The following is a 57,671-nucleotide window of genomic DNA, read 5'->3' on the forward strand; positions in this document are numbered from 1 at the left end:
AGTAAGTGAATTAAGGGCGTATGGGGGATGCCTAGGCTCTTGGAGGCGATGAAGGACGTGTTAAGCTGCGATAAGCTTCGGGGAGGTGCACAAGACCTTCGATCCGAAGATTTCCGAATGGGGCAACCCAGTAGATTGAAGATCTATTATCCTATTTAAGATAGGAGGCGAACCTGCTGAACTGAAACATCTAAGTAAGCAGAGGAAGAGAAAACAAAAGTGATTCCGTAAGTAGTGGCGAGCGAACGCGGATTAGCCCAAACCAGTGTTGTTGCGGCAAGACTGGGGTTGTAGGACCACGTCATCGATTATGTAAATCAACGAGAACTGTCTGGGAAGGCAGGCCATAGAAGGTGAGAGCCCTGTATTGGTAAGTTTATGTAATTGTAGTGGTATCCTGAGTAGGGGGGGACTGGAGAAATCCCCTTTGAATCTGCCGGCACCATCCGGTAAGGCTAAATACTACCAAGAGACCGATAGTGAACGAGTACTGTGAAGGAAAGGTGAAAAGTACCCTGAGTAAGGGGGTGAAAAGACCCTGAAACCATACGCTTACAAGCGGTCGGAGCCCTTTCGTGGGGTGACGGCGTGCCTTTTGCATAATGAGCCTACGAGTTACTTTCACTGGCGAGGTTAATCACGTTGACGTGAGCAGCCGGAGCGAAAGCGAGTCTGAATAGGGCGCTTAGTCAGTGGGAGTAGACGCGAAACTTTGTGATCTACCCATGAGCAGGTTGAAGCTCCGATAACACGGAGTGGAGGACCGAACCAGTTTACGTTGAAAAGTATTTGGATGACTTGTGGGTAGGGGTGAAAGGCCAATCAAACTGAGAAATAGCTCGTACTCCCCGAAATGTTTTTAGGAACAGCCTCGGGGTTAAGTTTTAAGCAGGTAAAGCTACCGATAGGACTAGGGGGAGTCAAATCCTACCAAATCCTGACGAACTCTGAATGGCTTAAAATATACCCGGGAGTGAGGGCTGGGGTGCTAAGGTCCCAGTCCGAGAGGGAAAGAACCCAGACCAACAGCTAAGGTCCCAAAATCTTTACTAAGTTGAACTAAGGAAGTCTGATTGCAGTGACAGCCAGGATGTTAGCTTGGAAGCAGCTATTCATTTAAAGAGTGCGTAACAGCTCACTGGTCGAGCGAGGCGGGCATCGATAATAAACGGGCATCAAGTAAAGTACCGAAGCTTTGGATTATATTTATATACTGGTAGGGGAGCATTCTGATCTGCGGTGAAGGTGAAGCGACGAGCTTTGCTGGAGCGTTCAGAAAAGCAAATGTAGGCATGAGTAACGATAATGAGGGCGAGAAACCCTCACGCCGAAAGACTAAGGTTTCCTCAGCTATGCTAATCAACTGAGGGTTAGTCGGGGGCTAAGGGTCTAGCGAAGGCGACAACCTAATGCACAACAGGTTAATATTCCTGTACTTACTTATTGGGCAAATAGATGACGGAGATTACAGGTTACCAGATACTGACGGAATAGTGTCTTTGAGAGGCGGCAGCAATGCCAAAACGAGTGTAGTGAGTAAACTTCCAAGAAAAGTCTAGGCGTGTATAACTAATAAGTAACCCGTACCGTAAACCGACACAGGTGGTCGAGAAGAATATTCTAAGGCGCTCGAGTGAATCACGGCTAAGGAACTCGGCAAATTAACCCTGTAACTTCGGGATAAAGGGAGCCACGAGCAATCGTGGCCGCAGAGAAATGGCCCAGGCGACTGTTTAACAAAAACACATGGCTTTGCTAAATCGAAAGATGACGTATAAGGCCTGACACCTGCCCGGTGCTGGAAGGTTAAGGGGGGATGTTAGTGGCAACACGAAGCATTGAACTGAAGCCCCAGTAAACGGCGGCCGTAACTATAACGGTCCTAAGGTAGCGAAATTCCTTGTCGGGTAAGTTCCGACCTGCACGAATGGTGTAACGATCTGGGCACTGTCTCAGCCGTGAGCTCGGTGAAATTGTAGTAACGGTGAAGATGCCGTTTACCCGCAACGGGACGGAAAGACCCCATGAACCTTTACTATAGCTTAGCATTGAGTTTTGGTACTGGATGTGTAGGATAGGTGGGAGGCTGTGAGCCGGTGTCGCTAGGCATCGGGGAGCCAACGTTGAAATACCACCCTTCTTGTACTGGAATTCTAATCCCCAAAGGGGAGACATTGCTTGGTGGGTAGTTTGACTGGGGTGGTCGCCTCCAAAAGAGTAACGGAGGCTTTCAAAGGTTCCCTCAGCACGCTTGGTAACCGTGCGTAGAGTGCAATAGCAAAAGGGAGCTTGACTGTGAGACCGACAAGTCGATCAGGTACGAAAGTAGGATATAGTGATCCGGTGGTTTAGTATGGAACAGCCATCGCTCAAAGGATAAAAGGTACTCTGGGGATAACAGGCTGATCTCCCCCAAGAGCTCACATCGACGGGGAGGTTTGGCACCTCGATGTCGGCTCGTCACATCCTGGGGCTGGAGAAGGTCCCAAGGGTTCGGCTGTTCGCCGATTAAAGTGGCACGCGAGCTGGGTTCAGAACGTCGTGAGACAGTTCGGTCCCTATCTGTTGTGGGCGTAGGAATATTGACAGGTTCTGACTTTAGTACGAGAGGACCGAGTTGGACTGACCGCTGGTATATCAGTTGTTCTGCCAAGGGCATAGCTGAGTAGCCACGTCGGGACCAGATAAGCGCTGAAAGCATCTAAGTGCGAAACTGACCTGAAGATGAGTATTCCATGAAGGGTCCGTGTAGACGACACGGTCGATAGGCTACAGATGTAAAGACAGTAATGTCAAAGTCGAGTAGTACTAATTACCCGAAAGCTTACCTTTTATTAATTTACACACTGCTGTTTATTTTATCTCACAATATGGAAAAAGGCTATGCCTTGTAAAAAGTATGGAGCCGATAGGACGGGTGTTCACCTCTTCCCATCTCGAACAGAGAAGTTAAGCCCCGCACCGCTGATGATACTGGGATCAAACCCGGGAAAGTAAGTAAGCTCCAAGTTATTTAAAAAGACCTGCACCGAAAGTGTGGGTCTTTTTTTATGCCTAACAGTGGGCAGTAGACAGTAGTCAGTGGACACTAGTCAGGAAACAGATTAGAGAGTATAGAGCAAAGAGTAGAGATACGGCATAAAAAAGAGGCTGCCGCCTCGTTTTTTATCCACTCGGGAAATATCGCCCTACGCACTCTGCTCTTTGAACTCTGGTCTTTGAACTTTGAACTTTGCTTATCGCCTCCGGACTCCCTCCCTCCGGACTAGTGACCACCATTCACCATCTATCCTCTCTCCTCTATAATCTATACTCTACAAAGAGAGCATACCCCCTGAATCAACAAATTGCTCTCTTGCTTCGTGAAGCCTGCAGGTAATTGAATGGTGGGAATATGAACTGTTTCTAGACAGGTGGTTTGGCCACATTGATTGCACTTGAAATGTACGTGGTCGTGTTGGTGGTTATGATCTCCTTGGTGGCAGAGTTCTTTGCATAGAGCGTATTTCACGCCACCATTGTCGTCTAGTACTTTATGGAGTAAGCCTTGGGTTAAAAAGGTCTTTAAGGTGCGGTATACTGTTACGCGATCGTATTGATCACTCAATTTTTGTTCGATATCACCCTGGCTTAGCGCGAATTCTACCGCTTGAAAGGTAGTTAAAACATCAACTCGGCAGGGAGTTGATCTAAGGTCAAAATCCGAAAGTGAATAGGAAGAACTCATTTAGCCCAAATGTTCCGTTTGCAATTTGACCATATTTTGGTAAATCCCTGATTTTTTCTTCATCAATTCTTCGTGAGAACCGGATTCTACGATTCTTCCTTCTTCCATGACAATGATTAAATCGGCAGAGCGAATAGTGGATAGACGGTGTGCGATGATCAAACTCGTCCTGTTTTTCATGAGTTCCTCTAGAGCAGATTGTACCCATTTTTCAGATTCAGAATCTAGTGCACTCGTGGCTTCGTCCAATAATAAGAACTTAGGGTTTTTGAGGATGGCGCGGGCGATAGCGATGCGCTGTCTTTGACCCCCTGATAATTTCACACCTCTTTCACCTACCATGGTATCCCATTTCTCTGGGAATGATTCGACGAATTCTTTGGCATAGGCTAGTTCAGCAGCGGACTCGATCTCTGCTTGCGTTGCCCCTGGTTTTCCATAGGCGATGTTCTCGCGGATGGTTCCTCCGAAAAGTAATACTTCTTGAGGTACTAGAGCCACCATTTTGCGCCATTCGGTAATGTCGATATCTGCAATAGTACGATCACCTAGTGAAATGGATCCGGCGTTAGGCTCGTAAAAACGCATAAATAATTGCGCTAGGGTTGATTTACCGGTTCCAGAAGTTCCTACGATGGCTACCTTTTGACCAGGTTCAATGGTAAAGTTAATGCCTTTGATGATTTGAACGGAAGGACGAGAAGGGTACGAGAACTCGAGGTCTTGTACCTTGATTTGCCCGAATGAAACCGCAGAAGCGGAAGAATCACGTGTTAAATCAATCTCCGATGGATCTCCTAAGATTTCTAGGATACGATCTGAGGCACCAATGGTCTTTTGTAATTGGGCGTAGATATCTCCTAAACCTCCTACGGAACCTCCGATAAAGGCTGTGTAGAAAATGAAAGTCAAAAGATCAGCCAGAATTAAATCCCCTTGGGCCACTAAAGCGGCACCGTACCAAACAACTCCCACGATTCCACCAAATAAAGCGAAGATCACAAAACTAACAAATCCGCCCCGCAGGGTGGCTGCTTTCAATGCCTCGCCTAACACCTTATTCAAAGATGTAGTATAACGATCGACTTCGTATTTCTCATTTGTAAATGCTTTAACAGCTTGAATGGACGTTAACGTTTCCTCTACGATGATGTTCGTATTGGCTAGTTCGTCTTGTGCTTTTTTGGAGATCTTCCGAATGAATTTACCGAAAACGATAGCTGAAATCACTAGTACCGGGAAAGTAGCTAACATAAATAAGGTTAGCTTCCAGGAGATGTACGTAATGAGCGCAACGCCGCCTACGAGGGTAAAAACCTGGCGAAAGAACTCTGCCAAGGTAATGGATAACACATCTTGTAGTTGGGTGATATCGGAAGTAATGCGACTCATCAATTCCCCAACGCGTCTTTTCTCAAAGTGGAAAATGGGCAGGGTGATAATTTTAGCGTATAATGTCTGACGAACATCGCGCATCGCTTTCTCTGAGACTTGCGCAAACGTGTATATGCGGAAGAAGGAAAGGATGGCTTGAACAATTAGGACTGCAAAGAAAAACAGGGTTACATCGTTGATCTTATAAGTTGATTTGCCTTCGATTACTTTGGTCATTTCCCCAATTAAAAGGGGGAAACTGAGGGTCGTTAGGTTAGATAACAACAAGAAAGCCATCCCCACGATGAACGTCCATTTGTAAGGTATGACGAATCGGAAGATTTTCACGGCCTTAGAAAGACCTTGTTTGCTGACTTTAACGGCATCTTTTGGATCTACTCCTCCGCCTATATCACCGTGTTGTTTTTTTGCCATCTTATTTTTTATCTGCTTCGCCACGGTAGCCTGAATCGAGGAATAATCGATTGGCTTCAGGGTCGGTCATTATTTTTGCCAAACTCAGTTTGGGCTTTTGTTTCCAATAGGAATCCACGATGCGCCAGCCTAACCAGCGTCCGATACTGCCTGGGCAGGCGGGACCGACTTCCGTCGTTTTGGGACGATCATCTAGGTATTTTGCCTTGACGTTTTTATCGTTACTGAATAACAATTTGCGATCGATAAAATGTTCCCAAACTTCTTTTTGGAAGGCATTCGTCTCTGCTATTTCTTGGTTTGTATACCCGAACAATAAACTATCGGGTACGGAAGGCAAAATCGTTTTCGTAAAAACGTAGCCTTTGCCATACCAAATCATATCGCTTAATAAACTCGCATCATTCTCTGTTTGTTTGATCAAAAAGGCAGAATATTGGAGGATCACTTGGGCGACCATTGCTTTCGGTTCCAAGCGGCGCATTTGGTATTCATAGACATTGGGCGCTTTATAGAGACCGCGAGATCCCATAAAAAAGTCAAGTCCGATGATAATCAAGGAGTCCGAAATGACTAAGTTTTGTGCGGTATATTCGCCGCCACCTACGCCACCAAAACCGGAGAATACTGTTCTGATCTTCGGAGTTTTAACGCCAGGGAATTCCTGTTGAATTTTGGTAAAGGCGGCTTTGAGTTCTATTTCGAGAGAATCGCCACCAAAAAAGCTGGGCTCTTGACTCTGATCGTAGAATTTTCGCAATGCGGGATTAGCATATAATCGATAAAGGTCTTGAGCTAGAAAGGGTGCATTTTCGGTTGTAGCGCCAAAATACCCCACTCTGATCTCCGGGTATTTAGTTAACACCGCGCTCATTTCCGCATCTGATTTAGCTGCGGCCATTACGCGTTCCACTCTTTGAAAATCCCACTGAATGGCCAGCGCTTCCTTTTCTGAAGAACATGACCAAAGGAGCAAACCGAAGAAAACCGCGTAAATAAACTTCATTATCCTAAACGAGCTAGCAATTCTTGCAAGGACTGAATCTTCGTTTCTGCATCGGCTAATTTCTGTCTTTCACGCTCTACTAAATCCGCTTTCGCATTCGCTACGAATTTCTCGTTCGCTAATTTCGCTTCTACTGATTTTTTGAAACCTAAAAGATATGCCAATTCCTTCTCTGATTCTGCTTTCACTACCGCAGGATCCTCATCATTCGCTAAAGGAACGAAGAATTGATCCGCTTTCACGACGAACGTTTGGGCATCTGCTACGGCATCAGCTACAAATGTGATCGATTCTAAATTAGCCAATTTCACCATAATGGCTTCAACAGGTGCATAGGCAGCCTTGTTTTCAGCCTTGATGTGCAATGCTAAAGCTAACTTAGGAGATAGCTGCTTCGAATTACGAATCTCGCGTACTTTCGTTACCACCTCGAATACCACATCGAATTGAGCAACTAAGCTAGCATTAACAGGACCCGCTAATGGGAATTCAGCTTTACAAATCGACTCTCCTGCTGCGCGTTCATCGATCACTTGCCAAATCTCCTCGGTAATGAAAGGCATATATGGATGCATTAAACGCATTAAAGAATCGAATAAACCTAGGGCAGCATGTAGCGTATCTGCGTGAATAGGGGTTTGGTAAGCCGGCTTAATGATCTCTAAATATTTACCACAGAAATCATCCCAAACTAATTCATATATGCTTAAAAGGGCATCTGAAATACGGAATTTACTGAAGTGATCTTGAACGTCGATGATGGTTTGGTTTAATTTCGACTCAAACCAAGCCGTTGCTAATACGTGTTCTGGTAATGAGGCACCTGGAACCACTTCTAAGCCGCGCAAAAGTCGGAACGCATTCCAAATTTTGTTCGAGAAGTTCCGCCCTTGTTCACATAATTTGTCATCGAACAATAAGTCATTCCCAGCCGGAGCGGAGAATAATAAGCCCGAACGAACGCCATCCGCGCCGAAACGTTCGATTAGTTCCAACGGATCAGGTGAGTTGCCTAATGATTTGGACATCTTACGACCTTGCTTATCACGAACAATACCCGTCAAGTACACATTCTTGAACGGCAATTCATCTCTCCATTCGTAACCCGCCATGATCATACGCGCTACCCAGAAGAATAAAATATCTGGTCCAGTGACTAAGTCATTCGTTGGGTAATAGTACTTAATTTCTTCATTATCTGGGTTTTCGATGCCGTCAAAAACCGAGATAGGCCATAGCCAAGACGAGAACCAGGTATCCAATACATCCGGATCCTGCGTTAAATCATCTTCCACTAAAGCATACAATTGGTATTTGTCTCTTGCAATGCGCAAGGCCTCTTTTTTATCTTTCGCTACGATCAACGTGCCGTCCTCTAAATAGAAAGCAGGGATTTGCTGACCCCACCACAATTGACGGGAAATACACCAATCACGTACATTTTCCATCCAAGAACGGTAGGTGTTTTTGAATTTCGCCGGGTGTAATTGAATGTTGTCATTCATGACGTTGTCCAAAGCTGGTTTTGCCATCTCCTCCATCTTCATGAACCACTGTAAAGAAAGCTTTGGCTCGATTACCGCACCTGTTCGCTCTGAAGTCCCCACGGTCGATTTGTATTCATCCGTTTTGGTCAAATAACCTTCTTCCGTTAATTGCTTTACGATGCGTTTTCGCGCTTCGAAACGATCTACACCTATGAATAAAACGGCCTTCTCGTTCAAAGTTCCATCATCATTCAAGATGTCGATAACTGGTAATTTATGTTTCAGACCTAATTCGTAATCATTCAAATCGTGGGCAGGAGTCACTTTTAAGCAACCCGTTCCAAAATCCAAGGTCACGTATTCGTCTGGAATAATAGTGATTTCGCGATCTATTAAGGGGATACGAACTTTTTTACCGTGTAAATGAACATAGCGCTCATCCGCTGGATTTACACAAATCGCCGCATCCGCCATAATGGTTTCAGGACGCGTCGTAGCAATCGTTACCGATCCGCTGCCATCAACGAGGGGATATTGGATGTGGTATAATTTGGCCTGAACATCCTTGTAAATCACCTCTTCGTCTGATACAGCTGTTTTTCCTTGTGGATCCCAGTTGACCATACGCACGCCACGGTAGATTAAGCCTTTGTTATATAATCGCACAAACGTGTCAATAACCGCTTGGTATAAAGAGGGTTCCATGGTGAAACGGGTACGATCCCAGTCACATGAAGCGCCTAATTTTTTCAATTGATCTAGGATGATTCCGCCGTATTTGTCCTTCCATTCGAAAGCATATTTCAGGAATTCCTCGCGAGTAATATCGGCCTTAGAGATGCCTTTTTCCTTCAACATGGCTACTACTTTCGCCTCTGTCGCAATCGATGCATGGTCTGTTCCCGGCACCCAACAAGCCTCTTTACCTTCCATACGCGCCTTTCGAATCAAGACATCTTGAATCGTATTGTTCAACATATGGCCCATATGAAGCACCCCAGTGACGTTAGGAGGAGGAATCACGATGGTGTACGCCTCTTTGTTCGGATTAGGTTTCGAAGCGAAAAGCTTGTTTTCTAACCAGTAGCCATACCATTTTTGTTCAATTTCCTGCGGGGCGTAATTCTTATCTATCATATGTGTTCTCTAAGCCTACAAAGATAATTGATTTAGGCCAAAGGTCGAGGGTGGATTTTAAAACAATTCGCCGTAATTTTGGTTGAAATAGCGTTATGATGTTAATGGGAATTTTACTTTGGTTAGGAACCTTTCTAGGAATGGAAGGGGTTGCTTGGTTCACGCACAAGTACATTATGCACGGCATTATGTGGAACTGGCACGAGTCGCATCACGTACACCACAAAGATAAATTAGAGAAAAACGATCTGTTTTCGGTTGTTTTCGGGATCTCCTCCACGTTAACCATTATCGTAGGTGCTGAAATTCCTGCCTACTGGCCACTATTTTACATCGGATTAGGGATTGCAACGTATGGCGTCTTCTATTTCATCTTCCACGATATCATCGTTCACCGCCGTATTAAAATCAAGTACAAAGCCGGTTCTGCGTATATGAAGCGCATCATGAAGGCGCATTATGTGCACCACGAGGTGCACACAAAAAAAGGCGCAGAGGCTTTTGGCTTCCTCTACGCCCCTAAAAAATACCAATAAACTTATTTTACGAATCCTACACCGACCGTTGAATTCGAGAATTCATCGATTAGGATAAAGGCTCCATTCGCTGGATTAGCAGCGTATTGATCTGCGCTGATCGGTTGTGCCGTGCGCAACGCAATCGTTCCAATCTCATTTAACTTCAGCGTATCCACACCCTGAGTAGATGTTTGAGTAGCAACATCAAGGCGCTCCGTAATTTGAGAAATTTTGGCCTTGGTTGTATTGATTCCGTGTTGCAATAAATACGTTTTACCTGGGCTCAATGCCGTGTGATCTAACCAACATACTTGGGCGGAAAAGTCTTTCAAGGCTGGTGCATTTTCCTCTGAAGCTAACACAAGCGTGTTTCCACGTGATATATCCACATCCGTCGACAACGTAATGGTCACAGAATCCCCTGCGATAGCTTGATCTAATTTCGATTCAAATTTCTCAATCGTAGCAATCGTACTTTCTTGTCCTGTAGGCAAGACGCGAATGGCATCGCCCACTTTGAAAGTACCTGAGCTGATTTTCCCGGCATAGCCACGGAAATCGTGGTAAGCCTCCGTCATTGGTCTTACGACAAATTGAACCGGGAAACGAGCAGGTGCATGCGCCAAAGTAGAGGCGTATTCGAAGGCTTCTAATTCACCTAATAACGTATTCCCGTTGAACCAAGGCATTTCACTCGCTTTCTGCGTGATGTTTTGGCCATACAAAGAAGAGATAGGTAAGAAACTGATTTCCTGTCCTTCGAAAGTGGTCTGAGCGACTAGTTCTGAAAGACTATCTTTGATTGCATTGAAAGTGGATTCTTGGTATTGCACTAAGTCCATCTTGTTCACACAAATGATCACTTTCGGGATACGCAACATCGCGGCGATCGATAAGTGACGTGCGGTTTGTTCTACTACGCCCTGGCGAGCATCCACTAAGATTAAAGAAACCTTCGCATTTGAAGCCCCTGTCACCATGTTGCGGGTATATTCCACGTGACCTGGCGTGTCCGCGATGATGTATTTGCGGGTAGGCGTGGAAAAATAAATATTCGCCACATCGATGGTGATTCCTTGCTCGCGTTCTGCGATGAGGCCATCGGTTAATAGGGAAAGATCAAGAAAGTCAAGTCCTTTCCGTTTAGAAGCACTTTCTAAGGCCTCAATTTTATCTTTGGTAATCGAATTTGTCTCGTATAACAGGCGTCCAATTAAGGTACTTTTTCCATCATCAACGGAACCTGCGGTAGCTATGCGTAAAATATCCATGTGTTCTTGTCTCTGATTGAATTAAAAATACCCTTGTTGTTTTCTCTTTTCCATCGCCGCCTCCGAACGTTTGTCGTCAATGCGCGCGCCGCGTTCCGAAATTTCGGCAGAAAGAATCTCTTCAATAATCACATCGATATCTGTGGCATCGGAAGCTACTGCTGCTGTACACGTCATGTCGCCCACTGTTCTGAAACGAACAGTCGCCTCGAATGGAATTTCATCTGCTTCCTTGTTCAAGTACTCAGAATCTGCCCAAAGCATACCATCACGCTCAATCACCTGACGTTGGTGCGAATAGTAGATGCTAGGGATCTCCATTTTTTCTTCTTTGATGTAGTTCCAAACATCTAATTCCGTCCAGTTCGAAATAGGAAACACGCGCACGTTTTCTCCTACAGCAATCCGGCCGTTCAGCATATCGAATAACTCAGGTCTTTGGCGCTTCGCATCCCACTGCCCAAAATCATCGCGCACCGAAAAAATACGTTCCTTTGCTCTCGCCTTTTCCTCATCACGTCTCGCCCCACCGATACAAGCATCAAATTTGAATTCTTCGATGGTATCTAACAGCGTTACTGTTTGAAGTACGTTTCGTGAAGCATATTTACCAGACTCTTCCGTCGCTTTACCTTGGTTGATTGAATCTTGTACGTAACGTACAATTAATTTGGCCCCCGTTTCTTTCGCTAACCAATCCCGGAATTCAATCGTCTCCGGGAAGTTGTGACCTGTGTCGATGTGGACTAAAGGGAAAGGAATTTTACCTGGGAAGAAAGCCTTTTGGGCTAAGCGAACCAAGGTAATGGAATCCTTTCCTCCCGAGAAAAGTAAGGCTGGACGCTCGAATTGCGCTGCCACCTCCCGCAGGATGTAGATGGATTCATCCTCTAATTGGCGAGGGAAATGACCGATTTTGTCTTGTATTGTCTGCATATCTTAGGCGTGTAAACCACATTCTTTTTGGGAATTCTCCCACCACCAACGACCCGCACGGGGATGTTCTCCCTCCGAAATGGCTCGCGTACACGGAGCGCAGCCGATGGAGATGAACCCTTTCTTGTGCAAGGGGTTTTGGGGAATTTTATGTTCTTGTAAGTACTTCTCTAATTGGCTAAAGTTCCAATCAATTAAGGGGTTAATCTTCCATAATTGACGGTTTTCATCCCATTCGATGATGGGCATATCGGCTCTATTGTCTGATTGTTCTGCCCTTAAACCGGTAATCCACACTTTCGCTCCCTGCAAGGCACGATTTAATGGCTCCATTTTTCGAACAAAACAGCATTCTTTTCTGTTCTCTACAGAGGAATAGAAGGAGTTAAATCCTTTTTTTGCTACTAAGGTTTCCACTGAGGAGGTGTTAGGGAAAAAGGTTTGTAGCGAAATACCGTATTTTTTAATTGTCAAATCCATCAATTCGTAGGATTCTTGGAATTGACGGCCAGTATCAAGTGTAAAAATCTCGATGGCCGATTTTGTACTGGCAATAGCCTGGGTAATTGCCTGATCTTCTTGACCAAAAGAGGTAGAGAAAACGAGGCGCTCCCCTGCAAAATAGGAGGCAATGAACTGAATTCGTTCAGGCAATGATCTGGATAGTAATTCCTTTTCGAGCGTTTTGAGATGCATTTTGTCCTATTTTTTACAAAGGTACATATTGTCTATTGAATAACTATACTAAGTAAATAAAAAAATAATTCCTAAATTAAGGGTGTTATGCGCATCGGATCAGAGATTTTATTGGATATACCCTTAGGAGATGAAGAGGAGAATTTGCTCGACCTTCGAAATCTGCGAAATCTCGTACGTCACGGAGAGGGTATTCGATTAGAGTTCAAAATGAAAGTGAAGTTCCCGGAGAAAATTATCAAGGAACTAGTGGCTTTCGCCAATACCGATGGAGGTCATTTATTCGTCGGGGTCAGCGATGCTGGGGTGATTGAAGGAGTAAAGTTCGCGGAGGAAGAACAGTTTTTGCTGGAGCGAGCGATTGAGAAATATTGTTTTCTTGTTTTCACTTATCGAGCCTACCGAATTCGCTTGGATAATGGACGAGAGGTTTTGGTCTATCAAGTCTATGAAAGCGTGGATAAACCGCATTTTGTTCAACTAGATACAGACCCACATCCCATTTGCTATGTTCGCGTCAAAGACCGCACCATTCAGGCGAGCAAAGAAATGAAGCAAATTTTACGTCGCCAAAACGATGACGGCATCAGTTTCGCCTACGGGGACATCGAGCGCTTCCTATTAGATTATGTACGGCAGAATGGCCAAATAACCTTAACTGAGTTAGCCCAACAAGCCCAAATTCCTATGTGGCTGGCTTCCAGAAAATTAGTCCTATTAGTCCTCACTCGCGTGCTAAAAATCGAGCCCGGAGAATCAGTCGATACGTATCGTTTAAATTAATTTCAAAGGATATTCATTATCAGGAAATTAAATCTATATTTGCATCCGTTTCTTGAAATATTTCAAGAAAACAGATACAAATAGTACAATTTTGTGCATTTATTGCATTTAATTTTTAAGATAAACAAAGCCACTTGATAAGACTTTTACTCCCTAGAGATTAATAATGGAACACAAACACAAAAGTAAAGCCACCGCTGCTGGTCTATTAGTAGCGATGGGGATCATTTACGGGGACATTGGAACTTCTCCTTTGTATGTAATGCAATCAATCATCGGAGATAATCCGATTAATTCATTAACCGTATTAGGCGGATTATCTTGTATTTTTTGGACGTTGACATTACAGACAACGTTGAAATATGTGATTTTAATTTTACGAGCAGATAATAAGGGTGAAGGCGGGATCTTTGCCCTTTTTGCATTAGTAAGACGCCATGCGAAGTGGTTAACTTTACCAGCCATTATTGGTGGAGCGACCTTATTAGCAGATGGTATTATTACGCCGCCTATCTCGGTTTCTTCCGCGATTGAAGGATTAAAAATGCTTCACCACAAGGATGGGACACCGTTTGTAACGGATACCGTGCCTATCGTTATTGTTATCTTAACGGTGCTATTCATCTTCCAAATCTTTGGAACAAAGGTGGTAGGTAAGCTTTTTGGACCAATTATGTTATTGTGGTTCTCAATGTTAGGACTTACGGGTTTAATCTGGATCGGTCAAGATTGGTCTATCTTTAGAGCGTTATCTCCTATGTATGCGTGGGAATTATTGACGACGCATCAAGCGGGTTCTGCCGGTTTCTGGACCTTGGGAGCGGTGTTTTTGTGTACAACAGGCGCAGAGGCCTTGTACTCTGATTTAGGCCACTGTGGTAAGGAGAATATTCGCATTAGCTGGGTTTTTGTGAAGATTGCGTTGATTTTACAATATTTTGGACAAGGAGCCTGGTTGTTAGCGCACGAAGGAGCATTATTAGGTGTTCGTAAACCAATCTTTGAATTATTGCCTCGTGAGTTCTTATTTACGGGTATCATGATTGCGACGGCTGCGGCGGTTATCGCTTCTCAAGCTTTGATTTCGGGATCCTTTACCTTGATATCGGAGGCGATTCGCTTGAACTTTTGGCCACGTGTTCGGTTGGTTTATCCATCTGACCAAAAAGGACAATTGTATGTTCCTTCCATCAATATTTTATTGTGGATGGGTTGCGTGGGCGTTGTTCTATGGTTTAAAGAATCAGCGAATATGGAGGCGGCCTACGGTCTTGCTATCACCATGACAATGTTAATGACAACTTCATTAATGGCATATTACCTACATATCAAGAAAGTGGATATGTGGTGGATTCTCTTATTCTTAGCCGTTTATGTATCGCTAGAAGGATCATTCTTAGTGGCGAACTTGCAGAAGTTCTGGCATGGAGGTTATGTTTCTTTATTCATCGCTGGGGTCATTATTTTGATCATGTGGGTATGGTTTAGAGCGACACGCATTAAGAAGAAATTGACGGAATATGAGAAGTTATCGGATTATATCGAGCCATTAAAAGAGTTGAGTAAGGATGAGACAATCCCTAAATACGCGACGCACTTAGTCTTTATGTCCAATGCGGGTCGTGTGACGGATATTGAGTCGAAGATTATTTACTCTATTTTCCAACGTCGCCCTAAGCGTGCAGATATCTATTGGTTTGTGCACGTGGATACCTTGGATGATCCGTATGCGATGGAATACAAAGTGACGGTGATTGAACCAGATGACATCATTAAGGTAAACTTTAAGCTAGGTTTCAAAGTCGAGCAGCGCATTAACTTATACTTCCGTAAGGTAGTGGAGGAGATGGTTTCTCGTGGGGAAGTGGATATAACTTCTCGTTATAAATCATTGAACGAGCAAAACGTGATCGGTGATTTCCGTTTCGTTGTTTTGGAGAAATTCTTATCCTTCGATAACGAATTACCTTTATTAGATCGAATGGTGATGAAGGCCTATTTCTTCGTGAAGCAGTTTACACATTCGGAGGACAAGTACTTCGGTTTGGATTCGGATGCGGTAAAACTAGAGAAAGTACCCATGATTATTAAGCCGATCACTAAATGTAATTTAAAACGTATCGAGTAAGATGAGCACGATATTTACCAAAATAGTCAATAAAGAAATTCCTTGTCATTTGATTAAGGAAGACGATCGTTTTTTGGCATTCTTAGATGTGATGCCTTTAGTGGAAGGCCACGTTCTCGTAATCCCGAAACAAGAGGTAGACTATATCTTCGATTTAGAACCAGAATTGCTAGGGGATTTGATGAAATTCGCTCAAACAATCGCCCCAGCAATCAAGAAAGCAATTCCTTGCAAGCGAGTAGGGGTAGCAGTGATTGGTTTAGAAGTACCTCATGCACACGTGCATTTGGTGCCGATGAACCGTATGTTAGATATTAATTTCTCGCAAGAGAAGATGAAGCCGTCGGCTGAATCTTTGGCCAAAACAGCCGAATTAATTCGCTCCTACTTACTTTAAGAACCCTTTCAGCTTATTCATCTCAAGCATCGGATTCGCTTTTTCGTACACGATATTATAAACCGCCTCGATGATAGGCAATTTAATATTGTGCTGGCGCGAGATGCTGTAGATACTGCGCACGGCATAATAGCCTTCCGCAATCATATTCATTTCGATTTGTGCTGACTTCACGGAATAGCCGCGACCGATCATATTTCCAAAAGTACGGTTACGCGAAAACTGCGAATAAGCCGTCACTAACAAATCCCCTAAATAGCCTGAGCTATTCAAATCTCGGTTTTTCTCCGGATAAACGACATCTAAAAAGATCTTAATTTCTTGCATCGCATTACTCACGAGCACGGCCTGGAAGTTATCCCCAAAACCCAACCCGCGGGTAATTCCGCAGGCCATCGCCACGATATTCTTAATAACGGCACAGTATTCCACACCATACAAATCCTGGATCGCGTGCGCCTGCAAGAAGCGACTATTTAATAGATTCGAGAACGATTGTGCTAAACTTAAATCGGGTGACGCAATGGTCAAATAGGATTGTTTCTCTAAAGCTACCTCTTCCGCGTGGCAAGGACCAGCGATGACACAGGTTTGGCCTAAAGGCAAATTAAAGGCGCGTTCCATCCAGTCTGTCACCAAAAGGTTTTCGTCTGGAATCATTCCCTTGATGGCAGAAACCACTTTTTTGCCCTCGAAATGTTTTTTATTGAGGTCTTTTAATGTACTCGGAATGAAGGCAGCAGGGACTGCTAGAATGATGTATTCTACACCAGCCAGCGCATCCACCATCTTACTGTAAGTCTTTACTTTGCGTGGATTGATAGCCACGTCAGTCAAATAGCTGGGGTTGTGATTGTATTTGCGGATGAATTCAACGTCCGATTTACGGCGGATCCACCACTTAATTTTCACATTGTTTTCAGAAAGGATTTTCACCAAAGCCGTGGCCCAGCTACCTCCACCTAACACAGCTACTTGGGTAGGGATTTTTTTCTTTAATTCCGCTAATTCACTCATTCTGTAAAATTACGCTTATTTGATAAATATCCCGGATTTTTTGCCAAATTTGTACCTTCACCCACCAGGTGTCCCAATCTAAACCTATGAAAAAAATCATCCTATTCCTGCTCGCTGGATTATCTTTCTGTGCGCTTGCACAAAATAAACAACCTCTTCCTGAACATCCACGCCCAGACCTACAAAGGGATCAATGGCTGAACTTGAATGGCTATTGGGACTTTACGTTTGATTCTTCGCTAACAGCTCCGAGTCGCTATGCGAAGAAAATTCTCGTGCCCTTTCCGTGGGGATCACCTCTTTCTGAGGTGAAAGATGAAGCAGATGTGGCCTGGTACCACAAGGAAATTAAAATTCCAGCTACTTGGACGGGCAAACGGGTTTTCATTAACATAGGGGCGTCCGATTGGGAGACAACCCTATTTTTAGACGGCGTTCAAATAGGCAAACACCAAGGTGGTTATACGCCCTTCGATGCGGAATTAGTAGGGGTGAAACCGGGTTCTGTACACCAGATTGCGGTTCGTGTGGATGATAAGCGTCGGATGTTTACGCTCTATGGCAAGCAAGGATATGGGAATGCGCGGGGGATTTGGCAGACGGTTTATTTAGAGGCAAGAGGCCAAAATTTTATAGATCATTATGCGGTCAATCCGGATATTGACTCTAAAAAGGCACAGGTTAAAGTTTATTTAGAAGCACCTGCTCCGAGAAAGCAAGAGGTGAAAATTAGTTTGTCGAATGGACAAACGACATCGGTTTTGATTCCGGCTGGGAAACAGGAGGGTGTGGCAGAAATTGCTTTGAAGGCGATGCATTTATGGTCTCTGGAAGATCCATATTTATATGGCTTGAAATTGCAGTCTAGTAATGATGTTGTGAACGGTTATTTCGGGATGCGGAAAATATCGGTGGTGAATTTACCAGGTTCGAAGATTCCGTATATTGGATTGAATAACAAGCCTATTTATGTTCAATTGGCACTGGATCAAAGCTACCATCCCACTGGTTTTTACACCTTCCCATCCGATCAATTTATGAAGGACGAGATTGTGCGAAGCAAGCGAATTGGCTTGAATGGAATACGCACACACATTAAAGTGGATGTGCCGCGCAAGCTCTATTGGGCGGATAAATTAGGACTTTTGGTGATGTCTGATTTGCCTAATTCGTGGGGTGATCCGGATGCGGCGATGCAAAAGGAGTCGGAGTATACCTTGCACGAGATGATCAAACGCGATTACAATCACCCGGCGATTTTCTCCTGGATTACGTTCAATGAGACTTGGGGTTTGTTCACACACAAGGATAATAAATCGATTTATACGCCGGAAACCCAGAATTGGGTGGCGTCGGTGTATCATTTGGCCAAAACCTTAGACCCCACTCGCCTCGTCGAAGACAATTCCGTTTGCTGCGGAAGAGGTCACACGGAAACCGACATTAACTCATGGCATGCCTACCAGGCCGGCTATGAATGGGATAAACTAGTAGGCGATTTTGCCGCGAAAACCTATCCCGGAAGCACTTGGAACTTTGAAAAAGGCTACCAGCAAGGTACCCAACCGATGATCAACTCGGAATTTGGGAATGTCTGGGGATATCAAGGAAGCACCGGAGATGTTGATTATACCTTCGATTACCACAAAGCCTTGAACTCATTTAGAAACTACCCGCGACTGGCTGGCTGGTTATATACGGAGCACCACGACGTAATTAACGAATGGAATGGCTATTACAAATTTGACAGAACTGAAAAGGAAACGGGATTGAACGCTATTGTCCCTGGGATGTCTCTGAAAGATTTCCATGGACCTTTTTACCTATCTACTGGACAAGAAATCAATTGGGCTGGCAAGGCCGGTCAACAGGTTAAAATTCCTTTGCATCTTTCTTCCATGACGAATACGGCTGGGTCACTTAGCTTAAAAATGTCTTTATCAGGTACGAATGCAGCGGGCGAAAAGTTGAATCGCTGGACTAAAACCTCGGCTTTAACTTATGCTGCCTGGGAGGTGAAGGCCTTGGATTCACTCTCAATTACCTTACCAGCAGATAAATCCATTAATACCTTAGCGTTTGAATTAAGCGATGCATCCGGAAAAGTGGTGCACCGTAATTTTGTGCATTTAATTGTTGAAGAGGGTACTATACAACCTTCAAAAGGACAATTGATTTCGGTGCCAGTGGAGCGTTATAGCTCATCTAGCTGGCCGAAAAAACAATGGACGGGTGTTTTAGGACATAAATTGAATGGGGCAGGAGCGGGTTATTTCGAATACGAAATTCCTTTCCCTACCGCTGGCGCTGAAGGTATCAAACAAGTTCGATTCTTAGTGGAGGCCTCTTCTAAACCTATCCTAGGTAAAGACCGGGATGATGCGGGGAAAATGGATGGGGATTACATGCTCGGCAAAGGAACCTTTGACCCAGGCGTAAATCCCAATGCCTACCCTCAAACAGATCGTTATGCAAGCCCAGCAAAACTGAAAGTAAGTGCAAATGGGATGCTTGCGCAAGAAACGATTTTGGCGGACGATCCGGCTGATCACCAAGGGATCTTGTCTTGGCACTATCAGGCGCGCAATAACAAGCTAGACGAAGCGGGAACCTACGGTTATTTAGTGCAAGGAGTGATACCTACGGCTGCTTGGCAACAAGCTGCTAAAACGGGTAAATTGATCTTGCGATTCGAATCGACAGAAGGTGGATTGTCGCTATATGGAGATCAATCTGGCCGGTATGTGGTCGATCCAAGTATTGTGATAGAAAGATAGATTAAACGCCAAATTGCGCTAAATGGTGGTCAATATGCTTGTAAAGGAGATTGTTCCATTCCGTAGCCGATAAAGTGCCCAAACTCAAGGAAGGGGTTGCAGCTAATTTTTCTGCACCCATCTCTTGAATGGTTTTAATGTAGTTTTTCAGCCTCTCTTTCTCTATTGAGAAATCATACTTATCTGTTCGAATAAAACTAGGGGCGGTTGGTAAATTCCGTTTATAAGGCACTTCGTTTACCATCGATTTTTTTAGAAATAACGTAAGGATTAGGCGCATCAAAAGAGGTGGCTGATCCGTATTAGTTCCTAAAATTTGCTCGTAAGGAACGGCACAATGCGAAAACATTTGGCCCACGGTCATTTTACCCCAAAGCCCCTGACTCTCCGGATTCAATTGGTCGATTCGTCGAAATAGTTCTTCGGTCGTAGAAGCTAGGTAGATAGATGGGTAAGCCAAAAGTTTAGTTCAATTTCCAGCGTTTCACGTTGATTAATTCTGGTTTTTTCTCTCCCGTTTGCGTGAAATGCGCATTTGAGAGTTGAATATCCGTAGCTTCGATAACGCGATATGTTTGATTAGCTTCGATATCAAGGTTAGAAAGATAAATGTGATGGATAGGCATTTCCGGCAATCCGCGCACTAATAAACCGGTCTCTGCTCCTTTTGCTACGACGCGATCCACGAAGATATTTTTGAACTGAGGCGTGCCGGCATCGACGGGTTTGCTTTCGATTTTAGGTGTTTCGCTTCCGTTTCCAAAGGTAGCCACCGGATCTTTTCCTTGATAATACATATCAAATAAGATAGCCTCGCCCGAAATGTTTTTCATACTGATATCTTGGATGTAAACATTCTCCACCACGCCACCACGTCCACGGGCTGTTTTGAAACGCAAGCCCACGTCGGTTCCCAGGAATTGGCAATTGGATACGAAAAGATCATGCACTCCACCTGACATCTCGCTGCCTACTACGACGCCACCGTGTCCGTGGAATACCACACAATTTTCGATGGTGATATGGGCGCTAGGGCGGCCTCTTTTTCTGCCCTCGGCATCTTTGCCTGATTTCAAACAGATACCATCGTCACCTACGTCAAATTTAGAATTGCGAACCGATACATATTCACACGATTCGATGTCGATACCATCTCCGTTTTGGGCGAACCAAGGATTTTTAACCGTAATATTTTCAACCGTTAGGTGTTTGCAAAGCAGGGGATGGACGTTCCAGGCTGGGGAGTTTTGGAAGGTAACTCCTTCTAATAAAATCTGCTCGCATTCACGTAGAGAAATCATATTAGGGCGAAGGAATTCTTTAATCTCTTCAGCTTTAGCCTCAGCAAAACCTGCGGCGATGACGCCTGGTTGATCCATTTTAGATCCCTTTAATGCACGCTCAGTCGGATACCACGTGTCTTTTTTATCATCTAACACGCCACCTGAACGAACCAGTTTATCCCATTCACCTGGTGTTAACTTTCCTTTCTTCACCGGTCTCCAAGCCTCGCCGTTTCCGTCGATGATGCCAGAACCAGTGATGGCGATATTTCGTTCGCCTATCGCCGTAATCGGGGATTGCGCTCTGATCGCATCAACGCCTTCCCAGTTCGTTCTTACCAGTGGATATTGTGCTGCATCCGCGCTGAACTGTAATACCGCGCCAGCGTCTAAATGGAAGTTGATATTGGAGCGTAAGGTAATTGCACCCGTCACGAAGAAACCTGCCGGAACGCGAACCACACCACCGCCCTGCTTCGCGGCGATGTCAATGGCCTGTTGTATAGCTGCTGTATTCAACTTGCTTGCTGAAGAAACGGCACCGTATGAAACGATATTAAACGTATCTTTTTTAAACGCAGTAGTTGCTACGTTCGGTAATTCGAAGACATATTTCTGAGAAAATGACGATTTTTGTAAGAAGCTACGTAGGTGCTCGTTCGAAGCTAAAATGCCTTCAGCAACTAGGGAAGCAATTTTCTTAGCACCAAAAGGAGAGAAGTGCGTATCATCCACCACCCCTTTGCTGAATTTCTTAAAAATTCCCGCTGGGTAATGAAGAAACATCTTCTTCGCTCCCTCAGGTCCTTCTGCTGCAATGTATTTCTTACTTTCCTTCTCGATATCGATTAAAAGTACTTTTTCTGCTTTAGCCACCTCGCGAACCACGGCTGGATAATCCGCGTGTTGGTCTACGAAAACACCTGTAGAATCAAATTTTCTGCGTTGAGTGGGTGTTAATAAGACAGGGATTCCGCCTTTTGAACGCGTTTCGCGCACATAGCGTATGAGGTTTTCACGGAAATCAGTTTGTGCTGGGGCGTAACGGCTGGTGTCAGAGACTTTGGCATCATTATGGCCAAACTGTATCAACACATAATCTCCCTTTTTGATCTGGTTAAATACCTTCGCCCAACGGCCTTCGCGACGGAAGCTTTTCGTGCTTCTACCATTATAGGCGTGGTTTTGGACCTCTACGGCTTCATTAAAAAACGATGCAAAAGGCATCCCCCAACCTGTTTCTGGAAAATCAGCAGATACTTTATCCGCCATCGTTGAATCGCCAATGAGGAAAACGTGCATCGGTTCCGAGGCGGTGAAACTAAAGAAGAACAGGCAAAGGATAACTAGGTATTTCATAAGATCTAATTTGCTATTAAAGCACAAAAGAGCCCATTTTTACCCAAAAATTATCGATTAATTGCGACGCTACTTAAGATAGATTGGATAATTTGAAGTGTGGTGATGTTATCCGCTTCTGCCACATAGTTCAAAATGATGCGGTGATTCAGGATATCTGGTGCCATTTCTTTGATGTCCTCCGGCAATACGTAATCGCGTCCTTCTAAATAGGCCATCACTTTCGCGGCTAAATTCAGCTGAATACTCGCGCGTGGCGATGCCCCAAATTGGATGTAGCCTGCCTCTTGTGTTAAGCCATATTCCGCTGGATTTCTCGTCGCGAAAACGAGTTCGATGATATATTTTTCCAAAGTCTCCGAGATCGTGATCTCATTGATTTCCTTACGGATTTTGGCAATATCTTCTGCATTTAAAACGGTCTTAGGCTCGTAATTGAAGTCCATATTCGACTTCTGGCGCATCACCGCTAATTCCTGATCCTTGTCTAGATAATTTAAGAACACCTTGAGCATAAAACGATCCACCTGTGCCTCTGGAAGAGGGAAGGTGCCTTCTTGCTCGACTGGATTTTGGGTCGCTAATACTAAGAATGGTTTGTCTAACGGATACGTCGTATCCCCAATCGTCACCTGCTTCTCCGCCATAGCCTCTAAAAGCGCTGATTGCACTTTCGCAGGAGCGCGGTTAATCTCATCCGCAAGGATGATTTGCGCAAAAATGGGTCCTTTCTTTACCTCAAATTCGGATTTCTTCGGATTGTAAATCATCGTCCCCACTAAATCTGCAGGTAATAAATCCGGAGTGAATTGGATACGGTGAAAATGTAAGTCGAGAATTTTAGCTAAGGTGTTAATCGTTAACGTCTTCGCTAATCCAGGCACCCCTTCTAACAGGACGTGACCGCCTGTAAAAAGACCCACTAATAAGCGATTAATAAGGCGTTCCTGACCAATGACCACTTTGCCCATTTCGTCAATGACGGCCTGAATTTTTTCTCTCGAGTTCATATTACTGCAATTTCTTGTACCGAATACGTTTAGGCGTGGTATCCCCTAAGCGCTTCTTACGTGATTCTTCGTATTCTGAATAATTTCCTTCAAACCAAACCACCTGAGAATCTCCTTCAAAGGCTAAAATATGCGTCGCGATGCGGTCTAAGAACCAACGGTCGTGGGAGATGACTACCGCACAACCCGCGAAGTTTTCTAAACCTTCTTCTAAAGCACGAAGTGTATTTACGTCCAAATCATTGGTCGGCTCATCGAGTAATAACACGTTCGCGCCTTCCTTCAACATCATCGCTAAGTGAACGCGGTTACGCTCTCCACCGGATAACATGCTGATTTTCTTCTCTTGATCGGCACCGTTAAAGTTGAATTTGCTGACGTAAGCACGCGCATTTGCCTGCTTTCCGCCTAACATCACCCAATCGTTTCCGTCTGAAACCGTTTCGAAAACGGATTTTTCCGCTTTCAATTGGTTATGCTCTTGATCTACATAGGCTAATTTCACGGTTTCACCTACTTCGAAAGTTCCGGCATCCGGTTGGATCTTGCCCGTGATCAAGTTGAAAAGGGTCGTTTTACCCGCACCGTTTGGCCCAATAATTCCGACGATACCTGCTGGAGGTAATGAGAAACTCAGGTTTTCATACAATAATTTATCTCCAAATGATTTCGATACACCTTGTACCTCAATCACCTTATTTCCTAAACGTGGACCCGCTGGAATGAATAATTCCAACTTGTCTTCTTTCTGTTTGTTCTCTTCTGAAAGGAGTTTTTCGTACGCTCCAATACGCGCTTTGGACTTCGCCTGACGTGCTTTTGGCGCCATACGTACCCATTCTAACTCACGCTGCAAGGTCTTCTGGCGACGGGATTCTGTCTTTTCCTCTTGCGCTAAACGGTTTTGTTTTTGCTCTAACCAAGATGAATAGTTCCCTTTCCATGGAATACCTTCGCCACGATCTAGTTCTAAAATCCAGCCCGCCACGTTATCCAAGAAGTATCTATCGTGGGTAACGGCGATCACGGTACCTTTGTATTGACGTAAATGCTGCTCTAACCAGTCCACGGATTCCGCATCCAAGTGGTTAGTAGGCTCATCTAATAAAAGGACATCCGGCTCTTGTAATAATAAGCGACAAAGCGCCACACGGCGTTTTTCACCCCCTGAAAGGGTACTCACTAAAGCGTCAGATGGAGGACAACGTAAGGCATCCATCGCCTTTTCTAAACGTGTATCTAATTCCCAGGCATTGAAGTGATCCAGTTTTTCTTGGACTTCACCTTGGCGCGCTAATAATTTATCAAAATCAGCATCTGGATCTCCAAAAGCCTCATTAATCTCATCGAATTCCTTTAACAGGTTCTTGATTTCTACGACCGCTTCTTCCACGACTTCGATTACCGTTTTGTTCGGGTCTAATTGCGGTTCTTGCTCTAATAAACCTACCGTATAGCCTGGTGAAAACACCACATCTCCGGTGTAGGATTTGTCGATTCCAGCGATGATGCGCAATAGGGTGGACTTTCCAGATCCATTAAGACCCAAGACACCAATTTTGGCACCATAGAAAAAGGATAAATAAATGTTTTTTATAATGGTCTTTTGAGGAGGGATGACTTTCGACACACGCTCCATCGAAAAGATGATCGTTTCGTTACTCATTAAATTTTATTTTTGTACAACCCACAAATATCGCAATTTTTTAAATAAATTAGAGGTGAATTAAGATTTACGATTAACATTTGAGCCAAAGCACCTGCTTGAAGCTCTTTCTTTAAAACATATGAGCCAGCCCACATCAAACGAGTTTGGATTTTGCCGCGACGGCAAAGTTTTCATCAACGCCTATTTAAGCTATCCTGAGCGCGAAATCGGTTTCGTACGCAACTCAGAGGAAGAAGCCCTAGCCTATTTTATGAAACGTTTTGACCTCGCGGTAAGCAAGGTGAAAGGTTTGTCTGCTGAAATTGAAGCAGCACAAAATAAGGGATCATTTCTGACCAAAGTTTTGCAGATGCAAACCTACCTCATCGAATTCGATGGACTAGGTGATTTTAAGCCCTTATTAGCAGAATTAGAGAAGCACGAGGCGTATTTGAAAGAATTAATTCAGGCGAATCAGGTAAAAAACCTCGAAATCAAACGTGCCTTAATTCAAGACGCGAAAGAAATCTCGGAGGAAGAAGACGTAGTGGAATCGACAGATAAGTTGATGGAGGTGAAAATGAAGTGGGTGAAGACGGGTCCTGTTGATAAACAATATCAAGATGAACTAACGACAGAATTCCAAGAGGTATTGGATGCCTTCTTCTTGAAACGCCGTGCCTATTTTGAAGAAAAGAACCGCCAGATAGACGAGAAGATTTTGATCTTACAAGGCTACATCGATAACGTACATCAATTGCGTAAGGCAGAGGATATCGATGATTCGGTGGTGAAGGTGAAAGAGATTCAGAAGGAGTGGAAGAATGTGATTGGGTTGCCGCCTAAGAAGCAGTCGATGCTTTGGAAGAACTTTAAGAAGGCAAACGATATGTTCTTCGAGAAATACAACCGCATTAAAGGGATTGATTACAAACCGCGTGTTGACCCGCGCGTGTTAGAATTAACGACGATGACGGGGGAATTGGAATTGAAATTAAGAGATCAAGTAAATATTGTGGCGACCGCGGATTTAGCGAAAGCCTATTTAGTGAAGTGGAAAGAGATTTCTTCTCAAATCAAAAATATGGATCGCTCACTCGCAGAGCGATTCCGCACGATTTGCGACAAGATCTTCGAGATGAATTATTTATTGCGGGTAATTTCGTATCGCCACGCGAACTTAAATGAGAAGCCACGCATCGAGCAGTTGAAGATCATGATCAACCAGATGGATTATATGGCAAAGAAAGAAAAGGGTGAACTTGAATCTTTCATTGCTGAATCGGAGGCAACTCGTATGATGGAGGATAAAATTACCTTGAGTAAAATCAATACCCAGAAACGCAAAATCTCCATGAAGGAGATTTTGTTGACGGGATTTAAAGATGAATTAGACGTATTATTGAATTCGTAATCCGAGTTCGGAAGCTAATCCAGGAAAATCGAGACCATCGAAGGTGCCAGACGACATCATCAATAGGTTTTGGTTTTCCTGATTTTGTTTTAACAAGATTTGCTTCAGCTCTTCTTGTTCACGTACCACGACTAAGTTTGGGTGATTGAAATAGGTTTGAACCGTTTCTGCTTCGATTTTATCCATGCGCTTAATGGCCCTCGCGTGTTCGCTTAAGTAAATAATCGCTAAATCTGCATCTGCTAACGTCCCTTTGTATTCCGGAAGAAACGCCGGATTCAAACTGCTAAATGTATGCAATTCGAGTGCGGCCACTAATTTGCGCTGTGGAAATTGGGCTTTCAAAGCCTGAGTGGTTGCTTTCACTTTCGAAGGAGCGTGAGCAAAATCTTTGTATAGCAATTGCGTGTCCGATTCACCTACCCATTCTAACCGTTTCGCCGCTCCTTTAAAGGATTGAATGGCGGTGTAGAATTCGGTTTCGTTTACGCCTAATTGTGAACAGATATGTAAGGCTCCTTGCAAATTCTTTAGTGTATGTTCTCCAAAAACCTGTAAGCCATATTCCTTCCCATCGTTTCCTTTTAAGAACGTTTGGCCATTTCTGATGACGGAATTATGTGCTTCATATCCCTCCGAATGGCAATGGGCTGGGCAAGCCTCAGCGATGGCCTCTAAGGTTTTGTCTGTTTTATCAAAGAATAAATGACCTGCCTTAGGCATCTCTTTTACGAGATTTTCGAAGGCTTCCGTATAGGATTCAAAGGTTGGATATACATTAATATGATCCCAAGCGATACCTGAAATCAAAGCAATGTGTGGTTGATATAAAAGAAATTTGGCTCTGCGATCGATAGGAGAGGCTAAATATTCGTCGCCCTCGATGATCATGATAGGGGCATCCGTGATGGAGGCCATTAAATCAAATCCTTCGATTCGTGCACCTACTAGGTAGTCGAATTTCTTGTTTAGGGTCTTTAAAACATGCAAAATCATCGAGGTGATACTCGTTTTGCCGTGGCTGCCGGCGATGACAATGCGCTGTTTGTTTTTGCTTTGTTCGTAGATGAAAGAAGGGTAGGATTCGATTTTTAATCCTAATTCTTGTGCTCTTAAAAGTTCTGGATTGTCAGCGCGTGCGTGCATTCCTAAAACAATGGTGTCAATGTCCGCGTTTATTTTATCTGGGAACCAACCAAACTCGGCAGGTAAGAGGCCGTGTTTCTCCAAAAGACTTTTGGATGGTTCGTAGATTTCATCGTCTGAGCCCGTTATTTCGTGTCCTTGAGATAAAAGAGCTAAGGCTAAGTTGTGCATCGCAGCACCACCGATGGCGATAAAATGAATTTTGGACATAATAACTTAATATGTATTTGTCTTGCAAAGTACATACTTTTATTGCAGTTTTGCACGTTTTTCCACAAACTCGAGGTGAACTCGGGTGCATTTAAATAGTAAGATGAAAAATTACATCGATCTAATTGACCAAACCATCGAGTTTCCTACTCGTGAGTTTAATATCAATGAGAACAATGAATTGTTATTTAACAATGTGCCTTTAATGGAAATCATTAAGCAATACGGTACGCCTTTAAAGGTTTCGTATTTGCCTAAAATTTCAGAACACATCGAGAATGCGAAGCTTCTCTTCAGAAACGCGATCAAAAAGTACAATTACAAAGGAAACTATACCTATTGCTATTGTACGAAATCGTCTCATTTCTCTTTTATTTTAGAGGAAGTTTTGAAGCAAAATGTACACCTAGAAACGTCTAGCGCTTTTGATATTCCGATCATTCGCGACATGTACAACCAAGGGAAAATCTCTAAATCGACTTATATTTTGTGTAATGGTTACAAGCAGCCCTTGTATACCCAATATATCTCTGAGTTAATTAACGACGGGTTTAATTGCATTCCCGTATTAGATAATCTGAAGGAAATCGATTTCTATGAGAAATCGGTGACAGCAGAAAAGGTAAACATCGCCATTCGCATCGCGACGGATGAAGAGCCTGATTTCGCTTTCTATACGTCTCGTTTAGGGGTTCGTTATTCGGATGTAAACACCCTTTACAACGAAAAGATTAAGCCTAATCCGCGTTTCAACTTGAAGATGTTACACTTCTTCATTAACACGGGGATTAAGGATTCTGCCTATTATTGGTCTGAATTAAGCCGTTTCGTGTATAAATACTGCGAAATGAAGAAGATTTGTCCGGAATTAGATTCGATCGATTTAGGCGGAGGCTTACCTATCCAGACTTCGTTGCAATTCAATTACGATTACCAAGCGATGGTCGATGAAATCGTCGAGTCAATCTCTTGGATTTGCAACAAAAACAACGTGCCTGTTCCTAACATCTTTACCGAGTTCGGATCCTACACAGTAGGAGAAAGTGGTGCGGTATTATACGAGATTATTGACCAAAAGTTGCAGAATGACAAGGAGCTTTGGTATATGATTGATGGTTCTTTCATTACTCAATTGCCTGACTCTTGGGGAATGAACCAGAAATACATCATGTTGCCTGTAAACAACTGGGGAATGCCTTACCAAAAGGTTAACCTAGGTGGTTTAACCTGTGATTCGATGGATTTCTATAATACGGAAGCGCATAGCTCCGATTTATACTTGCCTATTTTTGAAGAGGAGTCAGAACGTCAATACGTTGGATTCTTCCACACTGGTGCTTACCAAGAATCATTGGGAGGTTATGGTGGTATTCAACACTGCTTGATTCCTGCGCCTAAGCACGTGATTATCGACCGTTTAGAAGATGGTACCATTACGACTCGCTTGTTCTCAGAGGAACAAAAGAGTGCGCCGATGTTAGATATCTTAGGATACCAGCATTCGGAGCCAGTGGTTGCAAAAAAGGAAACGCCTGCAAAAGCGAAGTTAGCTTCGGTCTAAGATGAAAAAAGGAATCTTGATTCTAGCCTTAGCTTGCGCATTAATCTCTTGTTCGAGACAAGCCACTTGCCCAGCCTATGGGATGACGCGCGCAAATACTAATCCTCCCAGTCAAAGGTTTTAGTCACCGCTTTCTTCCATTGCTTACGGTAACGCGCTCGTTTATCGGAATCCATTGCTGGTTTCCAGGTATGCGCGATTCCCCAATTTTTGCGTAAGTCATCTAAGTTTGCCCAATAACCTACGGCAAGTCCTGCCGCATAGGCTGCTCCCAAGGCTGTGGTTTCGATGATCTTTGGACAGATAACTTCTTCTCCGATAATATCCGATTGGAACTGCATTAATAATTGATTCACGACCATTCCGCCATCAACGCGAAGAGAGGCGATAGGGATGCCTGCATCTTTTTCCATCGCTTCGAGTACTTCCCAGGTTTGGAAAGCCGTTGCTTCTAGGGCCGCGCGCGCGATATGTGATTTATTGATGAATCGAGTTAAGCCCACTAAGGCACCACGTGCATCTTGTTTCCAATAGGGTGCATATAAGCCAGAAAAGGCAGGTACGAAATAGCAACCGCCATTATCTTCCACCTGCTTTGCCAGTTTTTCGATATCTGGGCTGTGTTTAATGATGCCTAAATTATCCCGTAACCATTGAACTAATGCGCCCGTGATCGCCACAGAGCCCTCTAAGGCATAATGCACAGGATCATTGCCTAATTGATAAGCAACGGTGGTTAATAGGCCAAATTGTGATGGAATAGCCTTCGTTCCCGTATTCATTAATAAGAAACAGCCGGTACCATACGTATTTTTTCCTTGGCCGGGATTGAAACAAGTTTGGCCGACTAACGCCGCTTGTTGATCGCCTAAAATTCCAGCTAATGGAACCCCGCCAAGCACTCCTTTTGCTTTCGCATACACTAGAGAACTGGATTTAATCTCCGGAAGCATCGCTTTAGGAATGCTTAGTACGTTTAGAATTTCGTCATCCCAGGCACAGGTTTGCAAGTCCATTAATTGGGTGCGACTTGCGTTCGTCACATCGGTGATGTGAATCCCACCATCAATTCCACCCGTTAAATGCCAAGCGATAAAGGTATCCATCGTACCGAAAAGCGCATCGCCTTTCTCCGCATCTGCTCGCAATCCATCAATGTTATTTAATAACCAGCGTAGTTTTAAACCACTGAAATAGGTAGCTAGTGGAAGACCCGTTTTTGCTCTAAAACGATCCATTCCGCCGTCCTTGGCTAGTTCCGCTAGTTCAGAACCTACGCGTGTATCTTGCCAAACAATCGCATTATAATACGCCTTACCTGTTTTTTTATTCCAAACGACCGTCGTTTCCCGCTGGTTTGTGATACCTACCGCCGCTAAATCCTTCGCTGAAAGATTCGCTTTCCCGAGCGCTAGACCAATCACCTCTTGGGTATTTTTCCAAATCTCGTGTGAATCGTGCTCCACCCAGCCCGCTTGGGGATAGATTTGTTGGTGCTCTTTTTGGCCTACTGAAATGATTTCTCCGGCCTTATTAAATATAATAAAACGAGAACTCGTGGTTCCCTGATCGATCGATCCTACGTACATAGTGAATTAGTTGAGGGTCAAAATAAAAGCACCTAAAACAGCTCCCGCCGCTGGTCCTAACACCGGAATCCAGGCATATTCCCATCCGGAATCTCCTTTGTTGGGAATCGGTAAAATAGCGTGCATAATACGCGGTCCTAAATCACGAGCCGGATTAATCGCATAACCCGTCGTTCCACCTAAACCAAGACCGATCGCCCATACTAAAATCCCCACCATAAAGGGCCCTAAACCCGTTTCAATCGTAGAAAAAGTGCCTAAAGCTACGACGGCAAGGGCAGAAGCAAATGCTTCTGAAATAAAATTGAAAGGGGTATTTTTAATGGCTGGATCGGTGCAAAACGAAGCGCGAATAGCTCCTTTGTCTTCTGTCACATCGTAATGTGGCTTGTAATGTAACCAAACCAATAGTTGGCCTAACATCGCTCCCAAAAGCTGTGCACCGATGAAGGTAGGAAATAAGCTCCAATCCCCCGATTTTACACAACCTGCAATGGTTACGATTGGGTTTAAGTGAGCACCAGAGCTTCCGAAATAAGTCGAAACATAGATGGCAACCGTTACCGCAAAGGCCCAAGCCGCCGCGATAGCTAATAAGCCAGTGCCACTTCCTTTGGTGTCTTTTAATAACATGTTGGCGACAACGCCATTTCCGAGGTATAATAAGGTAGCTGTTCCGGCGAGTTCGCCAATGAAAATGGATGACATAGGTTGAGGTTGTTCTTTTGGTTTTCCAAAACTATAAAATCTTCTCAATAAAAAAATTATCTTTGATTTCAATTTGACAATTCAACGATGCGGGAAGATTATTTAACTGGGGATGCGGAATCGCTGAACCCACAAGAAAAGGAGTTTGACAAAGCCTTACGCCCCTTAAGTTTTGAGGATTTTTCTGGCCAAGGGAAGATTGTTGATAACCTGCAAATCTTTGTGGGAGCTGCAAAAGCGCGCGAGGAAGCATTGGATCACGTTTTATTGCATGGGCCTCCGGGTCTAGGAAAGACCACCTTGTCGCACATTATCGCGAATGAATTAGGTTCAAGTTTGAAGATTTCGTCTGGTCCAGTTTTGGACAAACCCTCTGATTTAGCCGGTTTGTTGACGAATTTGCAATCCTACGACGTTTTATTTATTGATGAAATCCACCGCTTGAATCCGATCGTGGAGGAATATTTGTATTCCGCTATGGAGGATTACAAGATCGATATTATGTTGGATTCGGGTCCTAATGCACGTAGCATACAGATTGGTTTAAATCCCTTTACTTTAATTGGGGCTACGACAAGAGCTGGTCTTTTGACATCTCCATTGCGTGCGCGTTTTGGAATTAATGCCCGATTAGAATATTATGATGCTGCTTTATTGACCAAAATCGTGAAGCGTTCTGCCTCCATTTTGGATATGCCTATCGACGAATCAGGGGCCTATGAAATTGCGAGACGCAGCCGTGGTACACCGCGTATTGCGAATAATTTGCTACGCCGCACGCGTGATTTCGCCCAAATGAAAGGCAACGGTTCCATCGACGTGAAGATCGCCGAGATTGCCTTGAATGCCTTGGATGTAGACCAAAATGGTTTAGACGAAATGGATAACCGTATCTTATTAACTATCATTGAGAAGTTCAAGGGAGGTCCGGTGGGCCTAACGACGATTGCTACTGCTTGCGGCGAGGAGGCAGAAACCATAGAAGAAGTTTACGAACCTTTTTTAATACAAGAGGGATTCTTGAAGCGTACCTCTAGAGGGCGTGAAGCAACGGAAAAAGCGTATCGCCACGTGGGGATTGCACCTAGAGCTGAAACAGGATCGCTATTTTAATCTACACCTATGTCAACAAGAAAAATGTTAATTGCAGGAATGATGTTTGTTTCTGCTAGTGCTTTGGCCCAAATGAAATACCCACAAACGAAGAAAATCGATCACGTTGATAATTACCACGGAACGCAGGTTGCGGACCCCTATCGCTGGTTAGAAGATGATAATAGTGAAGAAACGAAGGCTTGGGTGAAGGCGCAAAACGAGGTAAGCTTTGGCTATTTAAACCAAATTCCGCTTCGCGAAGAATTCAAAAAGCGCATCGAAGCCTTAAGTAATTACGAAAAGATTTCTGCTCCATCCCGTAAAGGTGAATGGTATTATTTCTACAAAAACAGTGGTTTACAAAACCAATCGGTGCTTTATCGCCAAAAAGGCCTCAACGGAAAGCCAGAATTAGTCATTGATCCGAACACTTTATCTAAGGAGGGTACCACTCGTTTGACCGTATTTTCGTTGGACAAAAAAGGTAAATACGCTTGCGTAGGATTAAGCTTAAGCGGCAGCGACTGGCAAACCTACTACGTTCGGGATATGGAAACGGGTAAAAACTTGGCAGATGAACTGAGCTGGGTAAAAGTGAGCGGCGTGGCTTGGAAAGGCAATGGCTTTTTCTATTCACGTTATCCAGAACCAGGTAAAGGAAAAGAATTAAGTACGAAAAACGAGAACCACCAAGTGTGGTTTCACACGGTAGGCACTCCGCAATCACAAGACCAGTTGATTTACGAAGACCCTAAAAACCCACAACGTTTCCATACGGTAAGTACATCTGATGATGAGCGCTTTGCGTTCTTGACCATTTCGGATCGCGGAAAAGGCCTGGATGGAAACGCACTTTGGATAATGGATGCGGCTAAGAAGGAAACGAAATTCAAATCGATCGTGGCTGAACCAGGTAAATATGATTTCAGCATCGTGGATAACGATGGAGACATCTTGATCTTAGAAACGAACGAGGGAGCACCGAATAAGAAAATTGTTCGCGTTGATCCAATGCATCCTGAAAAATCAAACTGGAAAACAATTGTTTCTGAAAAGGCGGAGCCTTTGCAAGGAGTCAATACGGTGGGAAAACGTTTGTTCTTGAACTATTCAAAAGATGTGACATCCCGCGTAATTAGCTACGATTACAATGGAAAAGAATTGGGTTCGGTTAGTTTGCCAGGCCTGGGAAATGCAGGTGGATTTGGCGGTGAGAAAGAAGATAAATTTACTTTCTACACCTATTCTTCCTTCAATTTTCCTCCTACGATTTACCGCTATGATTTAGCGACGAATACTTCGACTGTTTTCCAAAAGCCCAATCTGGCCTTTGACCCCACAGATTATACCGTCGTTCAGAAGTTCTATCCTTCTAAAGACGGCACCCAAGTTCCCATGTTCATTGTGAGCAAAAAGGGAATTCAAATGAATGGTAAAAATCCGACTATCTTGTATGGTTACGGCGGATTTAACATCAGTTCTACGCCTTCCTTCTCCGCGAGCCTTATTCCTTGGTTAGAAAAAGGTGGCATCTATGTGGTAGCTAATTTACGTGGCGGTAGTGAGTATGGGGAGAAATGGCACGAAGCAGGAATGAAATTGAAAAAGCAGAATGTGTTCGACGATTTCATCGCGGGAGCAGAATATTTGATTCGCGAGAAATACACCTCGCCAGCCTATCTAGCGGCTTCTGGTCGTTCGAACGGTGGTTTATTAGTAGGGGCAGCGATTAACCAGCGCCCAGATTTGTTTGCAGCCGCATTACCAGGTGTGGGTGTAATGGATATGTTACGTTTCCAAAAATTCACTATCGGTTGGAACTGGGTCGCAGATTACGGCAGCAGTGATAATGCGGATGAGTTTACAGCGTTATATGCCTATTCTCCTTTGCATAACATTAAGGCGATGAACTATCCAGCTACGATGGTCTTCACTTCAGATCACGATGACCGCGTGGTTCCGGCTCACTCTTTCAAATATGCGGCTACGCTTCAAGAGAAGAATACTGCTGCTAAACCAATGATCATTCGGATTGATACGAATAGTGGACACGGATCTTCTAATACGGCAAAATTGATTGAACTGACGGCTGATTCCTATGCCTTTGTTCTCTATAACATGGGTAAATAATAAAAAAAGCCTGGAAATAAATCTCCAGGCTTTTTCATTCTCAAACCTTAAGCGGATTATTTTACTTCTACTCTTCTAACAGCCCCGTCATTTCCTTGCGTTACGCGCAAGAAATAGATGCCTGCAGTAGCTTTCTTTAAGTCAATTTGACCTAGATAATCGCCTTGGAAATCTTTCACTGTTTCAGTCGCGATCTCTTTTCCATTTACATCGGATACGGCAATCGTTACATTTCCTTTCGTAGGTGCTGTAAAACGGACGTTGATCTTACCATTAAACGGTTGATTTTGCTTGCCTGAAAGACCTTGAATGGTTTTAGAACCTTTTTCTTCAGCCCAATTTTGTAATTTTTTCAAGCCTTTCAATTTCATTCCTGGACCACCCATAGGGCCATCCAATTGAATATTGAATTCTTTTTCTAAGCCCTCAGGACCACCTTCTCCACGGAAGATCATAACGTTCGCATCACCTGCATGTGCACCTGGAGCTGAAGGAGCCATAGCCATTCCTGGTCCGCCACGGCGAATAATGACACGCTTGTCTGCACCCCCTTCAGCGCCACCTATAATTTTTTCTTCAATGATAGTTCCTGGCTGGTCTGACATACGGGAGTGTGATTTATTCACATCCACACGAATGATTTTTTTCTTACCACCTGAAGTGGTTACATTGATATCTAATGAGTCAGTCAATTTTTTTAATTCAGTATCTGCCTGATCTAAATCGCTGAATTTTTTCTCAATGATCCGTTCTTTGCCGTTTTCGTTGATGATAACTTTAACGGTTGCTTCTTTTTTTTCTTGTGCGAAAGCAGATGTAGAAAGGCATGCGGCTAACGCGGTTACAAATAGGTATTTCATAAATTTTGGTTTTTGATCCGGTGCAAACTTACGAAAAGCATCTATTTACTAAATGTTAAAGAGTGTTAATGTGATGAGCGGCTGCTATTTATACCTTACATTTGCAAAGAATTTATTACCCTATGTCAAAACGTAAAATACGCTTATTGATTGCTTTGATGTCTTTTGCCCTCTTAGGGTTAATTGGGTTTCAGGCCTATTGGTTGCGTTTTATGTTAGAGACGAAACGAGAGAATTTTGCCAAAGACGTACGCAACAGTCTCGAGCAAGTAGTCAGAAAACTGGAGAAGCAAGAGATTTTGGTTCTAGCGGAACGTCAAAAAAAATTTGAAAGTGTAGCCACTAAAAAGGCGAAACCCAAATCTATTCCTGCTTACATCCCAGATCCCATTATTCAAGAAGAACACCCCGTTTTAGCGCAACAGCGTCAAGATGTCATTTTCGTGCGCAAATCATTTATGCTACCAAACGGTCAACTGGCCGAGGTAACAGAAGAATATACGGTGGATGAGGACCCGGAAGAGTTGAAGCAGCGGATGCAGGTGGAGAAAGAGATGAACCGAATGCTTAAGCGGGAGCAACAAAAAGTCTTAAAAAAGATGCGCCGTCGTTCGAATCGCGTCATTCAAAACCTAGGAGATCGCCAGGCTCAGATACAAGCTAAATTAGTGCAGGAGAAATCGGAGCGTCAAGATTTGGAAAAAGTATTGCAGAAAACACAGTTAGCTAAAGAAGTATTCTCCGATTTCTTATTCAAAGAAAGACCCATTCTTCAGCGTATTCAACCGGGCTATCTGGATAGTTTGATTCGGAAAGAATTAACCGATAAGGGGGTTAACCTAGATTATTCTTTTGGCATTCAGAGTTCACCAAAGGCCTGGACATATACCTCCTCGCCTGAGATAAAGCAGCAAAATGCCGTATTTGAGGCGGCCTTATTTCCGAATGACATTCATCCCTCTAAAAATGTATTGAAAATTTATTTCCCAGACAGTGGCATATTTATTTGGCAAACGATGGGACTTAGTTTAGCAGGTTCCGGTCTGTTATTATTAGTAATGATTGGTTGTTTTTACTTCGCCGTTTTGACGATTCTTCGTCAAAAGAAATTAGCCTTAGTGAAGAATGACTTCATTAATAACATGACTCACGAGTTTAAAACGCCTATTACGTCAATCTCGTTAGCGACTCAGTTATTGCAGGAGGAATTGAAGCCAGGAAAGAATGAGTCGATGTTGCGGTATTTGGGAATCATCAAAGAGGAGAATACGCGTTTAGGTCAACAAGTGGAACGTGTATTGCAAACTGCCCAAATGGAGCGGGAGGAAATCACCCTAAAACGCAAGTCCGTAGATGTGACGGCCCTTATCCAACACGTAGCAGAGATTAACGGGCCCTTATTAGATTCTGTGAATGGGGTTTTGTCGCTTGATTTAGCTGATTTACCTCCCCACATTTCTCTCGATGAAGTACACATTTCTAATGTATTGAATAATTTAGTGGATAATGCTGTGAAATATAGCCCATCGAATCCGAAGGTTGAAATCCATGCGCATCAGCAAGATCAGGGCGTTTTAATTTCGGTGAAAGACCAAGGAATGGGAATGCCTAAAGAAGCTTTAAGCAATATTTTTGATGCCTTTTACCGCGTACCTACTGGAAACGTACATAATGTCAAAGGTTTCGGTTTAGGTCTTAGCTACGTGAAGAAAATCGTGGAGGCTCACGGTGGAAAAGTGAACGTAAAAAGTAAATTAGGAGAAGGAAGTACATTTGAAATTTATTTGCCCTATGTCAAAGACACCTGAAATTTTAGTCGCAGAGGATGATCCAAATTTGGGATTGTTGTTAACCGAATTCTTAAAGAAGAAAGGTTATGCCGTTTCATGGGCCCAGAATGGGGATGAAGCGCTTGATCTATTCGTGAAGGGAAACTTCGATTTATGTCTATTAGACGTGATGATGCCTAAGAAAGACGGTTTCTCTTTGGCTAAAGACATCCGGGCAAATCACCAGCAAGTGCCTATCATTTTCCTAACCGCGAAGTCGATGGAAGAAGACACCTTACAAGGCTTTAAAGTAGGAGCAGATGATTACTTGACCAAACCCTTCTCCATGGAGGTTTTGGTCGCTAGAATGGAAGCTATTCTACGTAGAAGCCATTCCGACAAGTCCGTGCCTAGTTTAGCAGACGAGATTGCTCTCGGAAATTACACCTATATTCCGGGTAAAATGCGTTTGAGTATCGGAGAAACGGAGTTGAAGTTTACACCTAAGGAGAACGAATTAATGAAGCTTTTGTGCGAGAATCTAGGTCGCCCGGTGAGCAGAAGTTATGCTTTGAAACTGATTTGGGGAGATGATACGTATTTCAACGCCAGAAGTATGGACGTTTATATGACCAAACTGCGCAAGATGCTAAAAGAAGACCCTCGCGTCCAGTTGTTGAATCTGCACGGCGAGGGTTTTCGATTGAGTGTAGAAGGGCTTTAGTTAATGTGTGTAAAGCCCGTATAAGGAACAAGAGCCTCAGGAATCTTGATTCCATCTGGGCCTTGGTTGTTTTCTAAGATAGACGCCACGATGCGAGGTAGGGCCAAAGCCGATCCATTCAACGTATGGCATAAGATCGATTTTCCATCGATTTTCGTTCTCAACTTCAAGCGATTCGCTTGGAAGGTTTCAAAGTTACTGACAGAACTTACCTCTAACCAGCGGTTTTGTGCGCCTGACCAAGCCTCCATGTCATAAGTTAAGGCCGAAGCAAATCCCATATCTCCACCGCATAAACGCAAGACGCGGTAGTGCAATCCTAGTTTTTGAAGTAATCCCTGAACGTGTAACGACATTTCTTCTAAAGCCGCATAGGAGTTTTCTGGCTTGTGGATTTGAACGATCTCAATCTTATCAAATTGATGCAAACGATTCAATCCGCGTACGTGTGCGCCCCATGATCCTGCTTCGCGACGGAAACAAGGCGTGTGGCCCACGTTTTTAATCGGTAATTCTTTCTCATTGACGATGACATCCCGGTATAAGTTCGTGATAGGCACCTCAGCCGTCGGAATTAAGAATAAGCCTTCCTCTTTCGTGACATACATTTGGCCTTCTTTATCCGGCAATTGTCCTGTCCCAAAACCCGAATCTTCATTAATTAAGATGGGAGGTTGAATCTCATAATAACCCGCTTTGATCGCTTCATCTAAGAAGAAATTAATCAATGCACGTTGCAATCGAGCCCCTTTTCCCTTGTAAACAGGGAAGCCAGCACCCGTAATTTTATTGCCTAAATCGAAATCGATAATGTCGTATTTCTTGATTAAATCCCAGTGAGGCTGTGCGTCTGCTGGGAGCTCTGGTAGAGAACCCCAGGTTAAAACCACCTCATTGTCATCCGCTGTTTTACCTTGCGGTACGGAACTGTGCGGAAGATTTGGCAATGTGACTAATAAATCGGTTAACTCTTTTTCTGCTGCTTTGGCAGCCTCTTCCATCTCCTTAATCGATGCTTTTAAGGCAGCAGTTTCAGCACGTTTGCCCTCGGCTAATTCTTTTTGACCGGATTGCATTAAAGCCCCGATTTCTTTCGCTGCCGCATTGGATTTCTCTAAAGCGGATTCAGCTTGTTGCAAAAGAGCTTTGCGTTGATCGTCTTGTGCAATCAATTTCGCGACGATTTCTGATGCATTCGCAAAATGCTTCTTCTGTAAACCAGCAATCGTGGTTTCTTGATTCGCGCGAATAAAGGGTAAAGTTAACATATCTCGGTTTTTAGAAAAGTCCTTCGTTTAATGCGTTTAATGCGTCATTCTTGTGGGAAGCGTCCACTAATAAAGAGATATTGTGCTCAGAAGCGCCATACGAAATCATTCGAATAGGAATCTTTTTGATTGCTTCAAGTACCTTAATGGCAATACCTTCTTTATCTGCCCAGAAGTTACCCACGATACAAATAATTACCTGGTTCATATCGGGATCTTCCAATTCTGCGAATTCACGTAATTCGCTCATTATAGCATCTAAATGCGTCGTTTGATCGATCGTCACACTCACAGAAACCTCTGAAGTGGTGATCATATCCACCGGCGTTTTATATTTTTCAAACACTTCAAATACGCGCTTTAAGAAGCCATAGGCATTTAACATACGCGTTGAGTGAATGTAAATGGCGGTGATATTATCCTTCGCGGCAATCGCTTTGATTTCCACATCAGTTGATTTTTCTGATATCAAAGTTCCAAAAGCGCTCGGCTCCATCGTATTTTTCAAACGAACTGGAACGCCTTTTAATTTAGCTGGCGTAATCGTGCTTGGGTGAAGGATTTTAGCGCCAAAATACGCTAATTCTGCCGCCTCAGCGAATGACAACTCGCGGATAGGGAAGGTGTTCTTCACTATGCGAGGGTCGTTATTGTGCATCCCATCGATGTCCGTCCAAATCTGTACTTCCTCCGCCTGAATCGCACCGCCTATCAAAGAAGCCGTATAATCCGAGCCACCACGCTTCAAGTTATCCACTTCCCCTGCTGGGTTACGGCAGATAAAACCTTGCGTCACGAAGATTTGCTTATCCTTCACCGGAGCTAACACGGTGGCTAATTTTTGTTCGATTACTTTCAGCACAGGCTCGTTGTCTTCATCGATCACCATGAAATCCAAGGCTGGCAATAAAGTGGAGCTGATGCCTTCTTCTTGCAAGAATGCTTCGAAAATTTGGGTAGAAAGTAATTCGCCTAAGGCCACCATTTCCTTTTCCTGCTTCACCGTATAAGGCGAAGTAGCGATTAGGCTATCAATAAATGCAAACTCCTTAGCTACAATTGCCTGGCCTTGACCAAGTCCCGCAGGAGTGCTGTATAATTCGGTTAAGAATTGATCGTAATGCGCGCGTAGTTCGCTTGCTTTCGCCTTTGCTTCTGACGGATTACCCGCGTTGAGCGATTCTGAAATCGATAGCAGGGTATTCGTACTGCCAGAAAGAGCAGAAAGTACCACGATTTTGGGTTGGCCATCTTCCGTAATTAGTTGACGGATAGACTTCATTCTCTCGGGTTTTCCTACGGAGGTACCTCCAAATTTCCAAACTTGCATATATTCTCGTATTATATTCCTAACATTTTGATGGCTGTAATGGCTGCCTCATCGCCTTTATTTCCGTGTTTACCGCCTGCGCGATCCATGGCTTGTTCTTGCGTATTGGGGGTTAAAACACCAAAAATCACCGGCTTGTCATATTTCAAACTCACATTCGTGATCCCATCCGCAACCGCCTGGCAAATGAAATCAAAGTGCCGCGTTTCTCCTTGAATCACACAGCCTAAACAAATGACTGCATCAATGTTCGTTTGCTGTGCCATCTTCTGAGCACCTAGGCTTAATTCGAAGCTACCGGGCACTTTGGCACTTATAATATTTTCTTCTTTTGCCCCATACTTCAATAACGTATCGTAGGCACCTGTATACAAGGCGTGTGTCACGTCCGTATTCCATTCAGATACGACGATGGCAAAAGTTTTGCCCGAAACATCCGGTAGATTATCCGTCGTGAAATCGCTTAAGTTTTTTAACGCTGAAGACATAAAAGGGGGTTAAAAAAACAAGGGATAAAAGCTCAAGCCCTTATCCCTCATCCTATAATCTGTTCTAAAAATTATTCAGAGATAGAGCTTTCTAAGATCGCTTTGTATTTCTTCGCAGGGATCGATTCAGCCGATTGACCGTATTTCTCTACGATGATGGAATACGTATCCACAGCTTCTTTCACTTGTTTATTTGATTCGTAAGCATTCGCTAATTTCAACAAATACGTAGGAGTGAAGAATTTGTTTGGCTTGTGCTCAGCTGCTTTCTTATAGTAATCGATCGCATCAGCGAATGATTTCTTTTCAGCATACGCATCCCCGATTAATGAGTAAGCACGAGCTTGAACTAATAAATCCGAGCTAGAGAAGTTTTTCAATTTCTCGATAGACTGATCGAATTTACCTTGCTTTAACAACGTAATACCTAAATACAGATCTGCTAAGTTTTGTGTATTTCCACCAAACTCATCTGATACTTTCGCTAAATCTTTCGAAGCAGCTGCTAAAGAATCCGATTCAAACGCATAAACCGCTTTGAATAATTTCTTTTCGCCTTCTGCATCTTGCGTAGTGGAATACCATTGGTATCCGAAATAAGCGGCCACCGCTAGGACGATAACGCCTAATACCGTTGCTACACTTGATTTATTTTTGTCTACTAGTTCAGTTACTTTAGAAACTTCTTGTTGAAGTGCTTCTGGACTTTCAATAATCTCAATTGATTCTACTTTTTCTTTCTTTGCCATAAGGTCTTAATTCGGTTGGCAGATTGTTATAGGTGCCAAAGGACTGCAAAATTATAAAATCTCTTTCATTTTTATCCATATATATTGAATCTTTTGCATTTTATTTTTCAATTTAGGGGTAAATAAACCTGTATGTCCTTTAATCGCCCCGACCAACTCCTTAAACTCAATGATCCATTTGATATTTGTATCATTGGAGGTGGCGCGACGGGTGCAGGGGTAGCTTTAGACGCAATCTTGCGCGGCTACAAAGTACTCTTGATTGAAAAAGGAGATTTTGCCAGCCAAACCTCCTCTAAATCGACTAAGCTAGTTCACGGCGGCGTGCGTTACCTAGAACAAGCGGTTCGGAATTTGGATTGGCATCAATTCAAAATGGTTTACAAAGCATTGCACGAGCGCAAGACTTTGCTTAAGAATGCCCCTCATTTAGCCCATCCACTTGGTTTGTTAACTCCTTGCTATACGCGTTGGGAACGTTGGTATTACCGGATTGGGATGTGGATGTATGATAAAATCTCCGGTAGCACGAACTTGAAATCAAGCCGTGGACTGAGCAAAAAAGAAATCCAGTTAGCGTTTCCTTCCATCGAACCCCATCATTTAAGAGGTGGCGTTTTGTATTATGACGGACAATTAAATGACGCCCGTTATGCCTTAGCAATTTTAAAAGAAGCGGAACGTTTAGGTGCCTGTATTTTGAATTACGCTCGTTTGGACTCGTTTGAATTAGGCCAAAAAAGTCTGAAAATTAAGAAAGTTGTATTCACCGACCTTCGCTCAGAAACCAAGTACACGATTCCGGTGAAGGCCGTGGTCAATGCGACCGGACCTTTCACAGATGCAGTGCGCGCGCTCGCAAATCCGCGTTTGAAGCCTCGAATGAAAGTGAGTCGAGGATCTCATATTGTGTTGCCTGCTGAGTTTTGGCAAGGTGATACCGCTCTATTAATTCCCAAAACGGACGATGGTCGGGTTATTTTTGTGATCCCTTGGCGTGGTTCAGTCCTGGTGGGAACGACAGATGACCCCGATACTTTATCCGAGAATCCCGTTATTCTAGAATCAGAAAAGGAATACCTGATTTCCTATTTTAATCGCTATTCAGCTAAAAAAGCAAGTATTGAGGATATTAGCGCCACGTTTGTAGGCCAAAGACCCCTCTTACAAGTCCAGCTCGATTCAGCGATGAATACAGACACAAAATCCTTAGTGCGCGATCACGAGGTAGAGGTGGACGGGCGTTCTAAATTAGTGAGTATTATGGGCGGCAAGTGGACAACCTACCGCGTGATGGCTTCTGATACGTTGGATGTGTTGGAAAAGGAAGTACTCCGCGTTGCTTTGAAACCATGTTTAACAAAAGATCATTCGCTTATCCCGCTCGCGTCAGTGGAGTTGCCTTTAGGTATTCCCGAAGATATAGCTGTGCATTTAGCAGAACTCTATGGACCGGCAGCTGGAGAAGTGTATGCCTATGGAGCTCAGCGGCTACTGCCTAATGAACCTTATCTTGCGGGGGAATTAGTGTATATGAAAGAACATGAAATGGCAGAGACTTGGGAAGATGTTTTGGCGCGCCGTTGGGGAATTTCGTTAAGAGATGAGTCTCTAGCAGCGAAACTACAGGCCACAAAAAAAGAGGCTTTCGCCTCTTAATTTTAATATTCGTCTTCGTTAAAGAAGAAGTCGTCTTTTGTCGGATAATCCGGCCAAATCTCTTCAATACTTTCAAATGGTTGACCATCGTCCTCTAATTCTTGTAGGTTTTCTACCACTTCTAAAGGTGAACCCGTGCGGATTGCGAAGTCAATTAATTCATCTTTTGACGCTGGCCATGGCGCGTCTTCTAAATAGGAGGCAAGTTCTAGTGTCCAATACATAATTTATAGCTAATTTTTATTTCTAAAATACACGGAGGTTTTCATTGATCTGAATCCCTTCCTAAGTGCAAAAGTAAAATAAAAATGTATTTATGAAAGATTTATTTTTTAAATTTTCATTAATTATCAAAACCTTGATTTAAACCCCCATTTATGCTTCCATCTACCCCCGTTTCAGTTGAAGTGTGTGCTTATTCCTTGTTTTCTTGTCTTGCGGCAGATCGTGCAGGCGCACAGCGGGTAGAACTTTGTGCCTCCCCTTGGGAGGGCGGGACGACACCCAGTGCGGGTCTCGTAGAACAGGCGTTACATCAAACTTCTTTGGGGATCCATACAATGGTTCGCCCACGCGGGGGGGATTTTGTTTACGACGAAACAGAAAAATTGACGATGCAAGCGGAGGCTCGTTCATTAATTGCGCAAGGGGTACACGGAATAGTAGTAGGTGCGTTGAAACCTAACGGAGATTTGGATGTGGAATTTATGCAAGAGTTTCGAAAAATAGCTGGCGATCGGGAGTTGACTTGCCACCGAGCGATCGATGTATCACGTGACCCGATTCAAGTGATGGAAGAATTAATCAGTATTGGATTTAATCGTATTTTAACTTCTGGCGGGAAAAACAAAGCGCTAGATGGCTTGGAGAATATAGCAGAACTGGTGAAAGCTGCTAAAGGGCGTATTCAAATTATGGCAGGTAGTGGGGTGAATCCAGTGAATTGTCTGGATTTTGTTCAAATCGGAGTGAATGCTGTTCACCTCAGTGCGCGAACCACGCGTAATTCGGAGATGGAATACAGGCGTCCAGGAATTTCAATGGGAGGAGTTGCGGAGATCTCGGAATTCGAGGTAGCCTACTCGAGCGAAGAAATCATTCGAGCGGCTATCTCTAAAATTCAAGACTTATTCAGCGAATAAATCTGTCGTTTGCCATGCCTTCTCGGGCATAGTCGTAATGTCGTATAAACCTACTTCTGTACGTTTGTAGGTAGGGATTTTGAATTCTGCGTCAGAAACATTTCCATTTTTGAATTTCTCGATCATCAAGGCAAAACGAGCCTCTTCTGAATCCGCGGCCGAAGCTGTTGCTGTTTCTAATTCACCGTCTAATTCAATGCTATCGCCAGGATTCAAGAATACAGGAGCAGTTTTCTTTATCACTTTACGCATTCCACCATCCATTCCGCTTGAATCTTGTTCGAAGCCTGCAGCGATAACTGTTAAGTACAAATCATCTCCTAAGTCTTCATCTGTAGAGAATCCGAACTTCACCATATCAGCTTGTGCATCGATTCGCTCATTGAGGTATTCGATGATGGCATCTTTTTCCCAAATCAATAAATCTTTCTCGCTACTGGTTGATACAGTTACTAAGATGCGTTTTGCACCTTTAATCTCTTGTGAGTTTAATAAAGGAGAGTTCAAAGCCTCGACGATAGCCGCCTTTGCTCTTTCTTCACCCTTACCTAAGGCAGAACTCATCATTGCCTGGCCTGCATTCGTTAAGACTTTCTTCACGTCCATAAAGTCCGTGTTGATATCACCCGGTTTGGCAATTACATCTACAACGGATTTTACCGCTTTCGCTAAAACGTCATCTGCTTTCGCAAAGGCATGCTTTACCGCTAAATCCTTGTAATGTTCTGATATTTTATCGTTCATGATCACCAAAACCGTATCGCAATACGCCTTTAGTTCTTCTATACCATCTCTAGCATATTGAATTTTCTCTTTTCCTTCCCAATTATACGGGAATGAAACAACCGCCACAGTTAACAAATCGCGATCTCTGGCGATTTCTGCAACGACTGGAGCAGCTCCCGTTCCAGTTCCTCCACCCATACCAGCGGTGATGAAAACCATCTTCGTTTCGTTCGAAAGAACTGCTTTAATTTTCTCTTGACTTTCTTGTGCAGCCTGCTTTCCTACTTCAGGATCTGTTCCTGCTCCTAAACCTTGTTCGCCTAACTTGATTTTTGTACTCACTGAATTAGAAGCCAACGCTTGAGAATCCGTATTACAAATAATCAAATCAGCCCCTTTAATCTTCAGGTTGTCCATATGCTTTACCGCATTGGATCCGCCACCCCCAATTCCGATCACTTTGATGATGGATTTGAAAGAAGTTTCAGGTACTACTTCGATTTGATGGTTAAAAAAGGAAGGATTTTGGCTACTCATAGGTCAATGTCAATTTTCTAAAACGTAAAAATAATAGAATTCTGCTAATTATTTAGTTCCCCCAACGCCATTCGTTGCCTAATTCTAATTCGTGGCGTAGGTTGTGTTTGATGAAGAATTCTTTCGTAGAATAAAAGTCTAATTTCTTAGCCGGAATTTGTTCTGCATTACCTAAAGCGTACAGCAACATGGTGGTATATTTCACCGTATTCTCCATTTCTTTTTTATTCACTAAGCTGAAGTCATCACAATTCGCATGGTAGCAATCTAACACGCTACGGGTTAATTTTCCCAAAGGATCTGCCGCCGGAATTCCTTCCATAAGGAACGTTTGGTTATCTGAATGCAATCCAGGGGAGTTCTCTAATAGATTACCAAATTCCCCATCAATTGCCTTGATTTGATCCCCAATTGATTTCAAAATAGGCATCATTTCATCACGTCCGCCGCCATTAAAACCGTTGACGTTATTCGTCATATCCAAATTGATCATATACACCACTTCGTCTAACTCACCCAGTTTTTTAGCGCGTTCTACATAGGCCTTAGATCCTAGTAATCCTTCTTCTTCGCCCATAAAAGCAACGAATTCAATTGTTCGCTTGCTACTTAATCCCAATGCTTTGAAAGTTCTAGCGACATCTAAAACTGAGAAAGAACCAATTCCATTATCAATTGCACCAGTCGCTAAATCCCAAGAATCTAAGTGTCCACCGATGATGATTTTCTCGTTTCTTAATTTCGAGCTCGTACCTTTCAGCGTGGCTACTACGTTGCGAGCCTTAATTGGCTTACTCACATTGTGCATTTCAATTAAACTCAAAAGACCCGGTTGATCTTTTATCCAACTTCTGATTTCAGTTCCATTTTCCAATGAAATACAAACCGCCGGAATCGAAATTAAATTTCCAGTAACCGAAGCCGTACCTGTTAATAACACTTGCCCTTTCACCGTGTTAACAAAAATGACTCCAATGGCCCCATGTTGAATCGCCAAAGCCGTCTTTTCTGAGCGGTGTAAGTTTTTTGTTCCTGCAGTAGCGTCTAAAAGTCCGATGTTAGCTAATACCACTTTGCCTTTCACGTCTTTACCCGCGTAATCTGCATCGAGTCCATTACCTAAGTCAACAATCGTACCTTGGATGTTTGCGTCCACGGGAGTCATGGCTAAAGATACTACCGGCACTTCTCTAAAATCATCTGATTTAGGAGGGGCGATAGATAGAGTAACGGTATCACGCGCCCAGGCCTCTACTTGAAATCCTTGAAACTTCGTATCCTTAAATCCGTATTCTTTCAGTAATCGAAAGGCATACTCCTCTGCCTTTTTCCCCTTTTCGCTACCGGTTAATCTATGACCAATCGTCTTGCACGCATCTCCCAAAGTACTGTATGCCTTGGAGTGCAACTCTACTTCCGATTTAATTTTTTTGAAAACATCTTTCCATTCTTCATCACCTTCAATGGGAGCAAATGAACTGGTGAAAAGGGTTACAGATAGGGCTAAAATTCCAAGGGTCAATTTTCTCATGCGTGATTTTGAATTATCACACTAAATGTAGGCTTTTTCGCCGAAAATCACAATTAGCCTGACCAGTTTTCGCGATCTAAATTTCGGTAGGTGATGGCCTCAGCTAGGTGTTTCGTCTGGATCGTAGAGGAATGGGCAAGGTCAGCAATCGTTCTCGCCATTTTCAAAATCCGATCATGAGCACGTGCGCTTAATTGTAGTTTTTCAATGGCGGTTTGTAGAAGCGAAGATGATGTGGAATCAAGCACACAAACCTGTTTGACTTGCGCTGCATTCATCTGGGCATTCGTTTGAATTTTAGGGGTATGTTGAAATCGATTTTGCTGTTGAGTTCTGGCCTTTATGACACGATCTCTAATGGCTGCGCTTGGCTCACTCGCTTGAGCAGTAAACATTTCCGGATACTTTAGTGGAAATACTTCTAAGTGCATATCGATGCGATCTAATAAAGGGCCTGAAATGCGGTGTAAATACCGATCTACCTGATAGGGTTTACAGGTACAAGGTTTGTCTGGGTGATGAAAATAGCCACAGGGACAAGGGTTCATAGCGGAAATCAATAGAAAATTGGCCGGGAATTCTACCGTTCCATGCGCTCGAGATATAGGGACTTTTCGTTCTTCTAATGGCTGTCTTAAGAGCTCTAAAACATGGCGTTGAAATTCTGGGAGTTCATCCAGAAATAAGACCCCTTGGTGTGCTAGCGAAATTTCACCTGGTTGAGGGTTTGTACGTCCACCAATCAAAGCAGTTGCCGTGATACTATGATGCAAAGCGCGAAATGGCCGTTCTGTAATCAATGGATTCTCGGAACTTAGTTTCCCTACGATGGAGTGAATTTGGGTGGTTTCGATAATCTCGTGTAGGCTCATTGGTGGCATGATGGATGGAATGCGCTTCGCCATCATCGTTTTCCCAGCACCTGGAGGGCCTACGAGGATCAGGTTATGGCCACCGGCAACCGCAATTTCGATGGCTCGCTTTGCTTTTTCTTGGCCTTTGATTTGGGAAAAATCGTCTTCGTAGTGCAAGGCCTCCTGGGGAATGTGAGGCGCTTTCGCAGGGGTTTGCGTTCTACCGTGCAAGAAGCGAATGGTGTCTCGCAAATTCGCCATTCCATAAATTGCGATTCCATCAATCAAAGCTGCCTCGATGGCATTTTCACGGGGAAGTATGAGGGATTTGATTCCTTGCTTTTTGGCCTCAATGGCCATCGATAAGGCACCTTTGATAGGGCGAATTTCTCCAGTCAAAGAAAGTTCTCCCATGATTAAATAGTCCGAAAGTCCAATCATCTTTGTTTGTTCAGAGGCTTGTAGTAAACCTAAAGCGATGGGGAGGTCGTATCCGGAACCCTCTTTGCGAATGTCCGCAGGAGCGAGGTTGATCACTACTTTTCGTCGGGGGAAGAAATAGCCGATTTGTTTGATGGCGGATTCAACACGTTGAATGGATTCCTTAATGGTGGAGTCGGGTAGACCCACTAAGTAACATTTGGATCCTTGTCCTACATGGGTTTCAATGGTGATAATGGAGGCGTGTATGCCTACGAGGGCACTGCCAAAAGTTTTTGCTAACATAGTGGTCGTTTAAGACACAATGTTAGGACGAAAGAATGGTATTAAATATCAGTTAGTTGGACTCCTTCCGCATTTACCAACAACTTGGTTTTTACACCGAAAACCAATGGCTGGTTGTTTGGAATATGCCCTGATGGGAAATCGTAAGCGATAGGAAACGAAGTTCCTGAAGTATGTTCGGCCACTAATTCAAAAGCCGTTTTTCCGATGGTCAAACTCGCTTCATTACAATCCGTAAATCCGCCCACGATAAGGCCGGCTAAGTTTTGGAATATACCTGCTCTTTTTAATTGCAAGAGCATGCGATCGACATGGTACAAACGCTCGCCTATTTCTTCCAGGAATAAAATTTTACCGTCAGTCAATCCAAAAGTGGGCGACCCCACTAAGTGGCATAAAAGGGATAAGTTCCCTCCAATAATCTCCCCGGAGGCCTCGCCTAAGCGATTCAATGGGTGCGACGGAGCTGATAAAGAAACCACACCCTCGAAGAGCGCGGTATACAAGTTTTGCAAGGCAGATTCACCCCCTTTTTGGCAAAAATTATGCGGCATAGGCCCGTGAATACTAGCAAAACCTAATCGATCTACTTCGCACAAAAGGGCGGTAATGTCAGAGAAGCCAACGATCCATTTGGGACTCGATTTAAAACCTGAAAAATTCAAAGAATCTAATAAACGGGATGATCCGTATCCGCCCCGAATCGGGAAAATGGCCTTGATTGTGGGATCATCTAGCATTTGCTGTAAATCGGCTAAACGTTCCGCATCTGTGCCGCCTAAACCAAAATGACGAGACAAATAATTAGGCGCATTTCGCACGCGAAGTCCCCAACTTTCTAGCACCTCCACCCCTTGTTTCCAATTTTCCGTGGGAGGAAAAGAGGCAGGGGATAAAATTGCGACTTCGTCGCCAGGGTGCAAATAAGGGGGAATGATCAAAGTCATGGCGTAAATATCTGCTTTTTTTTAGGATCCTCAAGGGCTAAATTTCGTAATATTGTAAAAATTCTATTTCTATCGCTCCTGCAGATTTAAATCTTGTCCATCCCATTTACAACCCGCATCCGGGCTGGGCGGAGGAATTAGTCCATTATTATACCTTATTTAAAAAGGCAATTCCCGCAGAAACGACGATTCATATGTATTTAGTGAATGATGGGAGTAAATCGGGGATTCGTCACGAGGATATACATTTGTTATCCGATAAAATTAGTGGATTTACTTATATTGATTCTGAAGTGAATCAGGGGAAAGGCGGCGCTTTGCGGGATGCAGTGCGTCAGACCACCGGCAAATGGGTCATCTACACCGATGCGGATTACCCTTATTTGATTTTTAATGCGGTGGAGATGTTTCGCCTGCTTTCTACGGATGCCGCCGATGTGGTGGTGGGAGTACGAAATGAGCAATATTACGATCAATTGCCCTTGGGCCGTAAAATATTTTCCCTTTCGTTGAAGGTGATGAATTATTTGTTTTTCCCTCAATTGAAGGTAAAAGACACTCAATCGGGCCTGAAAGGATTTAATCAAAAAGGAAAGGAAGTCTTCTTGAAAACGCGGATTCCGGCTTTCTTATTTGATATGGAGTTTTTGGTTTTAGCCTCCAAAAGACCAGACATCCGGATTCAATGGATCTATGTGCAAGCGCGTGAAGGAATCGTATTTTCGACGATGCGCGCTAAGACCATATTGACTGAATTGTATAATTTCATTTCCATTTTATTTCGAATAGATAAATGAAGCCGATTCTAATCACGATTGATGTGGAAGAATGCGATATTCCCTTGGAATATGGTTTCACGATTCCATTAGAGGAGCAGCTGGCCATTTCCAAAGAAGGTCTATCGCATTTCATGCAAATCGTGGAGGAGGCAGGAGTTCCGGTAACTATTTTTTGTACCGGAGTTTATGCTGAAAACAACCCAGACTGGATCAAATCGCTGCATCCAATGCACGAATTAGCCTCTCATGGGTATTTTCACGGGCATTTTGACGCCTCGAAGGACTTGAAAAGCTCAAAGTATTTATTAGAGAAATTAAGTGAAAAACCCGTTACAGGTTTCCGGATGGCTCGCATGCAATACGTGGAGGAGACAGAGATTGTAAAGGCTGGATATGCTTATCATTCGTCCTTAAATCCGACTTGGATTCCGGGTCGCTATGATCACCGAGATAAACCGACGAAGCCTTTTTTTGAAAAAGGATTGTGGAATGTACCTGCATCGGTGAGTCCTTGGTTGCGAATCCCGCTGTTTTGGTTGGCATTTAAGAACTTTCCTTTGTGGATCTACACATTTTTAGCGAAGCGGACGCTGAGCAAACAAGGCTTTTTGAATATCTATTTCCATCCTTGGGAATTCGCAGATTTAAGCAAATATCCGCTTCCAGCTCATGTGAAAAGAGGGCATAATGGTCCTTTACGGAATAAATTGCGCTCTTTTTTAAAGCAAATGAAAGGGGAGGGGGAATATACAACCATGGCTACAATGCTGAAGAATCATGAATAAGAAATCCACCTTACTGATTATTTGGGCCCTAGCGGGTATAGTGACAGGCTGGAAGCAGTTTTCTTTGAGCGCTGTTCATTCACACATCAATAATTTCCAGATTTTTAAGGCCAGTTTCGGTCATTTCATCCATCGAATGCCACTTTATTTAGAGTACCCGAAAGAATACTTTGATCTCTATTTATACGGCCCCATTTTTGCCATTTTGATGGCCCCTTTTTCGATGCTGCCTGATGGTCCCAGTGTCATTTTGTGGAATGTGTTGAATTCGGTGGTGTTGTTTATAACGCTTTGGCATTTGCCTTTGGTTGAAAACAAACGGGTTGCCATTACGTGGATTGTGTTGAATTCGTCTATTACGGCTTTATTAAATACGCAGTTTCATGCACTTTGTTTAGCATTGATTATTTGGTCCTATATCTGCGTTGAGAAAAAAAACTACTTTTGGGCGACGCTATGGATCGTTTTAGGGATCTATATCAAATTGTATGGTGTGGTCGGTCTAGCGTTTTTCTTTTTTGCCAAAGACCGTCTCCGTTTCGCCGCTTACTTCGTTTTCTGGCTAGTGCTGATCGGTTTTATACCTTTGGCCTTAGGCGGCTTTGATTACGGAATTCAAACTTACCGCGAATGGATGGGTATTTTAGCGCACAAAAACGAGCTGAACGAAAACATCAAAAATATCCGGACGGACGTCTGTGTCATGGGAATGATTCGCCGCTGGACGGGTGATCCGACTGTGTCGAATCTGTGGTTCCTTATTCCTTCGATGGTTTTGAACGTGTATTTGTTCTTCCAAACAAAAAAATGGTCAGACCCTGACTTCAGGCTTCGTATATTAGCCTTCGTTCTACTTTATATAATGCTTGCGAGCACGGGTACAGAATCCCCTACGTTAGTGATGGCATTCCCGGCGGTCGGAATCTGGTTTGTGCTTGGAGAAAAAACGAAGGAACGCTGGGCGATGTTGATCTTTACCTTGTTGATTTCGAGCTTTTCGCCCACCGATTTATTCCCCGCTTATATAAGGAATGAATTTATTAATCCGTTGGCCCTAATGATCTTGCCTTTATTGGCCGTTTGGATTTGGCTGGCTTGGGACCTCTTTAAAGAAAAACAACCTCAGTAATGATGTCTTGTTGAGCGGTTTTATTCAATAATTCAATCATTTTCTGCTTGGCCATCAGTAGCTCTTTCTTCAAAGGGGCAGAATCAATCCCTAAAAAGAGTTTTTTATCCTTGATAAAGACTTTCGTCGTACGAGCTGCAATAGGTTTGCCCATAATCTCCTCCCAATGCGCGATGATATAGGTTTCATCGTACTTGTTTTGCAATTGATAGACCCGTAAAAGCGATTCAATCGCCTCTTTCAAGCTCATATTGTCCTTGCTTCTGGTGGAAGCTCTAGGGCCTTTGGGGTTGAATGGAGAGTCTATCATGGGGATATATTGATGTCCAAAATTAAGCCATTAATTAGGTTTAATCAGGATTTTCTCAACAAAATTTAATTTTTTTTCAATTTTTTTATAATTCAGTAATCCCAAAATAGTACCCTAAAATTATCAGTTATTAGTAGAAAATATCGGATTAGTACAATAGTCCAAAATCTGTGACCTGCCAGTAACCCTACAATGATTATTTAAAGGATGAAAATTATATTAGAATTCTATTACTTTTGCCTTTACTGAAAAGGAAAGCGAAAGTCAAAACTATGAAAACTACGATCGCCGCATTTTCGACAAGTTTTATTAAAAAATAATTCTTTAACCCCAAATTACCAAACTAATGAGTACACAACAACCAAAGCCAGCTGCTAAGCCAGCTGCAACCGAAAAAAAATCTGGCGGTATTTCTGCAGGTTTAATTCTAATTGTCCTTTTTGCAATTGCCCTTGCAATCTACAATTTTGTAATGGGTGACCCATCTCACTTTGAAGGTGGTACTACTGAAGGACACCCACTTCCAGGTGACTACTTTGGTGTAGTTTACAAAGGTGGTGTTATCGTGCCAGTTTTGATGACTTGTTTCTTAACTGCATTAACATTCTCAATTGAGCGTTTATTCACTATCGGTAAAGCAAAAGGAACTGGTGATGTGAATGCATTCGTACGTTCAGTACAAGCTGCTTTAGACAAAGATGATGTGGAAGGCGCTTTGAAAGCTTGTGATAAGCAAAAAGGTTCTGTAGGTAATGTAACATTAGCTGCAATTAAAAAATACAAAGCTTTAACTACAGAGAAATCTTTAGACAAAGAGCAAAAATTAGCTGCATTGAGCAAAGAAGTGGAAGAAGCTACTTCATTAGAATTGCCAATGTTAGAGAAAAACTTAACTATCATCGCAACTTTAGCATCGGTATCAACTTTGATCGGTCTATTAGGAACGGTAGTAGGTATGATCAAGGCCTTCGCGTCATTAGGTAACTCAGGTGGATCAACTGATTCATCAGCTTTAGCAAATGGTATCTCTGAAGCCTTAATCAACACTGCATTAGGTATCGGTACTTCAGCGATCTGTATCATTGCATACAACGTGTTTACAGCGAAAATTGATGAGTTAACTTACAGCATCGATGAAATCGGCTTAAGTGTTAACCAAAACTACGCTACGCATCACAATTAATATTTGAACTGATTTAGGGGCATCTGCCCTTTCATTCAATTTTATTCACCGTTCAAAAAAATAATTGTTATGCCAAAAGTTAAAGCTAAACGACATAGTGTCTCACTCGACATGACAGCGATGTGTGACGTGGCTTTCCTTCTTTTGACGTTCTTCATGTTAACCGCGAAGTTCCGTCCAGAAGAGGCAGTTACGATCACTCCTCCATCTTCTATCTCAGAGAAACCTTTGAATACGAAAGATGGTATGCTAATGGTTAGTGTTTCACCAGAAGGTGGCGTTTATTTGGCAACTGATGATCAAATGGCTCGTGAGTTTATGTTAGAGCGTATGGCTAATCGCTATGGTATCGCTGTAACAGCTGAGATGAAGAAGAACTTTATGGCTTCAGAAATCGTAGGCTATCCTCTAGGAGCAATGCGTCAGGTGTTAAATATGAAACCTTCAGAAGCGAAAGCGCTAAGTAAGGGGATTCCAATTGATTCAGCCAACAACGAACTTTCGTATTGGGTGGGTTATGCGAAATTGTCTAATCCAGAGTTGAAAGTTGCTATCAAAGGAGATAAAGAATCTAACTACAAAGTGTTTGCTGATATCATCGGTACTTTGCAGGCTCAGAACATCAATATCTTCCAATTAGTAACTGGACCGGAAAATAAACCGAAATAAGTTTTCATTTTTAATTACGAAAAGAAATGGCAGAAATAGATAGCTCCGGTGGCGGGAAGAAAGGCGGAAAGAAGCGTAGTAAGAAAATGTCGACCAAAATCGACATGACACCTATGGTGGACTTAGGCTTCCTTTTGATTACTTTCTTTATGTTAACAACGACGTTAGCAAAGCCCGTTACCATGCAATTAAACATGCCTGATAAAACGGATACAAAGGAAACATCACCAGTAAAATTATCGGAAACACTTACGGTGTGTCCAGATGAGAACAAGGTGTATTACTACCAAGGTATCCCTACTGAAGCAGGTACAGTAATGCAAGTTACTAACTATTCGGAGACAGGAATTCGCAAGGTTATCGCGGATCTGAAAGCGAAAGTGGGTAATAATTTTACTATCGTGATCAAGCCAACCAAAAAAGCGAAGTATCGCAATATGATTGACATGCTTGATGAATGTGCGATTACTAACAACAAGCGTTATGCTTTGTTAGAGATCGATCCGGATACGGAGGCATTGATTAAACGATCAGGAAAATAAGCTTATTAAATTAATTTTAAATTAAACGAATATTATGTCACAAGTAATAAGCCAAGATGCTACTTTGGACGATATTATCTTCAAAGACAAGAACCGTGAATTCGGTGCCTTCGTTCTGCGTAAGACATATCCTAAAGTAATGAAGCGGTCCGTATTACTAGGCTCTGCACTCTTTGTCGGTGCTCTTTTGTTAGCAGCTTTCTGGAAACAGTTAACTGCGGCAGCGGAAGATAAGACTGAGGTGACTGCTGAAGTAATGAAATTGGACAAGCCTGCTCCACCTAAAAAGGTTGAGTTGCCTCCACCGCCGCCACCGCCACCACCCAAGGAAATTCCTAAGGTGACAACGACGAAATTCTTACCTCCAGAAATCAAGCATGATGAGGAAGTAACGAAACCAGAACCTCCACCTGAAGAGGTAAGAGGTAATACAGCATCTGAAACTGTGAAGGGTGAAACGGAAACGTATGAGCCGCCAGTTGATCCAGATGCTAAAGGATCAGAGCCTGTTGAACCTCCTAAGCCAGCTGAAGATGAAATCTTTACGGCGGTAGAGCAACAAGCTGAATTCCCTGGAGGTCCGGGTGCATGGGGACGTTTCTTACAGAAAACGTTGAAATACCCATCTGCTGCTCAACGTGCAAACGTAGGTGGTAGAGTATTCGTATCTTTCGTTGTTAATACGGACGGTTCTGTTCAAGACGTACAAGTTTTGAAAGGAGTTGGTTTCGGATGTGACGAGGAAGCTATTCGTGTAATCAAGGCTATGCCAAGATGGAATCCAGGTAAGCAATCTGGACGCGCGGTTAGATCTCGTTTTACTCAACCGATCACGTTCGTTTTATCTGAATAAGATATAAACGCTTAACCTTAGACAGACCTGCTGAATGTATTTTTAGCAGGTCTGTTTTTTTAAAGAAAATGAAAAGACCTGTTGCTATTTGGATTAATATCGGATTTCGATTGATTGTTGCTTTTGCCTATTTTTTATTAGGGCTATATGTGGCTTTTTATTCGGAGTTTGATTTAGGTACTAATTTTGGAGTGCCTACTATTATTTTATTTGGATTACTATTTATGGCTTATGGCTTGTTCCGCATTTGGAGAGCCTATGCTTATTTCAACTCGACAGATGAGGATGATGAAGAATATCAGAAATATTAGTTTAGTCCTTCTGGGACTATGTTTTTTTCAGTGCTCCACAGATAAAAAAGAGGGGCCTACTGATTCTGCTACTGTAGGGGAAATTACCTTAGGGGTAGATGAGTCTTTTGAGCCGTTGATGAAGGCTGAGAAGACGGCTTTTGAAGAGCAATATAAATACGCTAAAATCAAGTACAAGTTTAGCCCAGAAAATGAAGTCATTGCTGATATGCTGAATGACAAGATTAGAGGGGTAGTTGTAACACGTGATTTGACAGGCAAAGAAAAAGAAATTTTCACTCGGAAAGCCATCGCTTACCGCAGTTTTAATATAGCCGCTGACGGAATAGCTTTGTTAGCGAATAAATCCAACTCAGACACGCTTATTACTTTAGCCGATTTGAAGGATTTAATTGTAGGGACATCGACTAAGTATACGCTTATTGTGGATAAAGCGAACTCCAGTAATTTGAAATTTTTATTAGACAAATTAAAGATTTCGAGTGCCGAGAAATTGCACGTAGTGGCTGCTGGGTCTAACCCAGAAGTAATCAATCAGGTTAAAAATGATCCTCGCGCGATTGGAATTGTTGGATCAAACTGGATCAGTGACGGAGATAATCCAACCTCTTTAGGTTTCATTCGCTCAGTGAATGTAATGTCCGTAGCGGAAGGGAAGGGGATGCCTTACTCGCAGCCTTTTGGGTATAACTTGGCCTTGAAAAAGTACCCTCTTCGCCGGGAAATCAAGTATATCTTAAAAGAAGCGCACCAAGGTTTAGGTACAGGATTCTTGAATTATGTTTCAGGTGATTTAGGACAATTGATCGTTTTGAAGGCTGGTTTAATTCCTTTGACCCGCCCTATCACGATTCGCACGTATCAAATCAGTCAGTAGTTCATTTTTATTCGGTTTAGAGTAGGGAAAATAGAAGATTGTTTTTATTTTTGTTGTTCTTACGAATTATAAGTTAAGTGT

At 43.2% G+C, this 57,671-nt stretch carries 48 protein-coding genes and 2 rRNA genes (1 of these 50 cut by a window edge); 24 read left to right on the forward strand and 26 right to left on the reverse strand.

All coding sequences use genetic code 11. The annotated features are described in order from the left end of the window. Both G9X62_RS06800 and rrf read left to right on the forward strand, forming a co-directional pair. Positions 1–2,832: ribosomal RNA gene (locus G9X62_RS06800) — 23S ribosomal RNA — on the forward strand (it extends 1 nt beyond the left edge of the window). A gap of 66 nt (positions 2,833–2,898) precedes the next feature. Further along, positions 2,899–3,010, forward strand: a 5S ribosomal RNA gene (gene rrf / locus G9X62_RS06805). 297 nt (positions 3,011–3,307) lie between these two features. On the opposite strand, the gene G9X62_RS06810 is transcribed toward rrf, so the two are convergent. Genes G9X62_RS06810 through G9X62_RS06825 form a run of 4 tightly spaced genes read right to left on the reverse strand, consistent with a single transcriptional unit; the run spans position 3,308 to position 9,166 of the window. Beyond that, positions 3,308–3,727 carry a Fur family transcriptional regulator gene (locus tag G9X62_RS06810; protein ID WP_223129987.1) on the reverse strand — a complete coding sequence of 140 codons (420 nt, stop codon included), beginning with the start codon at positions 3,725–3,727 and terminating at the stop codon, positions 3,308–3,310. Beyond that, a complete protein-coding gene (locus G9X62_RS06815; protein ID WP_223129988.1) occupies positions 3,728–5,536 on the reverse strand; it encodes an ABC transporter ATP-binding protein in 1,809 nt (602 codons plus the stop codon). It lies immediately after the preceding gene. Between the two features lies 1 nt (position 5,537). Continuing rightward, positions 5,538–6,542, reverse strand: coding sequence for a gliding motility protein GldB-related protein (locus tag G9X62_RS06820; RefSeq protein ID WP_223129989.1), 1,005 nt, complete (start codon positions 6,540–6,542; stop codon positions 5,538–5,540). Further along, a complete protein-coding gene (locus tag G9X62_RS06825; protein WP_223129990.1) occupies positions 6,542–9,166 on the reverse strand; it encodes a valine--tRNA ligase in 2,625 nt (874 codons plus the stop codon). The genes G9X62_RS06820 and G9X62_RS06825 overlap by 1 nt, the downstream gene beginning before the upstream one ends. Positions 9,167–9,264: 98 nt before the next feature. Between G9X62_RS06825 and G9X62_RS06830 the strand changes: the two genes are divergently transcribed. Continuing rightward, complete coding sequence (locus G9X62_RS06830) at positions 9,265–9,702, forward strand: sterol desaturase family protein (RefSeq protein ID WP_223131826.1); 438 nt, start codon at positions 9,265–9,267, stop codon at positions 9,700–9,702. A gap of 2 nt (positions 9,703–9,704) precedes the next feature. On the opposite strand, the gene G9X62_RS06835 is transcribed toward G9X62_RS06830, so the two are convergent. Genes G9X62_RS06835 through G9X62_RS06845 form a run of 3 tightly spaced genes read right to left on the reverse strand, consistent with a single transcriptional unit; the run spans position 9,705 to position 12,587 of the window. Beyond that, a complete protein-coding gene (locus G9X62_RS06835) occupies positions 9,705–10,955 on the reverse strand; it encodes a sulfate adenylyltransferase subunit 1 (RefSeq protein WP_223129991.1) in 1,251 nt (416 codons plus the stop codon). Between the two features lie 21 nt (positions 10,956–10,976). Beyond that, the gene (gene cysD / locus G9X62_RS06840; protein ID WP_223129992.1) at positions 10,977–11,891 is read right to left on the reverse strand and encodes a sulfate adenylyltransferase subunit CysD; all 915 of its coding nucleotides are present in this window, start codon (positions 11,889–11,891) and stop codon (positions 10,977–10,979) included. Between the two features lie 3 nt (positions 11,892–11,894). After that, positions 11,895–12,587, reverse strand: coding sequence for a phosphoadenylyl-sulfate reductase (locus tag G9X62_RS06845; protein ID WP_223129993.1), 693 nt, complete (start codon positions 12,585–12,587; stop codon positions 11,895–11,897). A gap of 87 nt (positions 12,588–12,674) precedes the next feature. Between G9X62_RS06845 and G9X62_RS06850 the strand changes: the two genes are divergently transcribed. The 3 genes from G9X62_RS06850 to G9X62_RS06860 all read left to right on the forward strand — a co-directional run bounded on the left by G9X62_RS06850 (position 12,675) and on the right by G9X62_RS06860 (position 15,895). Beyond that, positions 12,675–13,370 (forward strand): AlbA family DNA-binding domain-containing protein, encoded by a 696-nt coding sequence (locus tag G9X62_RS06850; RefSeq protein WP_223129994.1) that lies wholly within the window; start codon positions 12,675–12,677, stop codon positions 13,368–13,370. Positions 13,371–13,536: 166 nt separating this feature from the next. After that, on the forward strand, positions 13,537–15,498 hold the full coding sequence (locus tag G9X62_RS06855; protein WP_223129995.1) for a KUP/HAK/KT family potassium transporter: 1,962 nt from the start codon (positions 13,537–13,539) through the stop codon (positions 15,496–15,498). Between the two features lies 1 nt (position 15,499). Continuing rightward, positions 15,500–15,895, forward strand: coding sequence for an HIT family protein (locus tag G9X62_RS06860; protein WP_223129996.1), 396 nt, complete (start codon positions 15,500–15,502; stop codon positions 15,893–15,895). Here the strand turns inward: G9X62_RS06860 and G9X62_RS06865 are convergent. Beyond that, on the reverse strand, positions 15,887–16,912 hold the full coding sequence (locus G9X62_RS06865; RefSeq protein WP_130895896.1) for an NAD(P)H-dependent glycerol-3-phosphate dehydrogenase: 1,026 nt from the start codon (positions 16,910–16,912) through the stop codon (positions 15,887–15,889). The two genes, G9X62_RS06860 and G9X62_RS06865, sit on opposite strands and share 9 nt — an antisense overlap. A gap of 86 nt (positions 16,913–16,998) precedes the next feature. Here G9X62_RS06865 and G9X62_RS06870 point away from each other — a divergent pair, with 86 nt between their 5' ends. Next, positions 16,999–19,689 carry a glycoside hydrolase family 2 protein gene (locus G9X62_RS06870; RefSeq protein ID WP_223129997.1) on the forward strand — a complete coding sequence of 897 codons (2,691 nt, stop codon included), beginning with the start codon at positions 16,999–17,001 and terminating at the stop codon, positions 19,687–19,689. A gap of 1 nt (position 19,690) precedes the next feature. On the opposite strand, the gene G9X62_RS06875 is transcribed toward G9X62_RS06870, so the two are convergent. The 4 genes from G9X62_RS06875 to ettA are packed head-to-tail and all read right to left on the reverse strand — an operon-like array spanning position 19,691 to position 25,007. Continuing rightward, a complete protein-coding gene (locus tag G9X62_RS06875) occupies positions 19,691–20,149 on the reverse strand; it encodes a DUF1569 domain-containing protein (protein ID WP_223129998.1) in 459 nt (152 codons plus the stop codon). 4 nt (positions 20,150–20,153) lie between these two features. After that, on the reverse strand, positions 20,154–22,331 hold the full coding sequence (locus G9X62_RS06880; protein WP_223129999.1) for a glycosyl hydrolase family 28 protein: 2,178 nt from the start codon (positions 22,329–22,331) through the stop codon (positions 20,154–20,156). Between the two features lie 50 nt (positions 22,332–22,381). After that, on the reverse strand, positions 22,382–23,341 hold the full coding sequence (locus G9X62_RS06885; protein ID WP_130923778.1) for an AAA family ATPase: 960 nt from the start codon (positions 23,339–23,341) through the stop codon (positions 22,382–22,384). A gap of 1 nt (position 23,342) precedes the next feature. Next, entirely contained in the window at positions 23,343–25,007 is a 1,665-nt protein-coding gene (ettA, locus tag G9X62_RS06890; protein WP_223130000.1) for an energy-dependent translational throttle protein EttA, read from the reverse strand. A 121-nt stretch (positions 25,008–25,128) separates the two neighbouring features. Here ettA and G9X62_RS06895 point away from each other — a divergent pair, with 121 nt between their 5' ends. After that, a complete protein-coding gene (locus G9X62_RS06895; protein WP_223130001.1) occupies positions 25,129–26,403 on the forward strand; it encodes a DUF349 domain-containing protein in 1,275 nt (424 codons plus the stop codon). On the opposite strand, the gene G9X62_RS06900 is transcribed toward G9X62_RS06895, so the two are convergent. Beyond that, positions 26,389–27,759: a UDP-N-acetylmuramate--L-alanine ligase gene (locus G9X62_RS06900; RefSeq protein ID WP_223130002.1), complete on the reverse strand. Its 1,371-nt coding sequence runs from the start codon at positions 27,757–27,759 to the stop codon at positions 26,389–26,391. The genes G9X62_RS06895 and G9X62_RS06900 overlap by 15 nt on opposite strands. A gap of 103 nt (positions 27,760–27,862) precedes the next feature. Here G9X62_RS06900 and G9X62_RS06905 point away from each other — a divergent pair, with 103 nt between their 5' ends. Then, complete coding sequence (locus tag G9X62_RS06905) at positions 27,863–29,320, forward strand: type III PLP-dependent enzyme domain-containing protein (RefSeq protein WP_223130003.1); 1,458 nt, start codon at positions 27,863–27,865, stop codon at positions 29,318–29,320. Between the two features lie 98 nt (positions 29,321–29,418). Here G9X62_RS06905 and glpK read toward each other — a convergent pair whose 3' ends face one another. Beyond that, positions 29,419–30,909, reverse strand: coding sequence for a glycerol kinase GlpK (glpK, locus tag G9X62_RS06910; RefSeq protein WP_223130004.1), 1,491 nt, complete (start codon positions 30,907–30,909; stop codon positions 29,419–29,421). A gap of 6 nt (positions 30,910–30,915) precedes the next feature. Next, positions 30,916–31,617 (reverse strand): MIP/aquaporin family protein, encoded by a 702-nt coding sequence (locus G9X62_RS06915; protein ID WP_223130005.1) that lies wholly within the window; start codon positions 31,615–31,617, stop codon positions 30,916–30,918. A gap of 87 nt (positions 31,618–31,704) precedes the next feature. Between G9X62_RS06915 and ruvB the strand changes: the two genes are divergently transcribed. Both ruvB and G9X62_RS06925 read left to right on the forward strand, forming a co-directional pair. Next, positions 31,705–32,730, forward strand: coding sequence for a Holliday junction branch migration DNA helicase RuvB (gene ruvB, locus G9X62_RS06920; RefSeq protein WP_223130006.1), 1,026 nt, complete (start codon positions 31,705–31,707; stop codon positions 32,728–32,730). Positions 32,731–32,739: 9 nt separating this feature from the next. Next, entirely contained in the window at positions 32,740–34,842 is a 2,103-nt protein-coding gene (locus tag G9X62_RS06925; RefSeq protein ID WP_261345500.1) for a prolyl oligopeptidase family serine peptidase, read from the forward strand. A 56-nt stretch (positions 34,843–34,898) separates the two neighbouring features. Here the strand turns inward: G9X62_RS06925 and G9X62_RS06930 are convergent, their stop codons facing one another. Then, positions 34,899–35,702, reverse strand: coding sequence for a T9SS type A sorting domain-containing protein (locus G9X62_RS06930; protein ID WP_223130007.1), 804 nt, complete (start codon positions 35,700–35,702; stop codon positions 34,899–34,901). 122 nt (positions 35,703–35,824) lie between these two features. Here G9X62_RS06930 and G9X62_RS06935 point away from each other — a divergent pair, with 122 nt between their 5' ends. After that, on the forward strand, positions 35,825–37,510 hold the full coding sequence (locus G9X62_RS06935; protein ID WP_223130008.1) for a sensor histidine kinase: 1,686 nt from the start codon (positions 35,825–35,827) through the stop codon (positions 37,508–37,510). Beyond that, positions 37,494–38,195, forward strand: a complete 702-nt coding sequence (locus G9X62_RS06940) for a response regulator transcription factor (protein ID WP_130923772.1) — start codon at positions 37,494–37,496, stop codon at positions 38,193–38,195. Before G9X62_RS06935 ends, G9X62_RS06940 begins: the two co-directional genes overlap by 17 nt. Here the strand turns inward: G9X62_RS06940 and serS are convergent. The 4 genes from serS to G9X62_RS06960 all read right to left on the reverse strand — a co-directional run bounded on the left by serS (position 38,192) and on the right by G9X62_RS06960 (position 42,030). Continuing rightward, on the reverse strand, positions 38,192–39,463 hold the full coding sequence (serS, locus tag G9X62_RS06945; RefSeq protein WP_223130009.1) for a serine--tRNA ligase: 1,272 nt from the start codon (positions 39,461–39,463) through the stop codon (positions 38,192–38,194). The two genes, G9X62_RS06940 and serS, sit on opposite strands and share 4 nt — an antisense overlap. 10 nt (positions 39,464–39,473) lie before the next feature. Beyond that, positions 39,474–40,793, reverse strand: coding sequence for an aspartate kinase (locus tag G9X62_RS06950; protein WP_223130010.1), 1,320 nt, complete (start codon positions 40,791–40,793; stop codon positions 39,474–39,476). A gap of 11 nt (positions 40,794–40,804) precedes the next feature. Beyond that, positions 40,805–41,281, reverse strand: coding sequence for a 6,7-dimethyl-8-ribityllumazine synthase (gene ribH / locus G9X62_RS06955; RefSeq protein WP_223130011.1), 477 nt, complete (start codon positions 41,279–41,281; stop codon positions 40,805–40,807). 71 nt (positions 41,282–41,352) lie between these two features. Then, positions 41,353–42,030 (reverse strand): tetratricopeptide repeat protein, encoded by a 678-nt coding sequence (locus G9X62_RS06960; RefSeq protein WP_223130012.1) that lies wholly within the window; start codon positions 42,028–42,030, stop codon positions 41,353–41,355. 132 nt (positions 42,031–42,162) lie between these two features. Between G9X62_RS06960 and G9X62_RS06965 the strand changes: the two genes are divergently transcribed. Next, positions 42,163–43,689, forward strand: coding sequence for a glycerol-3-phosphate dehydrogenase/oxidase (locus G9X62_RS06965; RefSeq protein WP_223130013.1), 1,527 nt, complete (start codon positions 42,163–42,165; stop codon positions 43,687–43,689). 2 nt (positions 43,690–43,691) lie between these two features. Here G9X62_RS06965 and G9X62_RS06970 read toward each other — a convergent pair whose 3' ends face one another. Next, positions 43,692–43,913 (reverse strand): DUF2795 domain-containing protein, encoded by a 222-nt coding sequence (locus G9X62_RS06970; protein ID WP_130895915.1) that lies wholly within the window; start codon positions 43,911–43,913, stop codon positions 43,692–43,694. A 153-nt stretch (positions 43,914–44,066) separates the two neighbouring features. Between G9X62_RS06970 and G9X62_RS06975 the strand changes: the two genes are divergently transcribed. Next, positions 44,067–44,831, forward strand: a complete 765-nt coding sequence (locus G9X62_RS06975; RefSeq protein ID WP_223130014.1) for a copper homeostasis protein CutC — start codon at positions 44,067–44,069, stop codon at positions 44,829–44,831. Here the strand turns inward: G9X62_RS06975 and ftsZ are convergent. The 4 genes from ftsZ to G9X62_RS06995 are packed head-to-tail and all read right to left on the reverse strand — an operon-like array spanning position 44,817 to position 50,152. Beyond that, positions 44,817–46,094, reverse strand: a complete 1,278-nt coding sequence (gene ftsZ, locus G9X62_RS06980; RefSeq protein WP_223130015.1) for a cell division protein FtsZ — start codon at positions 46,092–46,094, stop codon at positions 44,817–44,819. The two genes, G9X62_RS06975 and ftsZ, sit on opposite strands and share 15 nt — an antisense overlap. Positions 46,095–46,146: 52 nt before the next feature. Further along, on the reverse strand, positions 46,147–47,625 hold the full coding sequence (locus G9X62_RS06985) for a M20/M25/M40 family metallo-hydrolase (protein WP_223130016.1): 1,479 nt from the start codon (positions 47,623–47,625) through the stop codon (positions 46,147–46,149). Positions 47,626–47,678: 53 nt separating this feature from the next. Continuing rightward, on the reverse strand, positions 47,679–49,205 hold the full coding sequence (locus tag G9X62_RS06990) for a YifB family Mg chelatase-like AAA ATPase (protein WP_223130017.1): 1,527 nt from the start codon (positions 49,203–49,205) through the stop codon (positions 47,679–47,681). 41 nt (positions 49,206–49,246) lie between these two features. Next, positions 49,247–50,152, reverse strand: a complete 906-nt coding sequence (locus tag G9X62_RS06995) for a S66 peptidase family protein (protein WP_223130018.1) — start codon at positions 50,150–50,152, stop codon at positions 49,247–49,249. Between the two features lie 194 nt (positions 50,153–50,346). Between G9X62_RS06995 and G9X62_RS07000 the strand changes: the two genes are divergently transcribed. Genes G9X62_RS07000 through G9X62_RS07010 form a run of 3 tightly spaced genes read left to right on the forward strand, consistent with a single transcriptional unit; the run spans position 50,347 to position 52,845 of the window. Then, positions 50,347–50,949, forward strand: coding sequence for a glycosyltransferase (locus tag G9X62_RS07000; RefSeq protein ID WP_223130019.1), 603 nt, complete (start codon positions 50,347–50,349; stop codon positions 50,947–50,949). Then, complete coding sequence (locus G9X62_RS07005; protein ID WP_223130020.1) at positions 50,946–51,716, forward strand: polysaccharide deacetylase family protein; 771 nt, start codon at positions 50,946–50,948, stop codon at positions 51,714–51,716. Before G9X62_RS07000 ends, G9X62_RS07005 begins: the two co-directional genes overlap by 4 nt. Then, the gene (locus tag G9X62_RS07010) at positions 51,709–52,845 is read left to right on the forward strand and encodes a glycosyltransferase family 87 protein (protein ID WP_223130021.1); all 1,137 of its coding nucleotides are present in this window, start codon (positions 51,709–51,711) and stop codon (positions 52,843–52,845) included. The genes G9X62_RS07005 and G9X62_RS07010 overlap by 8 nt, the downstream gene beginning before the upstream one ends. Here G9X62_RS07010 and G9X62_RS07015 read toward each other — a convergent pair. Further along, positions 52,823–53,155, reverse strand: a complete 333-nt coding sequence (locus G9X62_RS07015; RefSeq protein ID WP_261345501.1) for a DUF721 domain-containing protein — start codon at positions 53,153–53,155, stop codon at positions 52,823–52,825. The two genes, G9X62_RS07010 and G9X62_RS07015, sit on opposite strands and share 23 nt — an antisense overlap. Before the next feature lie 346 nt (positions 53,156–53,501). Here G9X62_RS07015 and G9X62_RS07020 point away from each other — a divergent pair, with 346 nt between their 5' ends. The 6 genes from G9X62_RS07020 to G9X62_RS07045 all read left to right on the forward strand — a co-directional run bounded on the left by G9X62_RS07020 (position 53,502) and on the right by G9X62_RS07045 (position 57,590). After that, positions 53,502–54,338, forward strand: coding sequence for a MotA/TolQ/ExbB proton channel family protein (locus tag G9X62_RS07020; RefSeq protein WP_223130022.1), 837 nt, complete (start codon positions 53,502–53,504; stop codon positions 54,336–54,338). A gap of 69 nt (positions 54,339–54,407) precedes the next feature. After that, a complete protein-coding gene (locus tag G9X62_RS07025) occupies positions 54,408–55,007 on the forward strand; it encodes an ExbD/TolR family protein (RefSeq protein ID WP_223130023.1) in 600 nt (199 codons plus the stop codon). A 26-nt stretch (positions 55,008–55,033) separates the two neighbouring features. Further along, positions 55,034–55,549 carry an ExbD/TolR family protein gene (locus tag G9X62_RS07030; RefSeq protein ID WP_223130024.1) on the forward strand — a complete coding sequence of 172 codons (516 nt, stop codon included), beginning with the start codon at positions 55,034–55,036 and terminating at the stop codon, positions 55,547–55,549. Between the two features lie 34 nt (positions 55,550–55,583). Continuing rightward, the gene (locus tag G9X62_RS07035; protein ID WP_223130025.1) at positions 55,584–56,402 is read left to right on the forward strand and encodes an energy transducer TonB; all 819 of its coding nucleotides are present in this window, start codon (positions 55,584–55,586) and stop codon (positions 56,400–56,402) included. A 68-nt stretch (positions 56,403–56,470) separates the two neighbouring features. Then, positions 56,471–56,713, forward strand: coding sequence for a hypothetical protein (locus tag G9X62_RS07040; protein ID WP_223130026.1), 243 nt, complete (start codon positions 56,471–56,473; stop codon positions 56,711–56,713). Beyond that, a complete protein-coding gene (locus G9X62_RS07045; RefSeq protein ID WP_223130027.1) occupies positions 56,688–57,590 on the forward strand; it encodes a PstS family phosphate ABC transporter substrate-binding protein in 903 nt (300 codons plus the stop codon). Before G9X62_RS07040 ends, G9X62_RS07045 begins: the two co-directional genes overlap by 26 nt. Positions 57,591–57,671 lie beyond the last annotated feature (81 nt).

Source organism: Aquirufa lenticrescens, assembly GCF_019916085.1.
Lineage (GTDB): Bacteria > Bacteroidota > Bacteroidia > Cytophagales > Spirosomataceae > Aquirufa > Aquirufa lenticrescens.

What these genes read in the sequence shown, in the direction of transcription:
- G9X62_RS06885 (WP_130923778.1), bottom strand. Translation starts at nt 23,341, where the DNA reads ATGAACTCGAGAGAAAAAATTCAGGCCGTCATTGACGAAATGGGCAAA.
- G9X62_RS06985 (WP_223130016.1), bottom strand. Translation starts at nt 47,625, where the DNA reads ATGAGAAAATTGACCCTTGGAATTTTAGCCCTATCTGTAACCCTTTTC.
- G9X62_RS06860 (WP_223129996.1), top strand. Translation starts at nt 15,500, where the DNA reads ATGAGCACGATATTTACCAAAATAGTCAATAAAGAAATTCCTTGTCAT.
- G9X62_RS06965 (WP_223130013.1), top strand. Translation starts at nt 42,163, where the DNA reads ATGTCCTTTAATCGCCCCGACCAACTCCTTAAACTCAATGATCCATTT.
- G9X62_RS06935 (WP_223130008.1), top strand. Translation starts at nt 35,825, where the DNA reads ATGTCAAAACGTAAAATACGCTTATTGATTGCTTTGATGTCTTTTGCC.
- ftsZ (WP_223130015.1), bottom strand. Translation starts at nt 46,094, where the DNA reads ATGAGTAGCCAAAATCCTTCCTTTTTTAACCATCAAATCGAAGTAGTA.
- G9X62_RS06880 (WP_223129999.1), bottom strand. Translation starts at nt 22,331, where the DNA reads ATGAAATACCTAGTTATCCTTTGCCTGTTCTTCTTTAGTTTCACCGCC.
- G9X62_RS06850 (WP_223129994.1), top strand. Translation starts at nt 12,675, where the DNA reads ATGCGCATCGGATCAGAGATTTTATTGGATATACCCTTAGGAGATGAA.
- G9X62_RS06995 (WP_223130018.1), bottom strand. Translation starts at nt 50,152, where the DNA reads ATGACTTTGATCATTCCCCCTTATTTGCACCCTGGCGACGAAGTCGCA.
- G9X62_RS07045 (WP_223130027.1), top strand. Translation starts at nt 56,688, where the DNA reads ATGATGAAGAATATCAGAAATATTAGTTTAGTCCTTCTGGGACTATGT.
- G9X62_RS06990 (WP_223130017.1), bottom strand. Translation starts at nt 49,205, where the DNA reads ATGTTAGCAAAAACTTTTGGCAGTGCCCTCGTAGGCATACACGCCTCC.
- G9X62_RS07015 (WP_261345501.1), bottom strand. Translation starts at nt 53,155, where the DNA reads ATGATAGACTCTCCATTCAACCCCAAAGGCCCTAGAGCTTCCACCAGA.
- G9X62_RS06950 (WP_223130010.1), bottom strand. Translation starts at nt 40,793, where the DNA reads ATGCAAGTTTGGAAATTTGGAGGTACCTCCGTAGGAAAACCCGAGAGA.
- G9X62_RS06975 (WP_223130014.1), top strand. Translation starts at nt 44,067, where the DNA reads ATGCTTCCATCTACCCCCGTTTCAGTTGAAGTGTGTGCTTATTCCTTG.
- G9X62_RS07000 (WP_223130019.1), top strand. Translation starts at nt 50,347, where the DNA reads ATGTATTTAGTGAATGATGGGAGTAAATCGGGGATTCGTCACGAGGAT.
- G9X62_RS06895 (WP_223130001.1), top strand. Translation starts at nt 25,129, where the DNA reads ATGAGCCAGCCCACATCAAACGAGTTTGGATTTTGCCGCGACGGCAAA.
- G9X62_RS07025 (WP_223130023.1), top strand. Translation starts at nt 54,408, where the DNA reads ATGCCAAAAGTTAAAGCTAAACGACATAGTGTCTCACTCGACATGACA.
- G9X62_RS06930 (WP_223130007.1), bottom strand. Translation starts at nt 35,702, where the DNA reads ATGAAATACCTATTTGTAACCGCGTTAGCCGCATGCCTTTCTACATCT.
- ettA (WP_223130000.1), bottom strand. Translation starts at nt 25,007, where the DNA reads ATGAGTAACGAAACGATCATCTTTTCGATGGAGCGTGTGTCGAAAGTC.
- G9X62_RS06830 (WP_223131826.1), top strand. Translation starts at nt 9,265, where the DNA reads ATGTTAATGGGAATTTTACTTTGGTTAGGAACCTTTCTAGGAATGGAA.
- G9X62_RS07040 (WP_223130026.1), top strand. Translation starts at nt 56,471, where the DNA reads ATGAAAAGACCTGTTGCTATTTGGATTAATATCGGATTTCGATTGATT.
- G9X62_RS06820 (WP_223129989.1), bottom strand. Translation starts at nt 6,542, where the DNA reads ATGAAGTTTATTTACGCGGTTTTCTTCGGTTTGCTCCTTTGGTCATGT.
- G9X62_RS07010 (WP_223130021.1), top strand. Translation starts at nt 51,709, where the DNA reads ATGAATAAGAAATCCACCTTACTGATTATTTGGGCCCTAGCGGGTATA.
- G9X62_RS06900 (WP_223130002.1), bottom strand. Translation starts at nt 27,759, where the DNA reads ATGTCCAAAATTCATTTTATCGCCATCGGTGGTGCTGCGATGCACAAC.
- cysD (WP_223129992.1), bottom strand. Translation starts at nt 11,891, where the DNA reads ATGCAGACAATACAAGACAAAATCGGTCATTTCCCTCGCCAATTAGAG.
- G9X62_RS06865 (WP_130895896.1), bottom strand. Translation starts at nt 16,912, where the DNA reads ATGAGTGAATTAGCGGAATTAAAGAAAAAAATCCCTACCCAAGTAGCT.
- G9X62_RS06905 (WP_223130003.1), top strand. Translation starts at nt 27,863, where the DNA reads ATGAAAAATTACATCGATCTAATTGACCAAACCATCGAGTTTCCTACT.
- G9X62_RS06810 (WP_223129987.1), bottom strand. Translation starts at nt 3,727, where the DNA reads ATGAGTTCTTCCTATTCACTTTCGGATTTTGACCTTAGATCAACTCCC.
- G9X62_RS07005 (WP_223130020.1), top strand. Translation starts at nt 50,946, where the DNA reads ATGAAGCCGATTCTAATCACGATTGATGTGGAAGAATGCGATATTCCC.
- G9X62_RS06925 (WP_261345500.1), top strand. Translation starts at nt 32,740, where the DNA reads ATGTCAACAAGAAAAATGTTAATTGCAGGAATGATGTTTGTTTCTGCT.
- G9X62_RS06960 (WP_223130012.1), bottom strand. Translation starts at nt 42,030, where the DNA reads ATGGCAAAGAAAGAAAAAGTAGAATCAATTGAGATTATTGAAAGTCCA.
- G9X62_RS06815 (WP_223129988.1), bottom strand. Translation starts at nt 5,536, where the DNA reads ATGGCAAAAAAACAACACGGTGATATAGGCGGAGGAGTAGATCCAAAA.
- G9X62_RS06845 (WP_223129993.1), bottom strand. Translation starts at nt 12,587, where the DNA reads ATGCATCTCAAAACGCTCGAAAAGGAATTACTATCCAGATCATTGCCT.
- G9X62_RS06825 (WP_223129990.1), bottom strand. Translation starts at nt 9,166, where the DNA reads ATGATAGATAAGAATTACGCCCCGCAGGAAATTGAACAAAAATGGTAT.
- G9X62_RS06835 (WP_223129991.1), bottom strand. Translation starts at nt 10,955, where the DNA reads ATGGATATTTTACGCATAGCTACCGCAGGTTCCGTTGATGATGGAAAA.
- G9X62_RS07030 (WP_223130024.1), top strand. Translation starts at nt 55,034, where the DNA reads ATGGCAGAAATAGATAGCTCCGGTGGCGGGAAGAAAGGCGGAAAGAAG.
- G9X62_RS06970 (WP_130895915.1), bottom strand. Translation starts at nt 43,913, where the DNA reads ATGTATTGGACACTAGAACTTGCCTCCTATTTAGAAGACGCGCCATGG.
- G9X62_RS07035 (WP_223130025.1), top strand. Translation starts at nt 55,584, where the DNA reads ATGTCACAAGTAATAAGCCAAGATGCTACTTTGGACGATATTATCTTC.
- G9X62_RS06855 (WP_223129995.1), top strand. Translation starts at nt 13,537, where the DNA reads ATGGAACACAAACACAAAAGTAAAGCCACCGCTGCTGGTCTATTAGTA.
- glpK (WP_223130004.1), bottom strand. Translation starts at nt 30,909, where the DNA reads ATGTACGTAGGATCGATCGATCAGGGAACCACGAGTTCTCGTTTTATT.
- G9X62_RS06915 (WP_223130005.1), bottom strand. Translation starts at nt 31,617, where the DNA reads ATGTCATCCATTTTCATTGGCGAACTCGCCGGAACAGCTACCTTATTA.
- G9X62_RS07020 (WP_223130022.1), top strand. Translation starts at nt 53,502, where the DNA reads ATGAGTACACAACAACCAAAGCCAGCTGCTAAGCCAGCTGCAACCGAA.
- serS (WP_223130009.1), bottom strand. Translation starts at nt 39,463, where the DNA reads ATGTTAACTTTACCCTTTATTCGCGCGAATCAAGAAACCACGATTGCT.
- ruvB (WP_223130006.1), top strand. Translation starts at nt 31,705, where the DNA reads ATGCGGGAAGATTATTTAACTGGGGATGCGGAATCGCTGAACCCACAA.
- G9X62_RS06940 (WP_130923772.1), top strand. Translation starts at nt 37,494, where the DNA reads ATGTCAAAGACACCTGAAATTTTAGTCGCAGAGGATGATCCAAATTTG.
- ribH (WP_223130011.1), bottom strand. Translation starts at nt 41,281, where the DNA reads ATGTCTTCAGCGTTAAAAAACTTAAGCGATTTCACGACGGATAATCTA.
- G9X62_RS06870 (WP_223129997.1), top strand. Translation starts at nt 16,999, where the DNA reads ATGAAAAAAATCATCCTATTCCTGCTCGCTGGATTATCTTTCTGTGCG.